Origin of the sequence: Pseudomonas sp. GM74, from assembly GCF_000282455.1 — a bacterium.
Taxonomy (GTDB): Bacteria; Pseudomonadota; Gammaproteobacteria; order Pseudomonadales; family Pseudomonadaceae; genus Aquipseudomonas.
This window is the reverse complement of sequence record NZ_AKJG01000048.1, coordinates 1-57,671: the sequence shown is the minus strand read 5'-3', so window position 1 is coordinate 57,671 and position 57,671 is coordinate 1. Positions and strand designations below refer to the sequence as shown.

44 protein-coding genes (1 of these 44 running past the window's edge) are annotated in these 57,671 nt (G+C 57.0%); 29 read left to right on the top strand and 15 right to left on the bottom strand.

Annotated elements, in window-relative coordinates:
- A protein-coding gene (locus PMI34_RS16660; RefSeq protein ID WP_008049201.1) for a hypothetical protein crosses the window boundary here: on the top strand, positions 1–246 show its 3' portion. It extends 45 nt beyond the left edge of the window; 246 of the gene's 291 nt are visible here — the last part of the coding sequence; its start codon lies off the left edge, out of view; its stop codon occupies positions 244–246.
- Here PMI34_RS16660 and PMI34_RS16665 read toward each other — a convergent pair.
- Positions 243–716 carry a cyclic nucleotide-binding domain-containing protein gene (locus PMI34_RS16665; RefSeq protein WP_032829589.1) on the bottom strand — a complete coding sequence of 158 codons (474 nt, stop codon included), beginning with the start codon at positions 714–716 and terminating at the stop codon, positions 243–245. The two genes, PMI34_RS16660 and PMI34_RS16665, sit on opposite strands and share 4 nt — an antisense overlap.
- 251 nt (positions 717–967) lie before the next feature.
- The gene (locus PMI34_RS16670) at positions 968–3,022 is read right to left on the bottom strand and encodes a S9 family peptidase (RefSeq protein ID WP_008049187.1); all 2,055 of its coding nucleotides are present in this window, start codon (positions 3,020–3,022) and stop codon (positions 968–970) included.
- 215 nt (positions 3,023–3,237) lie between these two features.
- On the opposite strand from PMI34_RS16670, the gene PMI34_RS16675 reads away from it, so the two are divergent.
- The 3 genes from PMI34_RS16675 to PMI34_RS16685 are packed head-to-tail and all read left to right on the top strand — an operon-like array spanning position 3,238 to position 5,100.
- On the top strand, positions 3,238–3,735 hold the full coding sequence (locus PMI34_RS16675; protein WP_008049186.1) for a hypothetical protein: 498 nt from the start codon (positions 3,238–3,240) through the stop codon (positions 3,733–3,735).
- A 32-nt stretch (positions 3,736–3,767) separates the two neighbouring features.
- Positions 3,768–4,544, top strand: a complete 777-nt coding sequence (locus PMI34_RS16680) for a class II glutamine amidotransferase (protein WP_008049185.1) — start codon at positions 3,768–3,770, stop codon at positions 4,542–4,544.
- A 13-nt stretch (positions 4,545–4,557) separates the two neighbouring features.
- Positions 4,558–5,100: a DUF2937 family protein gene (locus PMI34_RS16685; RefSeq protein WP_008049184.1), complete on the top strand. Its 543-nt coding sequence runs from the start codon at positions 4,558–4,560 to the stop codon at positions 5,098–5,100.
- A 44-nt stretch (positions 5,101–5,144) separates the two neighbouring features.
- Here PMI34_RS16685 and PMI34_RS16690 read toward each other — a convergent pair whose 3' ends face one another.
- The 4 genes from PMI34_RS16690 to PMI34_RS16705 all read right to left on the bottom strand — a co-directional run bounded on the left by PMI34_RS16690 (position 5,145) and on the right by PMI34_RS16705 (position 11,437).
- Entirely contained in the window at positions 5,145–7,256 is a 2,112-nt protein-coding gene (locus PMI34_RS16690; protein ID WP_008049183.1) for a TonB-dependent receptor, read from the bottom strand.
- Between the two features lie 15 nt (positions 7,257–7,271).
- Complete coding sequence (locus PMI34_RS16695; protein WP_008049182.1) at positions 7,272–8,483, bottom strand: MFS transporter; 1,212 nt, start codon at positions 8,481–8,483, stop codon at positions 7,272–7,274.
- Positions 8,473–10,395, bottom strand: coding sequence for an IucA/IucC family protein (locus PMI34_RS16700; RefSeq protein ID WP_008049181.1), 1,923 nt, complete (start codon positions 10,393–10,395; stop codon positions 8,473–8,475). Before PMI34_RS16700 ends, PMI34_RS16695 begins: the two co-directional genes overlap by 11 nt.
- Positions 10,396–10,507: 112 nt before the next feature.
- Positions 10,508–11,437, bottom strand: a complete 930-nt coding sequence (locus PMI34_RS16705; RefSeq protein WP_007993803.1) for a LysR family transcriptional regulator — start codon at positions 11,435–11,437, stop codon at positions 10,508–10,510.
- A gap of 146 nt (positions 11,438–11,583) precedes the next feature.
- On the opposite strand from PMI34_RS16705, the gene PMI34_RS16710 reads away from it, so the two are divergent.
- The 4 genes from PMI34_RS16710 to PMI34_RS16725 all read left to right on the top strand — a co-directional run bounded on the left by PMI34_RS16710 (position 11,584) and on the right by PMI34_RS16725 (position 15,320).
- Complete coding sequence (locus PMI34_RS16710) at positions 11,584–12,870, top strand: MFS transporter (protein ID WP_008049180.1); 1,287 nt, start codon at positions 11,584–11,586, stop codon at positions 12,868–12,870.
- Positions 12,871–12,943: 73 nt separating this feature from the next.
- Positions 12,944–13,696 (top strand): 5-oxoprolinase subunit PxpA, encoded by a 753-nt coding sequence (locus tag PMI34_RS16715; RefSeq protein ID WP_008049179.1) that lies wholly within the window; start codon positions 12,944–12,946, stop codon positions 13,694–13,696.
- On the top strand, positions 13,693–14,397 hold the full coding sequence (locus tag PMI34_RS16720; RefSeq protein WP_008049178.1) for a 5-oxoprolinase subunit B family protein: 705 nt from the start codon (positions 13,693–13,695) through the stop codon (positions 14,395–14,397). The genes PMI34_RS16715 and PMI34_RS16720 overlap by 4 nt, the downstream gene beginning before the upstream one ends.
- Positions 14,394–15,320 carry a biotin-dependent carboxyltransferase family protein gene (locus PMI34_RS16725; protein ID WP_008049177.1) on the top strand — a complete coding sequence of 309 codons (927 nt, stop codon included), beginning with the start codon at positions 14,394–14,396 and terminating at the stop codon, positions 15,318–15,320. Before PMI34_RS16720 ends, PMI34_RS16725 begins: the two co-directional genes overlap by 4 nt.
- 117 nt (positions 15,321–15,437) lie before the next feature.
- Here PMI34_RS16725 and PMI34_RS16730 read toward each other — a convergent pair whose 3' ends face one another.
- The 3 genes from PMI34_RS16730 to PMI34_RS16740 form a co-directional block, all read right to left on the bottom strand.
- Positions 15,438–16,616: a vWA domain-containing protein gene (locus PMI34_RS16730; RefSeq protein ID WP_008049176.1), complete on the bottom strand. Its 1,179-nt coding sequence runs from the start codon at positions 16,614–16,616 to the stop codon at positions 15,438–15,440.
- Between the two features lie 12 nt (positions 16,617–16,628).
- Complete coding sequence (locus PMI34_RS16735) at positions 16,629–17,474, bottom strand: AAA family ATPase (RefSeq protein ID WP_007911294.1); 846 nt, start codon at positions 17,472–17,474, stop codon at positions 16,629–16,631.
- A 147-nt stretch (positions 17,475–17,621) separates the two neighbouring features.
- Entirely contained in the window at positions 17,622–18,698 is a 1,077-nt protein-coding gene (locus tag PMI34_RS16740; protein WP_008049175.1) for a DUF748 domain-containing protein, read from the bottom strand.
- A 130-nt stretch (positions 18,699–18,828) separates the two neighbouring features.
- Between PMI34_RS16740 and cysK the strand changes: the two genes are divergently transcribed.
- The 16 genes from cysK to PMI34_RS16810 all read left to right on the top strand — a co-directional run bounded on the left by cysK (position 18,829) and on the right by PMI34_RS16810 (position 40,326).
- On the top strand, positions 18,829–19,803 hold the full coding sequence (gene cysK / locus PMI34_RS16745; protein ID WP_008049174.1) for a cysteine synthase A: 975 nt from the start codon (positions 18,829–18,831) through the stop codon (positions 19,801–19,803).
- A 263-nt stretch (positions 19,804–20,066) separates the two neighbouring features.
- On the top strand, positions 20,067–21,005 hold the full coding sequence (locus PMI34_RS16750; protein ID WP_008049172.1) for an aspartyl/asparaginyl beta-hydroxylase domain-containing protein: 939 nt from the start codon (positions 20,067–20,069) through the stop codon (positions 21,003–21,005).
- 485 nt (positions 21,006–21,490) lie between these two features.
- Positions 21,491–22,474 (top strand): glycosyltransferase family 2 protein, encoded by a 984-nt coding sequence (locus PMI34_RS16755; RefSeq protein WP_008049171.1) that lies wholly within the window; start codon positions 21,491–21,493, stop codon positions 22,472–22,474.
- A gap of 4 nt (positions 22,475–22,478) precedes the next feature.
- Entirely contained in the window at positions 22,479–23,549 is a 1,071-nt protein-coding gene (gene rfbB / locus PMI34_RS16760) for a dTDP-glucose 4,6-dehydratase (RefSeq protein WP_008049170.1), read from the top strand.
- Positions 23,546–24,442 carry a dTDP-4-dehydrorhamnose reductase gene (gene rfbD / locus PMI34_RS16765; protein WP_008049167.1) on the top strand — a complete coding sequence of 299 codons (897 nt, stop codon included), beginning with the start codon at positions 23,546–23,548 and terminating at the stop codon, positions 24,440–24,442. Before rfbB ends, rfbD begins: the two co-directional genes overlap by 4 nt.
- A gap of 2 nt (positions 24,443–24,444) precedes the next feature.
- Positions 24,445–25,329, top strand: coding sequence for a glucose-1-phosphate thymidylyltransferase RfbA (gene rfbA / locus PMI34_RS16770; protein ID WP_008049166.1), 885 nt, complete (start codon positions 24,445–24,447; stop codon positions 25,327–25,329).
- A complete protein-coding gene (gene rfbC / locus PMI34_RS16775; RefSeq protein ID WP_008049165.1) occupies positions 25,329–25,874 on the top strand; it encodes a dTDP-4-dehydrorhamnose 3,5-epimerase in 546 nt (181 codons plus the stop codon). The genes rfbA and rfbC overlap by 1 nt, the downstream gene beginning before the upstream one ends.
- Positions 25,874–26,695 carry an ABC transporter permease gene (locus PMI34_RS16780; protein ID WP_008049161.1) on the top strand — a complete coding sequence of 274 codons (822 nt, stop codon included), beginning with the start codon at positions 25,874–25,876 and terminating at the stop codon, positions 26,693–26,695. The genes rfbC and PMI34_RS16780 overlap by 1 nt, the downstream gene beginning before the upstream one ends.
- Before the next feature lie 52 nt (positions 26,696–26,747).
- On the top strand, positions 26,748–28,076 hold the full coding sequence (locus tag PMI34_RS16785) for an ABC transporter ATP-binding protein (RefSeq protein WP_032829586.1): 1,329 nt from the start codon (positions 26,748–26,750) through the stop codon (positions 28,074–28,076).
- Complete coding sequence (locus tag PMI34_RS27695; RefSeq protein ID WP_008049158.1) at positions 28,069–32,265, top strand: glycosyltransferase; 4,197 nt, start codon at positions 28,069–28,071, stop codon at positions 32,263–32,265. The genes PMI34_RS16785 and PMI34_RS27695 overlap by 8 nt, the downstream gene beginning before the upstream one ends.
- Positions 32,266–32,427: 162 nt before the next feature.
- Positions 32,428–34,692 carry an acyltransferase family protein gene (locus tag PMI34_RS27690; RefSeq protein WP_008049156.1) on the top strand — a complete coding sequence of 755 codons (2,265 nt, stop codon included), beginning with the start codon at positions 32,428–32,430 and terminating at the stop codon, positions 34,690–34,692.
- A 75-nt stretch (positions 34,693–34,767) separates the two neighbouring features.
- Positions 34,768–35,685, top strand: a complete 918-nt coding sequence (locus PMI34_RS16790) for a GDP-mannose 4,6-dehydratase (RefSeq protein WP_008049153.1) — start codon at positions 34,768–34,770, stop codon at positions 35,683–35,685.
- Complete coding sequence (gene gmd, locus PMI34_RS16795) at positions 35,678–36,649, top strand: GDP-mannose 4,6-dehydratase (protein ID WP_008049152.1); 972 nt, start codon at positions 35,678–35,680, stop codon at positions 36,647–36,649. The genes PMI34_RS16790 and gmd overlap by 8 nt, the downstream gene beginning before the upstream one ends.
- A gap of 5 nt (positions 36,650–36,654) precedes the next feature.
- Positions 36,655–38,094, top strand: coding sequence for a mannose-1-phosphate guanylyltransferase/mannose-6-phosphate isomerase (locus tag PMI34_RS16800; RefSeq protein WP_008049151.1), 1,440 nt, complete (start codon positions 36,655–36,657; stop codon positions 38,092–38,094).
- Positions 38,095–38,259: 165 nt separating this feature from the next.
- Positions 38,260–38,664, top strand: a complete 405-nt coding sequence (locus PMI34_RS16805) for a hypothetical protein (RefSeq protein WP_008049150.1) — start codon at positions 38,260–38,262, stop codon at positions 38,662–38,664.
- A gap of 327 nt (positions 38,665–38,991) precedes the next feature.
- Entirely contained in the window at positions 38,992–40,326 is a 1,335-nt protein-coding gene (locus PMI34_RS16810) for a sulfotransferase family protein (protein WP_008049149.1), read from the top strand.
- Between the two features lie 190 nt (positions 40,327–40,516).
- Here PMI34_RS16810 and cysN read toward each other — a convergent pair whose 3' ends face one another.
- Both cysN and cysD read right to left on the bottom strand, forming a co-directional pair.
- Positions 40,517–42,412 carry a sulfate adenylyltransferase subunit CysN gene (cysN, locus tag PMI34_RS16815; RefSeq protein ID WP_008049148.1) on the bottom strand — a complete coding sequence of 632 codons (1,896 nt, stop codon included), beginning with the start codon at positions 42,410–42,412 and terminating at the stop codon, positions 40,517–40,519.
- Entirely contained in the window at positions 42,412–43,353 is a 942-nt protein-coding gene (gene cysD, locus PMI34_RS16820; protein WP_202949454.1) for a sulfate adenylyltransferase subunit CysD, read from the bottom strand. The genes cysN and cysD overlap by 1 nt, the downstream gene beginning before the upstream one ends.
- 1,021 nt (positions 43,354–44,374) lie before the next feature.
- On the opposite strand from cysD, the gene PMI34_RS16825 reads away from it, so the two are divergent.
- Positions 44,375–45,238, top strand: a complete 864-nt coding sequence (locus PMI34_RS16825) for a DMT family transporter (protein ID WP_008049143.1) — start codon at positions 44,375–44,377, stop codon at positions 45,236–45,238.
- A gap of 160 nt (positions 45,239–45,398) precedes the next feature.
- On the opposite strand, the gene PMI34_RS16830 is transcribed toward PMI34_RS16825, so the two are convergent.
- Positions 45,399–46,307 (bottom strand): DMT family transporter, encoded by a 909-nt coding sequence (locus PMI34_RS16830; RefSeq protein WP_008049142.1) that lies wholly within the window; start codon positions 46,305–46,307, stop codon positions 45,399–45,401.
- A gap of 159 nt (positions 46,308–46,466) precedes the next feature.
- On the opposite strand from PMI34_RS16830, the gene aceK reads away from it, so the two are divergent.
- The 3 genes from aceK (at position 46,467) to PMI34_RS16845 (ending at position 53,765) form a co-directional block, all read left to right on the top strand.
- Entirely contained in the window at positions 46,467–48,185 is a 1,719-nt protein-coding gene (aceK, locus tag PMI34_RS16835) for a bifunctional isocitrate dehydrogenase kinase/phosphatase (RefSeq protein ID WP_008049140.1), read from the top strand.
- Positions 48,186–48,386: 201 nt separating this feature from the next.
- Positions 48,387–52,298, top strand: a complete 3,912-nt coding sequence (gene hrpA / locus PMI34_RS16840) for an ATP-dependent RNA helicase HrpA (RefSeq protein WP_008049139.1) — start codon at positions 48,387–48,389, stop codon at positions 52,296–52,298.
- A 345-nt stretch (positions 52,299–52,643) separates the two neighbouring features.
- Positions 52,644–53,765 carry a beta-ketoacyl-ACP synthase III gene (locus tag PMI34_RS16845; RefSeq protein WP_008049138.1) on the top strand — a complete coding sequence of 374 codons (1,122 nt, stop codon included), beginning with the start codon at positions 52,644–52,646 and terminating at the stop codon, positions 53,763–53,765.
- 251 nt (positions 53,766–54,016) lie between these two features.
- Here the strand turns inward: PMI34_RS16845 and PMI34_RS16850 are convergent, their stop codons facing one another.
- The gene (locus PMI34_RS16850; RefSeq protein WP_008049137.1) at positions 54,017–55,348 is read right to left on the bottom strand and encodes a putative porin; all 1,332 of its coding nucleotides are present in this window, start codon (positions 55,346–55,348) and stop codon (positions 54,017–54,019) included.
- Between the two features lie 280 nt (positions 55,349–55,628).
- Here PMI34_RS16850 and PMI34_RS16855 point away from each other — a divergent pair, with 280 nt between their 5' ends.
- The gene (locus tag PMI34_RS16855) at positions 55,629–56,753 is read left to right on the top strand and encodes a GNAT family N-acetyltransferase (protein WP_008049136.1); all 1,125 of its coding nucleotides are present in this window, start codon (positions 55,629–55,631) and stop codon (positions 56,751–56,753) included.
- Positions 56,754–56,764: 11 nt separating this feature from the next.
- Here PMI34_RS16855 and aqpZ read toward each other — a convergent pair whose 3' ends face one another.
- On the bottom strand, positions 56,765–57,463 hold the full coding sequence (aqpZ, locus tag PMI34_RS16860; protein ID WP_008049135.1) for an aquaporin Z: 699 nt from the start codon (positions 57,461–57,463) through the stop codon (positions 56,765–56,767).
- A gap of 20 nt (positions 57,464–57,483) precedes the next feature.
- Positions 57,484–57,671 (bottom strand): hypothetical protein (locus tag PMI34_RS29275; protein WP_032829577.1); only part of this gene is annotated, 188 nt, incomplete at its 5' end.

Sequence of the window (57,671 nt, the reverse complement as noted above, 5' to 3'; positions counted from 1 at the left end):
ATAACTGCAGTGCAGGCTCAACAGCTGCAATCGATTCCCGTCAGCCCCGCGCCGATGCCCGGTTCGCCCGGCACCGCGACGCCCACGCCCTACCCGCAGATCAGCCCGGCACCTTTGCCTAAAGTCGGCCCCGGCAGTAGCGGTCCGCCGTTGGTGCCGATCGAAATGCCGAGCCCGCCAACCAAGGACCAGCCCGTGCCGGGGATCGAGCCCAATCCGCCGAAAGTCAAGTCGCCGGGCGGCTAGACCTGCTGGGAAAGCAGTTGGCCGTCGGCCATGCGCAGGCGTTTGGAAAGGGACACGGCGAGGGCGCGGATGATCTTGGCGGCGATTTTCGGTGCGTCGTTGAGCATCTTTTCCAGCGAGTCCTTGCCCAGGTTGAGCAACTGGCAGTTGCTCGCGGCCACGCAACTGGCCGAGCGCCGTTCACCATCAAGCACGGCCATTTCGCCGAACGAGCGGCCGCTGCGCAGCGTGGCGATGGTCACTCGGTGCCCGTCAGCGTTGGTTTTCTGCACCGCCACCTGACCGGTGTGGATGATGCACATGAAACTGCCCGCATCGCCCTCGTGGAAGATCTCCTCGCCCTGGGCAATGGTGCTGATACTGAAGTAGCCCGAAGCCGCGGCGAAGTCCACCGGCAGCAGTTGATTGAACAGGCCGCAATCCATCAGCCAGTCGCGAATTTCGTTGTTCAGAAAGGTTGGTTCAGACATGTCGTCACGGTCTTTTTTGTTGTGTCTGTTACGGGTTCGGGCGTCCACCATTTCTTGTAGCAGCTGGCGAAGCCGGCGTCCGGCTGCGTAGCAGACGTAAAAACATGCACCGCGGTATTGCGGTTAATCCGCGTCGTCCGGATAAACGACTGCTGCGCAGCCGGACGCAGGCTTCGCCAGCTGCTACAAGGGGAGTGTGAAGACAGGACCCGGTGTGCTGGTCTTAAGACCAGCACATCGGCCCAGGTTCCTCAGGCAATACCCAGAACCTTGAACAAAAATGCATATTCGAGTGCTACGTCACGCAATCCCTGATATCGACCGCTCATCCCGCCATGCCCGGCACCCAGTTCAGTCTTGAGCAGCAGGGGATTGCTGTCGGTCTTGGTCGCACGCAATTTCGCTACCCATTTGGCCGCTTCCCAGTACTGCACGCGGCTGTCGTTGTAGCCGGCGATCACCAGAGTCGCCGGATAGGCTTGCGCGGTGACGTTTTCGTACGGGGCGTAGGCCTTGATCCGATCATGGACGTCCGGTTCTTCAGGGTTACCCCACTCGTCGTATTCCGTCACGGTCAATGGCAGGTCAGGGTCGAGCATGGTGTTGAGCACGTCGACGAACGGCACTTCGGCGATGGCGGCGCCAAACAGCTGCGGCCGTTGATTGAGCACCGCGCCGATCAGCAAGCCCCCGGCGCTGCCGCCACTGATCGCCAATTGCGGTGCAGTGGTGAAGCCTTGGGCGATCAGGTGCTCGGCGCAGGCTATAAAGTCGCTGAAGGTGTTGTGCTTGTGCTCCTGCTTGCCGGCGCGATACCAGGCTTCCCCCAGTTCGCCGCCGCCACGCACGTGGGCAATGGCAAACGCCATGCCGCGATCCAGCAGGCTCAGGCGCGCATGGGAAAACCACGGGTCGAGGCTTTCGCCGTAGGCACCATAGCCGTAGAGGTACAGCGGCACGGGTTTGCCCAGGTCTGCGCGTTTGATCACCAGGCTGATGGGCACTTGCGTGCCGTCCGGCGCGGTGGCCCACAGGCGTTGGCTGACATAGGCGTCGGCATCGAAGGGGCCGAGCACCGGGGTTTGCTTGAGGACTTTCTGCTCACCGGTCGCCAGTTCAAGTTGGCGGATTTGCGCCGGACGATTCAAGGCTTCGTAGCGCAGGCGAATCCGGTCGCTTTCGAACTCCAGGCTGTTTTGCACGTGCAGGCTGTAGGCCGCATCCGGCAGTTGCACGCGATAAGGCGCCAGGCCTTGTGGGTGAACTTCAATGACCGGCAAGCCGCCAACCCGCAGGCTCAGGGTCATGGCCCCGGTGTTCAGGCTGATGCCGTCGATCATCACCGTATCACTGTGGGGGATCAGGTTCTGCCAGTCGGCTTCGGTGGGAGCGGCGCCGTTATCGACGGCGGTGTACAAGGCGAAATTGATACCGTCACGGTTGCTGCGAATGAACCAGGTCCTTTGACCGTCGAGTACGCCGTGGTCGACGTCGTACTCATGATCCTCGACCCGTGGCGCGATGCAGGTAAAGGCTTGCTGCGGCTGGTTGGCGTCGAGGACCCAGACTTCGCTGGTGGTCTTGCTGCCCACGGACAGCAGCAATTGCTGCTCGGAGCTTGAACGGTAGCAATGCATGAAGAAGCGCCCGTCTGGCTCATGGAACACTTCTTCGGCCGCCGTGCCGTCCAGGCGATAGCGATACAGCTTGTGCGGGCGATGGGTGTCATCCAGTTCGCCAAAGAACAGCGTCAGGCTGTCGTTGGCCCAGGTCATGCTGCCGTCGCAGTCCTGGAATTCCAGTTCGCTGACACGGCCGTCGGACAATTCCTTCACGAACAGCGTGTAAATCTCATCGCCACTGGAGTCGATGCTGTAGGCCAGACGCTGATGGTCCGGGCTGATGCTGAACGCACCCAGGGAAAAGAAGCCGCCGCCCGCCAGTTCGTTCGGGTCCAACAGCAGCAGTTCGCGGCTTTCGTCGAGGGTCAGGCTGTCATCGGCCGGACGCGGGCAGCGGTAGTGCCGGGCGTACTCATCGCCCGCCGTGGTGCGGGTGTAATACAGATAGGGGCCCCACGGCGAGGGCAGGGACAGATCGGTCTCGAGAATCCGCCCCTTGATTTCCTCGAACAGGGTTTCACGCAGCTCGGCCTGGTCGGCGGTTTGCGCTTGCTGATAGCTGTTTTCAGCCTTCAGGTAGTCAAGCACTGCCTTGGTGTCGCGCTCTTGCAGCCAGGCATACGGGTCGGAGCCATCAGCCATGTGGGCAATCGGAGCGTCTTGAATGTTGGTGGATAGGGGCATGAAGGGCTCTCGAACAGTGTGCGAAATAGGGGCCTGGCAACCTGTGGGAGCGGGCTTGCTCGCGAAGGCGTTGGGTCAGTCAATATCATTGTTGAATGATAAGCCGCATTCGCGAGCAAGCCCGCTCCCACATGGATAGCGCTCAACAGTCAGGCATTGATGCAGCCTGATGGGCGAAAAGCCGTTATCATAAGCGCCTCTTTGCCTGCCTTGCCATGGACACCATGACCGAGAACGACTATCTGATCGCTTGGGGCCTCTACGCCTTCGCCGCTTTGGGCTGCCTGTTGGTGTGGATGCGCTTGACCCGCTGGATGTGGCGTTGGCTACGTGAGCCACTGCGGCTGGCGATGGCGGTGCTGTTGTTCAGCCCGACCATCATCGACCCGGTCAAGGATAAAGTCGCACCGGCCGTCGCCATTACCGCGCTCGACCTGCTGTTCAAGGTCGGCAACAACGCCTGGCGGGCGATTTCCGATCTGTTCATGTACGGCATGATCGCGTTCGGCCTCTATCTGGTGCTGGTGGCGATCCGTTTCCCCATCGAGCGTGCCTCCAACGCCCGCAAGGAACGTGAGGCCGTCGCCAAAGCCTCCGTCCGTGCCGACGAGCCCGAGGACGATCAACCGTTCGGTGGTGCCGGCGATGATCGTTACGGTCGTCCGCCCGTACCGAGCAGCCCTCAGCGGATGCGAGTCGAACCCCGTCTGTAACCTTGCCCCTGCGATTGAGCGAGAGTCCGAGCATGTGTGAGTTATTGGGCATGAGCGCCAATGTCCCGACCGATATCGTGTTCAGCTTCACCGGGCTGATGCAGCGCGGTGGACGCACCGGCCCGCACCGCGATGGCTGGGGTATTGCCTTCTACGAAGGCCGTGGGCTGCGGCTGTTCCAGGATCCGGCGGCAAGCAGCGAGTCGGAAGTCGCGAACCTGGTGCAGCGCTATCCGATCAAGAGCGAAGTGGTGATCGGGCACATCCGCCAGGCCAACGTTGGCAAGGTCTGCCTGTCCAACACGCATCCGTTCGTCCGTGAACTGTGGGGGCGCAACTGGTGTTTCGCCCACAACGGCCAGTTGGCGGATTTTCAGCCAGCGGCCAGTTTCTATCGCCCCGTGGGTGATACCGACAGCGAAGCGGCGTTCTGCGATTTGCTCAACCGTGTGCGTGCGGCGTTCCCCGAACCGGTCGAGATCGAAGCGTTGCTGCCGGATCTGGTGGCCGCTTGTGCCGAGTACCGCAGCAAAGGTGTATTCAACTGCCTGCTCAGCGATGGCGACTGGCTGTTCTGCTATTGCTCGACCAAACTGGCGCAAATCACCCGTCGCGCACCGTTTGGCCCGGCGCGCTTGAAAGATGTCGACGTGATCGTCGACTTTCAGGCCGAAACCACACCCAACGATGTGGTCACCGTCATCGCCACCGAACCCCTGACCGAAAACGAAACCTGGACCCGCTACGAACCGGGTCAATGGAGCCTGTGGCGACGCGGCGAATGCGTCAGTCAGGGCAAGACCGAATAAGGATCTGCTTTCCATGTTGCTCAGTTATCTACGGCTGGTGTTGTTTGCGGCGGGCCTGTTGATCGGTGTCCAGGTGCCGGGCTTCATCAACGATTACGCCAAGCGTGTCGAAGCCCATCTGATCGAGGCGCAAGCCGGGTTGAGCGGCTTTCAGAACACCGCCAATCAGTTCTTCAAGGGTGACATGCAGGCCCTGGTGGCCCATTACAGCGCCAGCGAGGACCCGATCTTCCGTAGCGACGCCGACAGCCTGAGCAACCTGTTGACCCGTCAACTGGCGCTGGACAAGCAGTTCCAGGCGATGCAGGGGCCGTGGTACATCCGCTTCCTGCAAGTGGTGCTGGCTGCCGATCCTGACATTCGCAAGGAAACCTGGAATGGCTACAGCTACCAGATCCTGTTGACGCCCGAAGCGATGATCTGGGGCATGAGTGGCGCAATGCTGCTGTCGTTTGGCCTTGAGTGCCTGTATCGCTTGATCGACTGGGTGGTGCTGGGCGGTAAACGCCTGCGCCAGAGCCGGCCGATCGAAGAGCGGGATTTACGCGGTTTGTAACACCGTCGAACGTCAGGGAGCCGGCAAGCCGGCTCCCTGCCTGGTTACCAATCAATCGAATAGGTCATGCTCAAGGTACGGCCTTCGGCATTGGGGTATGGCGCTCTGGCATTGGCCTGGGCGAACAGGTTGACGTACGTGCGGTTGGTCAGGTTGTACACCCCGCCTTCCAGGCGACCGACCGGCAGGTACACGGAGCCGAGCAGGTCCACCAGCGTATAGCCTTCGATGTCGCGTCCGTTGTTGTCCTTGGCGGCAGCGTCGTAGCTGGACAGGTGCATGCCTTGCAGGCGCAAGTTGTAGTCGTCTTCGGTGTAGCCGACGAACAGCGTGGTTTTGGCCGGTGAAATACGTGTTGCCGGCAGATCGATCCATTTCCCGTTCTGCTGGGTCTCGCCTTTGGCCCAGGCATAGGTGCCACCCACCGACCAGTGATCGGTCGCGCGGTAGGTCAGGCTGTTTTCGATGCCGCGAACCCGTTCCTTCTGGTTGATCAGACGCAAGACACGGTCATTGGCATCGTAGAACTGGGTCACGTCCGAGGTGTTTTCATAGACGGTGACGTCGGCCTGCCACTGGTCCCAGTCACCGCGCCAGCCCAGCTCGTAGCTGTCGACCTTGATGGCCTGGGCGTTGAGGCTCTGGATGTCGAAGGTGCTGTTCACGTCACGCAGGAAGCGCTGAATGTCCGGCAGCGAAAACCCCTGGCTGAAATTGGCGAAGACGTCCTGGTTTTCACTCAGGTGATAGACCGCGCCCAGGTTATAGAGCGTGGCGTCGTATTTGAGGGTGTCACCGGGCAGGATGGCGCGTACGCCGGTCTGGACGATTTGACCGTAAGCGATGCTGTCGGAGACCTCGCTTTCGATCCATTCGCGGCGCACACCGCCACGCAAGGTCCAGTCACCGATGTCCCAGGACATCTGTCCGAACAGCGCCTTGGTGGTGGTTTCGATATCCGGGCCCATCTCGTAAGTGGTGCCAGTCTTGGTGTAGGTCAGCCCTTTGAGGGTGTATTGGTCTCCGCGCTGGCGGGAGCGTTCGTGATCATAGTCGGCGCCCCAGACCAGGTTGCCTGTGGCGCTGCCGATGGCCGGCAACGGCGTGTCGACGGCTGCACGCAGGCCGTAAACATCCTGCACGCTGTTGTTGTCGGCGATCCCGGCCTTGCCCCGCGACAGGTCCGGGAAGAACAGCGCGTCGGCCCGGCGCCAGTAGCTTTCCAGTTGCAGGCCCTGGCCGTAGAAGTCGTTGTCGGTGTAGTTGAGGTTGGCTGCCTGGTTATGGGTGTAGGGCTGGTCGTCGAGTTTCAGTCCTTTGACCGCCACGGCCTCTTGCAGGTTTTTCGGGTTTTTTGTGTAGCCAGTGTCCTGCTGGTCCTTGTAGTCCTGCAACGACAGGCTGAGTTTCTTATCGGCATCCAGTTCGTAACCGAAACGACCTTGCAGGTCATAGGTTTCGGTGTCCATGTTGCTGCCCTGGGATGTGTCCTGAGGGATGCGATTGCCGTTGCCGTCGTACTGATCGTTGCGCTGGGTCAGGTCGGCGGATACGTACCAGTCCAGGGCATCCTTGCGCCCGGTCGCACTCTGAAAGGCCTCGTAGGCGAAACCTTTGCTGTTGAGGTTGTTGCCGGTGGTCAGGCCCAGTTTGCTGCTGTAGGCAAGGTCCTGACCCTGGTTGCGCTTGGTGATGATGTTGATGATGCCGCCCGAAGCACCGGCACCATAAATGCTGCTGGCGCCGGAAACCACCTCGATACGTTCGATACTGGCCGGTGCGATGCTGTTGAGCTGGCGGAAGTTGTCACGGGTGGCGTTCTGCGACACGCCGTCGATCAACACCAGCATGTTGCGCCCGCGCAGGGTCTGGCCGAAGTTGCTCATCCCGCCGCTGGACGGCGCCAGGCCGGGAACCAGTTGCCCCAGAATGTCGGAGACCCGACGCCCGGCGCCACTCTGTTGGCGGATCTGTTGTTCGTCGATCACCTGGACCGAGCCTGGAATCGAGGCAATGGTCGCTTCGCTACGCGTCGCGGAAACGACAGTGGCCTGCATGTTCAATGTGCCGGGTTGCTGTTCGGTGTCCTCGGCCCAGGTCTGGGCGCTGACGGAGCCGAGCAGCGGAATCAGCAATGAAAGTTTGGTTCGGGTCATGAGAGGGTCTTTTTTTTAGTCGTGATAAGTGTGGGTAGATAAAACTGCGGGGGCAGGTGTGGAGGTGAATGAGCGCACCCAGCGGATCCCGATGGCGGCCAGTGCGTAGGTCAACGCCACCAGCCAGAAACTGTGGGCCAGCCCGACCAGCCCCATGCCGATCCCGCCGAGGACGGCACCGAGCAGGGCGCCAGCCTTGGCCGCGCTGTTGCCCAGGCCGAGGGCAAAACCCTGTTGGCTTGAAGACACGGTGTTGGCGATCAGTGCATAGGCGACGGGGAGCAGTGCGCCTTGCCAGATGCCCCAGACCAGCCGGCTGACGAGAAAACCCAGCCATTCGTTGGCCAGTGCCGTGGCCGCTAGCGTCAGGGCGCAGAGCCAGGCAACGCCTTCGATGACGCGCAAGGTGTAAGCCGGCTGCCAGCGGTCGAACAGACGCCCCCACAGCGGTGCGCAAATGGCCAGGGTCGCGGCGCTCGCCGCGTAAGTAGCGCCGATCAGCCAGCCGGGCGCGTGCAGAATGTCGGCGACGTACAGCGCGTAGAAGGGTTGCGGCATCATCTTCGCGGCTTGAATCAACACGATCACCAACAGGATTCCACCGAGCCAGCCTTTAGGCAGGGCCACCGGCGCAACCGGTTTCTTCGTCGAGGCTCGCGCCTTGTCGGCCGGCAGGAAAAAGCTCCCCAGTGCACACAGCAGGCAAACCGCCGTCGCGCCATAACAGAGCAGGGCAAACCCCGATATGTCCATCAGCCAGCCGCCCAGTACCGGGCCGATCAACGAGCCGACGGCGGTCGCCGATTGCAGACGGGCCAGGGTGTGACCGCGCCGGGAGCTGTCGCAGCAGGCCAGGGCATAGGCTTGCGCGGCGGCGAGAAACCCGGCCAATGCGCCTTGCATCACGCGAATGCCCACCAGCAGCCACGGGTCGAGGGTAATGGCCGCCAGCCCTTGGCACAGCGCAAGTGCCAGCAACGCCCGAACGATCATCGGCTTGTGTCCGGTGCGATCACCCAACCGCCCCCATGCGGGCGTCAGTAGCATGGCCGCCAGCATCGGGCCGGCATAGACCAGCGCCGACAGCAGCGAGGTGTAGCCGGCGCCCTCTGGCCCAAGCAGATGCTGGATCTGCAAGGGCCAGAACGGACCGCTCATTTCCATTGCACCCATGGAGACAAACTGGATGACGATCAGCAGTCGCAACGCACGACCATCAGCGAGCATCGGCGTTGGTTCGCAGCGGGTTGCTCAAGCGTCCGACGATGTCGGCGTGGCTGTCGTGCAAGCGCATGCGCATGAACGATTTAGCCGGCCAATCCTGTTCCAGCAGCGCCTGACGCTCGCTTTCCCAGCGCGCCGGTTCGACGTGCTCGCGCACGCTTTCGAAGCACTGCTCAACGTGCGTAGCCAAGCGCTGCCAAAGGATATTTTCCGGCACATTCCAGTGGCGGGCGCAGAGCAACGTCAACTCCCCGAGGTGGCACATGAACGTGGTGTGCAGGAGCTTGTCGCGGACAAATCCGGCGTCGTCGTACAGGGTCATTTTCGGATCGTGCAGCTGGATATCCAGACCCTTGGCGTGCAGGGTCTTGCGATCAATGCGAATGTCGCCGAAGTCACGCAGTAACAGCCGATTCAACTGCCCGTCCGCGCCCATTACCATGAAGCTGTTTTGCTGGTGCGCTTCGAACGCCACGCCATACATCAGGTAGATGCCCAGCAGGCTCGGGACGGCAATCGACAGGTAATCATCGAAGAACGCCAGCATGGCCTCGCTGTCGTCACGGCCCTGAGCCAGTTGCACCCAGTCACGCAGCAACGGTTGTTCGAATTCGTTGACGGCGAACAGGCTGCCGACCGGCACGGCCAGTTCGCCTTCCTGCAGCAGGGTCAGCGGGTTGTCGCGGTACAGCACAGCGGCATGCCGGGACCGTTCGTCATTGGCCGGTTGTGGTGCGTAGTGGACGCCGATGCGCTCCGGCACGATGTTCAGCAGGCGCTGAATCTGCGGTTCATGATCGAGAATCTGCAGTATCAGTTGGCTGATGCGCGGTCCCATCCGGGCCGAGCGCGGCGACACGGTGCGCTGCACACTGGTCAGTCGCAGGGCCACCGGCAGTTTGACCATCGGCGCAACGCGGCTGGCCTCTGGTACGACCGTGCGGAAGGACATGGTCGGGTGGCCAGTGAAGGCAACGATGTCGGTGATGATCAGCAGGTTGTCGGCGATCTCGCCGGCGAACGAATTGGGCAGTTCTTCATTGGCTTGCCATGGGTGCGACGGCAGCGGGAGGTAGTCTGCTGCCTCCAGGCCCAGTTGCTGCAAATGGCGCTGCAATTGTTCGGCGGCTTGCGGGAAGTGGCCTTGCCACCAGTCCCAGTAATCGGCGGTGCCGGCCAGTGACTCGACGTGTGTGTACTGACGGTGCAGGGCGCACAGCACAATCGGAAAACTCGCTTCGAATTCCGGCGAGAAAGCGATGACCTGTGCGGCGCTCAAGCCCAGTTTGGTCTTGTAGTTCGGATGCCAGGGATGGCCGAGCGTGCCCCACTGTTCGAGCAGTGACGTCGGGTTCTGGTGGTCGGGGCTGGCTTTGAGCCAGGCGAGCAGATTGTTGTCGTGCCGGGTGTCGATCTGCTCTCGCAGGCGCTCGGTCCATCCATGGTGGAACGCCAGGCACAGGGTGTCGTTGCTGTAGCTATCGTCCAGCTCGCAGGCCAGACGTTCCAGTACCTGCGGGGAGGCGGGCGGGTTGAGCTGAGTGCCGAGGTGAGCGAGCAGTTCACTGGGCAACTGGATTTTGTGGGGCAGGCTGTCGGGGGTGTGCAGGACGATGCTGCCGCGCACGTCCCAGCTGTTCATTCTTCCGCCCGACAGGTGATCGAAGCAAAGGTGCGCACCGTCGCCAAGCGGCAGCCAGCAACGGCTGTCGTTGTCGTATTCGCAGGCGTCGGGGTTGATCAGACCTTCGCGAAACAGCGCCTGGATCAGGCGTTGGAAGCAGCGCTGGGCGGCGGGCTCCAGGGCATTGCTCAAATGGTCGAGGGTGATGCGGTGGGACTGAAAGGCCTGAGTGCCGAGGGCTTCGCTCCAGTGCGAGAGCAATTGCTGCTGTTTTTGCGTGTAAGCGCGCATCAAGTCCGACTCCTTCAGGACAGTGGTTTAGCTGAATGCGCGCAGAGAATACATTTTTCAAATTATAATGCAAATGATAGTAATTCCTACTTGTGGTGTGGAGAAATCCTCCTCAGAGTCTGGCCTGGGGTTTGCTCAAGACCATGTAGTGCTCGCCCACCTTCTGCGCATAGTGCTCCACCACGTTCTGACACAAGGTCACGATCTCTTCGACCCACTCTGCGCCGACCCGCCATGACACCACTACTTGCAGGTTGGGCGGGCGTTGGTCGATTGCCAGCAAGGTCAATTCGCCGCGGGCCAGTTCTTCGCTGACCAGCACTGGCGGTAACGCACCAATACCGAAGCCGTCACGCAGCAATCGGGTGATCGCCGACACCGAGTTCACGCAGTTGAGCCGTGGCGCGAGCACGCCATTGGCCTGCATCAGGCTGAGCACGTCCTGATGAGGATGGGAGTTTTTCGAGTAGGTAATGATTCGCTCACGCGCCAGTTCGGCGACGTTCGTGTAATTGCGGTTGTAGATCGAGTTGCTGGCGACGATCCAGCCAATCGGGTGGCTGGCCAGTTCCAGGCTGCGCACGCTTTCCTGGCGCAGCAGGTCGGTTTGCAGGATTACATCGAGAAAGCCTTTTTGCAGCTGATCGCAGAGGTTGAGCGAGGTATCGGCCACCAGCTCGATTTCCACCAGCGGGTAGTGATCGGTCATCTGCGCCACCAGCGGGCTGAGCCAGGTGTGGATCACCGTGTCCATCACGCCGATGCGCACCCGTCCTGCCTTGCTCGAACGGGTCTCGATCGACTGCTTGAGTGCCTGCATGGTGTCCATCATCTGCTCGGCGTAATCGAGCACCTTGAGGCCTTCGGGCGTCAGGCTCACGCCGCGCGAATCCCGCAAAAACAGCTTTACCCCAAGCTCGCCTTCAAGCACTGCGATACGGCTGGAAATCGAGGCCTGGGTGGTGAAGAGCTTGTCTGCGGTCAGGCGAAAACTCTTGAGTCGGGCGACCCAGACAAAGGTCTCGAGAAACTTCAGGTTCATGGGATAAAGATTTCTTATGCCTAAGGCGGGGTTTTATTAGTTGGACTCAGCAGGGGTGCGGGTCCAAGAATCGACGCATCCGGTTCCCACGATAGGCGTCGTCGGGGCTCAGAACAATACCAATAAAATCAGCGCGGAGATTTGCCATGAGTGCGCCCGACACCACCGCTATTCCGAAAGCATCGGCCCGCCCGGGACCTTTCGACTGGTATCGCAACATCAATCAGCAGGAACGCCGCACCTTCTGGAGCTGCAAGATCGGTTATGGCCTGGACGGCATGGACACCCAGATGCTCAGCTTCGTGGTGCCGACCCTGATTGCCATGTGGGGCATCACCACCGGCCAGGCCGGGCTGATTCATACCAGCACGCTGATCGCTTCGGCCATCGGCGGCTGGGTGGCGGGGATTCTCTCCGACCGCATTGGTCGTGTGCGCACCTTGCAACTGACCGTGCTGTGGTTTGCCTTCTTCACCTTCCTCTGCGGCTTTGCCCAGAGCTACGAGCAACTGCTGATCGCCCGCACGTTGATGGGCTTCGGTTTCGGCGGCGAGTGGACGGCCGGTGCGGTGCTGATTGGCGAGGTGATTCGTGCCCAGGACCGTGGCAAGGCGGTTGGCATGGTGCAATCCGGTTGGGCGCTGGGGTGGGGCCTGACGGCGATTCTATATGCGCTATTGTTCTCGGTGTTGCCACCGGAAGACGCTTGGCGCGCACTGTTTATCCTCGGCATCGTGCCGGCGATCTTCGTGATTTTTGTCCGCCGCCTGGTCAAGGACCCGGAAATCTACCGTGAGGCCAAAGCCAAGGAGGCGCCGAGCAATCCTTCGAAGTTCTACGAGATCTTCGCCCCCGGCATGCTCTTCACCACGATTCGCGCTTCGTTGCTGACCACCGGTGCGCTGGGCGGCTATTACGCGATCACGTCCTGGCTGCCGACGTTCCTGAAAAACGAGCGTGGTTTGAGCGTACTCGGCACTGGCGGTTATCTGGCAATGGTGATCATCGGTTCCTACGTCGGTTACGTCATCAGCGCCTATTTGACTGACATCCTCGGACGTAAAAAGAACTTCATCCTGTTTGCCGTCGGCTCCTTCACCATCGTCTTGCTGTACACCCAACTACCGGTCAGCAACGGCGTGATGCTGTGGCTGGGCTTTCCGCTGGGCTTCTTCGCCTCGGGGATCTTCAGTGGCATGGGCGCATTCCTGACCGAGTTGTTCCCCACACGCATTCGCGGTTCGGGCCAGGGTTTTTGCTACAACATCGGCCGGGCGCTGGCGGCGTTGTTCCCGTTGCTGATCGGCCTGCTCAGCCAGACCGTGCCGCTGAGCGTGGGCATCGGTGCCTTTGCGGCGGTTTCCTACGGTGTGGTGATCCTTGCGGCCCTGAGCCTGCCGGAAACCCGTGGCAAGCAACTCGACGCCCGGTAACTGATAATCTGCGGGGCTGTCATACAGATATGTCCCGCAGCTGAAAAGAATAAAGCCTACAGGAGTGTTCAGTGTGAGCCGCCTGCTATTGAACTGCGACATCGGCGAGAGTTTCGGCAGCTGGACCATGGGTCTGGACGCGGAAATCATGCCCTTCATCGATTGCGCCAACATCGCCTGCGGTTTTCACGCCGGCGACCCGAGCATCATGCGCAAGACCGTCAGCCTGGCCCTCAGCCACGGTGTACAAGTTGGCGCGCATCCGGCCTATCAGGACCTGGTGGGGTTCGGCCGCCGCTCCATGGCCTATGCCCCCCAGGAACTTCAAGACATCCTGCATTACCAGATCGGCGCCCTCGACGGCATCTGCCGGGCCCAGGGCGGGCGGGTCAGCTACGTCAAACCCCATGGCGCGATGTACAACGACATGATGGCCAACCCGGCACAACTGCGCGCCGTTTTGCAAGCGGTGGCGTCCTACGACCGCACTCTGCCATTGATGCTGATGGCGACCCGCGACAACAGCGCCGCGCAGCAGTTGGGCGATGAATATGGCGTGCCCCTGTGGTTCGAAGCCTTCGCCGATCGTGCTTACGACAGCGCCGGCAGGCTGGTGTCGCGACAACTGCCGGGAGCGGTGCATCACGACCCGGAAACAATCATCGAGCAGGCGCTGACCATTGCCCGTGGCGATCCGCTCACCGCCAGCGATGGCAGCGCCCTGCATTTGCAGGCCAACACCCTCTGCGTGCACGGCGACAACGCCAGTTCGGTCGCTGCCGTGCAACACATCCGCGAAGCCTTGAACCGGCAGAGCGCGTCATGAAGCTGCGGGTAGAAGTGGTGGCGCTGGATTGCCTGATGGTGCGCCTGTTCGATGAAATTGCCGAAACCAACATGCCGTGGATGCTCGCTGCCAGTGAAAGTCTGCGGATGGCATTTGCCGGGCACCTGATTGATCTGGTGCCGTCCTACACCACACTGATGGTGCATTACGACCTGACGGCATTGAACCCGAGCCAGGCACGGGAACTGATCGCCCAGGCACTGATCGATCTGTCGCCCAATGCGCGTACCCGCGGTACCTGTCATGTGTTGCCGGTGTGGTACGACTTGAGTGTCGGACCGGAACTGACGTTGTTGTCGCAGCGCAGCGGATTGGCGGTGGAGGAGGTGATCCGTCGTCACTGCGAGCGTGAATATCAGGTGTTCGCCCTGGGTTTTGCACCGGGTTTCGCCTTCATGGGGCTGGTGGAAGAAGTGCTCGCTGCGCCGCGTCTGAACACGCCACGCAAGAAAGTCGCCGCCGGCAGTGTCGGCATCGCCGAGCGGCAAACGGCGGCTTACCCGGTGGTGTCACCGGGCGGCTGGAACCTGATCGGCCGCACGCCGACCAGGTTGTTCGACCGCAACCGTGACGGCTACAGCCTGATGCAACCCGGTGACACCGTACGGTTCGAAGCGGTCGGCCATGCCGAGTTCATTAACCTGGGGGGTGACGATACGCCTCTGGAGGCCCAGGCATGAGCCGTCTGATGATTGAAGCGAGTACGCCGCTGTGCCTGTTGCAGGATGCCGGTCGATTCGGCGTGCGGCATCTGGGCGTGACCCAGGGCGGAGCCGCCGATTGGCGTTCGATGTCCTGGGCCAACTGGCTATTGGGCAACGGACTGGATGCACCGGTGATCGAAATCACCCTCGGCGGATTCACCGTCGTTGCTGAGGAAGACTGCGTGCTGGCCTTGGCCGGAGCGGATCTAGGCGCGCAGGTGGACGGCGAAGCGCTGGCGCCATGGCGCAGTTTCAGGCTGCCAAAAGGTCAGCGTTTGCTATTCACTCAGCCGTTGCTCGGGGCCCGGGCCTATCTGGCGGCGCCGGGTGGGTTTGATGCACCGAAAGTGCTGGGCAGTAGCGCAACGGTGGTCCGGGAGGAACTCGGCGGGCTGGACGGCATGGGCCGAGCGCTGGGTAAAGGGGCGAGCTTGAGCTATTCGGGCAACCCGGTGATGTTGCTGCGGGAGTTGCGCGCAGACCAACGGCCGGACCTGAACCTTGATGCGCCGTTGGACCTGGTCCTCGGTGCACAGATCGGCGAGTTCAGCGGGCAGAGCCTGTTCGACGCGTTCAACAGCGCATGGCACCTCGACAGCCGTGCCGACCGAATGGGTATTCGCCTGCTGGGTACGGCGCTGCAGTACCAGGGCAAACCGATGATTTCCGAAGGCATTCCGCTGGGGGCCGTCCAGGTGCCGCCGGACGGGCAGCCGATTGTGCTGCTCAATGATCGGCAGACCATTGGTGGTTATCCGCGTTTGGGGGCGTTGACGCCGTTGTCGCTGGCGCGGCTGGCGCAGTGCCTGCCGGGTGCATCGGTGAGGTTACGGCCGGTGGTGCAGGATGTCGCTCATCGTGAGCATGTCGAGTATTTGCAACGTTTCAGCAACCGCTAAAAGCTTCGTCGGATCGCCGCCCGGAGCAAGCCCGCTCCCACATTGGTTTTGTGCAAGACACAGATCAAATGTGGGAGCGGGCTTGCTCGCGAAGAGGCCTTCACAGCCGACGAACTTCTACTTGGACAAAAACCGCATCCCTTCCTCCAACCCCCGCAAGGTCAGCGGATACATCTGGTCCTCAATCAAATCCCGCACGATGTTGGTCGACGAGGTATAGCCCCAGGTGTCCTTCGGATACGGGTTGATCCAGATGAGCTTCTTGTACTTCTCCTTGAACCGCTGCATCCACACGTAACCGGCTTCTTCGTTCCAGTGCTCGACGCTGCCGCCCGCCTGGGTGATTTCGTAGGGCGCCATGGCGGCGTCGCCGATGAAGATCACTTTATAGTCGGCACCATACTTGTGCAGCAGGTCCATGGTCGAAGTACGCTCGGAAGTGCGGCGCATATTGTTCTTCCACACCGATTCATAAATGAAGTTGTGGAAGTAGAAGTACTCCAGGTGCTTGAACTCGGTCTTGCAGGCCGAGAACAATTCCTCGCAAATCTTCACATGGGCGTCCATCGAGCCGCCGATGTCGAACAACAGCAACAGCTTGACGGTGTTGCGCCGCTCCGGCCGCATCTGGATGTTCAGTAGCCCGGCATCCTTGGCGGTATGGTCGATGGTGCCATCGATGTCCAGCTCTTCCGCCGCGCCCTGACGGGCGAACTTGCGCAGGCGGCGCAGGGCGACCTTGATGTTGCGCGTGCCCAGCTCCACCGAATCGTCGAGGTTCTTGTATTCGCGCTGGTCCCAGACCTTGGCCGCCTTGCCCTGGCGCTTGCCAGCGTCACCGACCCGGATGCCTTCCGGGTTGAAACCGCCGGAACCGAACGGGCTGGTGCCGCCGGTACCGATCCATTTATTACCGCCGGCGTGACGTTCCTTCTGTTCCTCGAGGCGTTTCTTGAACTCTTCGATCAGCTTGTCCAGGCCGCCGAGGGACTGGATCGCGGCCCGCTCTTCGTCAGTCAGCGAGCGTTCGAATTCCTTGCGCAGCCAGTCTTCGGGGATCAGTGCCTGAAGATGGTCGTCGAGCTTTTCCAGGCCATTGAAGTAGGCACCGAACGCCCGGTCGAACTTGTCGAAATGCTTTTCATCCTTCACCAGGATCGCCCGGGACAGATAATAGAACTCGTCCATGTCGGCGAAGGTCACGCGCTGTTTCAGCGCATTGATCAGGTCCAGCAGCTCGCGTACCGAAACCGGCACCTTGGCTGCGCGCATTTCATTGAACAGGTTGAGCAGCATGGCATCAGCCTCTTAGCGGGTGCCGCGACGGCTCATGAACGCCAGGCGCTCAAGCAGTTGCACGTCCTGTTCGTTCTTCACCAAGGCGCCGGCCAGCGGCGGGATGGCCTTGGTCGGATCGCGTTCGCGCAGCACCGCTTCGCCGATGTTGTCGGCCATCAGCAGCTTCAGCCAGTCCACCAACTCGGAGGTCGACGGCTTCTTCTTCAGGCCCGGCACCTTGCGCACGTCGAAGAACACATCCAGCGCTTCGCTGACCAGGTCTTTCTTGATGTCCGGGTAGTGCACGTCAACGATCTTTTGCAGGGTGGTGCGGTCGGGGAAGGCGATGTAGTGGAAGAAGCAGCGGCGCAGGAAGGCGTCCGGCAGCTCTTTCTCGTTGTTGGAGGTAATGATGATGATCGGACGTTTTTTGGCCTTGATGGTCTCGTCGATCTCGTAAACGTAGAACTCCATCTTGTCGAGTTCTTGCAGCAGGTCGTTGGGGAACTCGATGTCGGCCTTGTCGATTTCGTCGATCAGCAGGATGACCCGCTCTTCGGATTCGAAGGCCTCCCAGAGCTTGCCCTTTTTCAGGTAGTTACGAACGTCGTGGACTTTTTCGTTGCCCAGTTGCGAGTCGCGCAGACGGCTGACCGCGTCGTACTCGTACAGGCCCTGGTGAGCCTTGGTGGTGGACTTGATGTGCCAGGTGATCAGCTTGGCGCCAAAGGATTCGGCCAGTTGCTCGGCGAGCATGGTCTTGCCGGTGCCCGGTTCGCCCTTGACCAGCAACGGCCGCTCCAGGGTGATGGCGGCGTTGACCGCCAGCTTCAGGTCATCGGTGGCGACGTAGGCCTGGGTGCCTTCGAACTTCATCTGCTAATCCTCGAACGGTAACGCCGACCTGAACGAGGCAGGGCGGGGGGGGCAATAAAAGGGTCAGCCCCGACTATAACGCGCTGCCCGGTCGACTGTGAACGCAGACGGCTTATTCAGTCTCTGAATGGGGCGTCACTTGGTGACTCAGCCTGCCTCCGGCTTGGGTCGCTCATAATGCGCATTGAACGCCTGGACGAATCCATTGCGTAAAATCTGCAAAAAAGCCTGGAATGCGCTGACATCTTTCTGATGCACGTTGCCCTTGAGTTCGACCCGTGTCGCAAACTGGTTTTTGCCCTGGTTTTTCAACACGGTCTCGGTACCACCGACGAGGGCTTCCCAAATCGAGCGGAACAGTCCTTTGTCCTTGTTTTCCACATCCTGCTGCCAGTTGAACACGTCGACATCGCGTAGCAGCGGCTTGATGTAGCCGGTCAGTCGCCCCTTGCTGGCCGAGGCTTCGATCACCACGTCGCCATGGCCGGCATTGAAGTCGAACTTGCCATAGGCCGCGGCGAAGTCGTTCAAGCGCCTTAGCTCGATATCCGTGGTGCGCAGGCGAAACTCGAAGTCTTCGAAGTCGCTCAAGGGGTCGAAAGTGGCTGTGGTTTCCAGTGGCGCGTGCCCCAGCAGCAGGGCTTTGCCTTCGAAGCGCGCATCACGCTTGCCTTTGGTGTCGACCACGTTGGTCAGGTTATAGATGTAGGCATCCACTTTTGTGGCATTCATGTTTACGGGCGGTTTGGAGTTGAAGTTGCGAAAACTGATCTTGCCGTCGCTGATCCGCACTTCGTTCAGGGTAATTGGCAGCAACTTGCCTAATTGAGCACGCCAGTCGGTGCCTTCGCCGGTCTGGGAATTTTGCTTGTTGGCCCCGCCGTCGACGAAGTTGACCTCAGGATTGATGAACTGCACCTCGGCCACCACCGCATGGTCGTACCACAGCGAACGCCAACTGACCGATAGGTCGACCAGCGGCGCGTTGACGAAAGGTACTGGTACCTTGCCATCGATCTTGACGACTTTCAGTCCGTTGATTTTGTAGGCGCCGCGCCAAAGGGCCAGGTCCACGTCGGTGATCTGGCCGCGGTAGTCACCCATGTTCGCCAGCCGCTCATTGAGGTAGTCGCGCACCAGATAGGGCGAGGCGATATGGAGCGCTATCAGCAACATAACGAGGCCGATGAGGGTCCCCAGGGGCCAACTGTATCGACGTTTCATGGCGGCAAATCTCTGGCGATCTAAAGCCATTGACTGCACTGATAAGCGGACGTTCGACCTGACTGGACGCCTGCGGGCAAGAGGGCTTACCTTGATGCCCTATTTCAATGCTGTCGTTAAGGACCCAGCCATGAGCCGCATTTTCGTTGACAACGCCCACTCCATCGGCAACACGCCGCTGGTGCAGATCAATCGCATTGCGCCGCGTGGTGTGACCATCCTGGCCAAGATCGAAGGGCGCAATCCGGGTTACTCGGTCAAGTGCCGGATCGGCGCGAACATGATCTGGGATGCCGAGAGCAGCGGCAAACTCAAACCGGGCATGACCATCGTCGAACCCACCTCCGGCAATACCGGCATCGGCCTGGCCTTCGTGGCCGCCGCCCGTGGCTACAAACTGATGCTGACCATGCCGGCGTCCATGAGTATCGAGCGCCGCAAGGTGCTCAAGGCTCTGGGCGCCGAACTGGTGTTGACCGAGCCGGCCAAAGGCATGAAGGGCGCGATCGAGAGGGCCGCTGAAATCGTTGCCGGCGACCCGTCGAAGTACTTCATGCCGGCGCAATTCGACAACCCGGCCAACCCGGCCATCCACGAAAAAACCACCGGCCCGGAAATCTGGAACGATACCGACGGCGCGGTCGACGTGCTGGTGGCAGGCGTCGGAACCGGTGGAACCATCACCGGGGTTTCACGGTATATCAAGAATACCCAGGGCAAACCGATACTCTCGGTGGCGGTGGAGCCAGCGGTGTCGCCGGTGATCACCCAGGCCCTGGCCGGTGAAGAAATCAAGCCAAGCCCGCACAAGATCCAGGGCATCGGTGCCGGTTTCGTGCCGAAGAACCTCGACTTGTCGATCGTTGATCGGGTGGAACTGGTCAGTGACGAAGAGTCCAAGGCCATGGCCTTGCGCTTGATGCGGGAGGAGGGAATCTTGTGCGGGATTTCCTGCGGCGCCGCCATGGCAGTGGCCGTTCGGCTGGCCGAGACCCCGGAAATGCAAGGCAAGACCATCGTCGTGATCCTGCCGGATTCCGGTGAGCGTTACCTGTCGAGCATGCTGTTCAGTGACCTGTTTACCGAACAGGAGAATCAGCAGTAAGCGCTGAACATTGGCGGGTCGTGGCTGGCGGAGATGGCTGAGGTGTTGTCGCTGGTTGCGATCCATTGATCGGGTCCGGCTGATTATGGATTTGCATCAGCCAGGGTTCAGGCACCTTATGTTAATGAGTGCTTTGTTGCACTTTCATTAACATTGAATGTTGAAAAGTGCAGGTTTTCACCGGGCGGTAGTCTTTATCATGCAGGTAGCCGCGTCGGGCAATAGGCGTGGTGCAGTGTCGTATATCTTCAAAGGAGTTGTTGATGACCTTATCGGTTGCCGCGAAGGCCTCGCTGTTGTTGCTGTTTTTCGGTAGCACCCTCTATGTGCATTTGCGCGGCAAGGCGCGCCTGCCGGTTTTGCGCCAGTTCGTTAACCATTCTGCACTTTTCGCCCCCTATAACGCCTTGATGTACCTGTTTTCCGGTGTGCCTTCGAAACCGTATCTGGATCGCAGCAAGTTCCCGGAGCTGGATGTACTCAAGGACAACTGGGAGGTGATTCGCGACGAAGCGATGCATTTGTTCGACGAGGGGTATATCCGCGCGGCGGCAAAGAACAACGACGCCGGTTTTGGTTCGTTTTTCAAGAAGGGCTGGAAGCGTTTCTATCTCAAGTGGTATGACAAACCGCTGCCCTCTGCCGAAGCCTTGTGTCCGAAAACCGTGGAACTGGTCAACAGCATTCCCTGCGTCAAAGGCGCCATGTTCGCGCTGCTACCGGGCGGCAGCCACCTCAACCCGCATCGTGATCCGTTTGGCGGTTCCCTGCGTTATCACTTGGGTCTCTCCACCCCCAATTCCGATGATTGCCGCATCTTTGTCGACGGCCAGGTTTACGCCTGGCGCGATGGTGAAGACGTTATGTTCGACGAGACCTACGTGCACTGGGTCAAGAATGAAACGCAAAAGACCCGCGTCATCCTGTTCTGCGATATCGAACGTCCGCTGAGCAATCGCTTCATGACCCGCATCAATCGCAGTATCAGCGCCTGGCTGGGCCGCGCCACCGCCCCTCAGAACCTGGACGACGAGCGTGTGGGCGGGATCAACCAGGTCTACGCCTGGAGCAAGAACTCCAGCGATAAATTCAGTGGCGTGGTCAAGCATTGGAAACGTCGTAACCCCAAGGCGTATCGCGTTTTGCGGCCGGTTCTGGCCATAGCGGTACTTGGTTTGCTTGTCTATTGGCTGTTTGTCTGAGCTGTCCCGCTGGCTAGGAAAAAAGACCGCCGAACGGCGATCTTTCTTTCGGTAATGTGGGAACTTTGTTACAGCTTTGTAGTACGATTCGTCCCCGTTAATGCCCTGAGACCACAGTGGTGACCCTGTGTCGGATTTATGTCGTCTCAGGCTTCAGTGCCCTTGTTGGCCTGCATTTTGCTTTAAAATTTGAGTTCTTTTTACATGGAGTTTGCATGCGGGATGTTCGAAACCTCACCTAAATCAGGCTGAAAGCCAAGAAGGTCGTGCTCAAGAACGCAGTCCAGGCCCAGTGGAGATACCGCTGATGGCCGGGTGGCAGCGTTGCTTGGGATGTTGTGTGGGAGTTCGGATGTGCGGTAGTGACTCCTCTTGCACTGCCTGAATAATCAAGCTCTGAAAACGATTCGAATCCTTATCGTGTTGATTTTAATAAAGAAGTACTAATTGACATTACACCTGTCATGTACACGGAAGGAGATTTTGTGGGCATCTTGGGATCCAGCTTTCTTCATTCTTGCGCCGGTACCACGTTGAGTGATTGCCGAACTGAAAAAGTCGCAATATTGATGTGTTCCTACAATGGAGAATCGTTTTTAGCCGAGCAGCTTGAGTCATTTCAGCAGCAGTCTCATTGTGACTGGACTGTCTATGTCTCGGACGATGGCTCCCAGGACCGGACGCTGGACATCCTTCAAGCCACAACGGCTCAGTGGGGGACGGGGCGTCTCCAGGTTATCGAGGGGCCTGGCCGAGGCTTCGTCGCAAACTTCCTTTCGCTCACTTGTCGGACAGACATTCACGCAGACTTCTATGCGTGGGCTGATCAGGACGATATCTGGAAGCAAGAAAAACTCGAGAAGGCAATAGCCTGGTTGAAGTCAGCCCCGGAAGGTGTGCCGGCCCTTTACTGTGGGCGTACCGAACTGATTTGTGAGTCGGGTTTTTCTTTTGGCTACTCTCCAAAATTTGCTCTTGCGCCGCATTTTTCCAATGCGCTCGTGCAAAATATCGGGGGGGGCAACACAATGGTATTTAACCAGGCCGCACGCGCGTTGCTGCAAGAAGCAGGCGACAATCTGAATGTGCCTTCGCATGACTGGTGGGCGTATCAGTTGATTTCCGGTGCGGGTGGCGCAGTGCACTACGACCCTGTACCAACGGTGCTATACCGTCAGCACAATGAAAACGTGGTAGGGACCAACTCCAGTTGGTTGGCACGCCTCAAGCGCTTGCGCATGGCGTTCAGGGGGCTTTTTTACGAATGGAATACTCAAAATATTCATGCTTTGGAATCTATGCGTCATCGATTGAGCCAAGAGCATCGGGTGAAGCTTGATCAATTCAAGGCGGCGCGTAGCAAACCACTTTTACCAAGGATTCTGGGTTTCAAGCGTGCCGGTCTGTACCGGCAGACGGTCGCTGGAAACCTGGGGCTGATCCTCGCAACTTTACTGAAAAAGATCTAAATCAATGACTATCTTAGTAACTGGCGGTGCAGGTTTCATCGGTGCGAACTTCGTATTGGACTGGCTGGCTCAGTCTGATGAGACTGTGGTCAATCTGGACAAGCTGACCTATGCAGGCAACCTGGATAACCTCAGCAGCCTGGCCGGTAACGAGCGGCACGTATTTGTGCGTGGTGATATTGGTGACAGCGCCCTGGTGACTCGCCTGCTGGAAGAGCATCAACCTCGCGCGATCCTGAACTTCGCCGCCGAGTCGCACGTTGATCGCTCCATTCATGGTCCGGAAGACTTCATTGAGACCAACATCGTTGGTACGTTCCGCTTGCTGGAAGCCGTGCGCGCTTACTGGAAGGGCCTGGCATCCGATGCGCAGCAGTCGTTTCGCTTCCTGCATGTGTCTACCGACGAAGTCTATGGCTCGCTGGCCAAGGATGAAGCCGCGTTCAGCGAGAGCCACCAGTACGAGCCGAACAGTCCTTACTCGGCCAGCAAGGCCGCCAGTGACCATCTGGTACGTGCCTACCATCACACCTATGGTCTGCCGGTACTGACGACCAACTGCTCGAACAACTACGGGCCGTACCACTTCCCGGAAAAACTCATTCCGCTGATGATCGTCAACGCACTGGCTGGCAAGACATTGCCTGTCTACGGTGATGGCCAGCAGATTCGTGACTGGCTGTATGTCAAAGACCACTGCAGCGCCATTCGTCGCGTGCTGGAAGCCGGCATCGTGGGTGAGGTCTATAACGTGGGCGGCTGGAACGAAAAGCCTAACCTGGACATCGTGCACACGGTCTGCGCCTTGCTCGACGAAATGCGTCCGCGCGCCGACGGCCAGCCTTACAACGCACAAATCACCTACGTGACCGATCGCCCCGGGCATGACCGCCGTTATGCCATCGACGCTCGCAAGCTTGAGCGCGAACTGGGCTGGAAACCGGCAGAAACCTTCGAAACCGGTATCCGTAAAACCGTCCAGTGGTACCTGGATAATCAGGATTGGGTCAGCAATATCCAGTCGGGTGCTTATCTTCAGTGGGTGGAGAAAAACTACGCCGGACGTACTGCATGAAAATTCTATTGCTCGGTAAAAACGGCCAGGTCGGGTGGGAGTTGCAACGCAGTCTTGCCCCGCTGGGTGAGTTGCTCGCACTGGACTCCCGCAGCCCGGATTACTGTGGCGATCTGAATGACCTGGGGGGGCTCGCCGCCACCGTACAGCGCTTTGCGCCCGACGTTATTGTCAATGCCGCGGCGTATACCGCTGTCGACAAGGCTGAAAGCGAATCGCAGCAGGCGCATCGGGTGAATGCCGAAGCGCCGGCAGTACTGGCCCGGGAAGCGTTGGCTCTGAATGCCTTGTTGGTGCATTACTCCACGGACTATGTATTCGCCGGCGACGGTGAAACCCCTTGGCAGGAAAGTGATCCGGTCGCACCGTTGAGTGTCTATGGCTCCAGCAAACTCGCGGGCGAGCAGGCGATTCAGGCCAGTGGCTGCACGCACCTGATTTTCCGTACCAGTTGGGTGTATGCCGCGCGAGGCAACAACTTCGCCAGGACCATGCTGCGCCTGGCCCGTGAGCGCGAGAGCTTGAACGTCATCGACGATCAGTTCGGTGCACCGACCGGGGCAGAGCTGTTGGCCGACGTCACTGCCCATGCTGTGCGCAGCACCGTCGCAAGCCCTGAACTGAGCGGGCTCTACCATCTTGCGGCCTGCGGTGAAACCACCTGGTGTCGCTATGCGCGCTTTGTGCTCGAACGAGCCGAGCTGGCAGGCGTGGACTTGAAGGTCTCCCCGACGCAGGTCGGAGCGATTGGTACTGAAGCATACCCAACGCCAGCAAAACGCCCGTACAACTCCCGCCTCAATACTCATAAACTGCGAAACGCCTTCGCGCTGAGCCTGCCTGATTGGCGAGTCGGTGTGGCACGGATGCTTACAGAAATTCTAGAGAAGTGAATATGTTCAATCGTAAAGGAATCATCCTGGCCGGCGGCTCGGGAACTCGACTGCACCCTGCAACATTGGCGATCTCCAAGCAGTTGCTGCCGGTATACGACAAACCGATGATCTACTACCCGCTGAGCACCCTGATGCTGGCCGGTATCCGCGATATCCTGATCATTTCCACACCGCAAGACACCCCGCGATTCGAGCAACTGCTAGGGGATGGCGCTCGTTGGGGCTTGAACATTTCCTATGCGGTGCAGGCGTCGCCGGATGGCCTGGCGCAGGCATTCATCATCGGTGAGGACTTCATCGGTAACGATCCGTCCGCCTTGGTGCTGGGCGACAACATCTATCACGGCCACCATTTCAACGAACTGTTGCAGAGCGCCATGGAACGGGTCGACGGGGCCAGTGTTTTTGCCTACCACGTCAACGACCCGGAACGTTACGGGGTGGTGGAGTTCGATGCTCAGGGCAAGGCGATCAGCCTGGAAGAGAAGCCGCTCAAGCCAAAATCGAACTACGCCGTGACCGGTCTGTACTTCTACGACAAGCAAGTTGTCGAGATTGCCAAAAGCATCAAGCCGTCGCCCCGTGGCGAACTGGAAATTACTGACCTTAACCGCATTTATCTGGAGCAAGGCAACCTGTCCGTGGAAATCATGGGCCGCGGTTACGCCTGGCTGGACACGGGCACCCACGACTCACTCCTGGAAGCCAGTCACTTCATTGCCACACTTGAGCATCGCCAGGGTCTCAAAGTCGCATGCCCGGAGGAGATTGCCTTCCGCCAGAAGTGGATCGATGCCGAACAGCTCGAAAATCTCGCTGCTCCGCTTTCGAAAAACGGCTATGGCCAATATCTCAAGCGTCTCCTGCAGGAGACGATTTACTGATGAAAGCCACCCCGTTAGCCATCTCCGATGTTGTGCTGTTCGAACCTAAAGTGTTTGGTGACCCGCGCGGGTTCTTCTTTGAAAGTTTCAATCAGCGCGCTTTTGAAGAGGTAGTGGGGCGTTCCGTTCATTTCGTACAGGACAATCACTCTCGCTCAACCAGGGGTGTATTGCGCGGCCTGCACTATCAGGTACAACAGCCCCAGGGGAAACTCGTACGCGTCGTCCAGGGCGAAGTGTTTGATGTGGCCGTTGACATTCGTCGTGACTCCGCGACATTCGGGCAGTGGGTCGGCGCCTATTTGTCCGCGCAAAACAAGCATCAGCTATGGGTGCCCGAAGGTTTCGCCCATGGATTTGTCGTGCTCTCGGACACCGCGGAATTCCTTTACAAGACCACGGACTTCTACGCGCCATCCCATGAGCGGTGCATACGTTGGGATGACCCGGCACTGGGGATCGATTGGCCGATCAATGAGCCCCCGGCACTGTCTGCAAAAGATGCACAGGGTGCTTTGTTGGCGCAAGCTGAGGTGTTTGGTTAATGCAACATTTTTCGACTTCCCCTATAGAAATGGTTGCCAGTTTCTGGCGAAACCGCGCACTGATTGCCGCGCTTACCAAGCGAGAAATATTGGGTCGTTATCGGGGCTCCAGTCTTGGTTTGTTTTGGTCGTTGTTTAACCCGATATTAATGCTTGGGGTTTATACCTTTGTATTCAGCGTTGTCTTCAATGCAAGATGGGGAGGACACGAGGACGGATCTAAAACGGAATATGCCCTGGTGTTGTTTGCCGGTCTGATTGTTTTTAACGTGTTCTCGGAGTGCGTCGGGCGTGCACCAAGCTTGATACTGTCGAATGTGAACTATGTGAAAAAAGTTGTTTTCCCATTAGAGGTTCTTCCTTGGGTGTCGATGGGCGCTGCGCTGTTTCACAGTTTAATTAGTATTGTCGTGTGGCTGGTGTTTTATTCCGTGTTCTTCGGCGTGCCTCATTCAACTGCGTTGTTTATGCCTTTTGTCATGTTGCCTTTATTGATGTTTTCGATGGGGGTCTCTTGGGCTCTGGCTTCGCTGGGAGTGTATTTGCGTGATATTACGCAAGTCATCGGTGTCGTGATTACAATGCTGATGTTTCTCTCGGGAATATTTTATTCCGTTTCGTCATTGCCTGCCGAATACCAACAAATCATGCAGATGAATCCACTTGTGCCAATTATTGAGCAAGCACGGGCTGTGTTGATTTGGGGGCAAGGGCCGAATTACCTGGTATTGCTGAGCTATTCTGCTGGTGCATTGATCTTTTCATGGCTTGGCTTTGCCTGGTTCCAGAAAACGCGAAAGGGATTTGCCGATGTCCTCTGAAGAGAAAATGCAGGCCGGCATCAGTCCTGATGAAACAGCGCTGATTCCCGCTTTGAGCAGTCAGGTAGCCATTCGGGTAAGTAACCTGAGCAAGTGCTTTCAAATTTATGAAAAGCCGAGCGACAGACTGTTGCAGATGTTGGCTCGAGGCTTCAAGAAATATTATCGTGAATTCTGGGCGTTGAAGGATGTTTCGTTCGAGGTCAGAAAGGGCGAGACCGTGGGTATCGTCGGCCGTAATGGCAGTGGTAAATCAACGCTGTTACAAATGATTTGCGGTACATTGAATCCCAGCGGTGGGGATATCAAGGTCAACGGTCGGATCGCAGCGCTTCTGGAGCTTGGTTCAGGTTTTAATCCTGAGTTCACCGGGCGTGAAAATGTTTATATGAACGCCGCTGTACTCGGCCTCACAAAAAAAGAGATTGATGCCCGTTACGCAGAAATCGAAGCGTTTGCCGATATAGGCCAGTTTATCGACCAGCCCGTAAAAACATACTCCAGTGGTATGTCCGTTCGGTTGGCATTTGCCGTGGCTATCAACTCGGATCCTGAAGTGCTTGTCGTTGATGAAGCACTGTCGGTAGGCGATGAATTGTTTCAGCGTAAATGCTATTCGCGGATTGAAAGTATCAAGGCGAAAGGCACGACCATTTTGTTTGTGTCGCACTCTGGCAATATTGTCGTGGAGCTTTGCGATAGGGCAATTCTGATGGACGCTGGAGAGTTGCTATTGGTGGGCGAGCCAAAAGAGATTATCGGTAAATATCAGCAGTTGCTCTATGCGTCACAGGAAAATCGGGCCGATATTCGCTCCAGTATCGCGTTGGCAGCAACTGTTCCTGTATTGAGTGTCGATACGCCTGTGCCGGTACCAGTGAAAGAACCTGAAGACTATTTCGATGCTGGATTGAAGTCCGATTGCATGATTGAAACGGACTCTCAAGGTGCCCTCATTCAGAATCCAGGGATAAAGACGCTGGACGGTCGTCCGGTCAATACGCTGGTGCGTGGTCGAAAATACAAATATGGCTATCAGGTACATTTTTCCAAATCAGCGACGTTGGTCAGGTTTGGTACGGTAATAAAGACAAAGTCAGGTTTCCGACTAGGTGGTGTTTTGTCGGTGCCGTCGCAAGATCTAACTATTCCCTATGTCCGCGCCGGCACAGTAATTGACGTGGAATTTGAGTTTGATTGTATCTTGAGTTCGGGAGTGTACTTCTTTAATGCCGGAACATTTGGTGCGCAGGGGCAGGATGAAACGGTATTGCATCGGTTGATCGATGCGGTGGCATTTCGCGTGCTGCCGATCAAGCAGGACATAGTGACGGAAATCATTGACTTTGGCTTTTCTCCTAGGATTTTGATAAATGAGTAACTTTTTCTCGGGGCTTCTGGTTTCCAGTCCTAATGAAGGCGGTTTGTTTTTAGTCAATGAAAATAAAGTTCATAAGCTGGATGGTACTAGTGCAACGGGCTTGGGGCGTGCCTCCAATCACTTTGTAAGAGGGCTGCAACCTGCCACGTTGTTGATTCACGGCGAGCAGACACGTGAGGTAACCGAGTCGACTGTAAAGTTTCATGATATTCACGACGCGCTTATCGTCGACAATCATATTTATATCGTTGCCACGACAGGGAACGAAATTGTCAAGTTGAACCTTGATGGTGAAGAAGAGCAGCGCTGGGTCTTTCCAGGTGAGAATGATTCGCTGCATATAAACTGTCTCGCTGTATGGGATGGTGCTGTTGTATTTTCTGCGTTCGGAAAATTCGCCGAACATCGAGGCTACAAAGGCCATACCCGGAACTCGGGCTATGTACAAGATTTGAATACCGGGAAGCATTTGATCGCTGGGCTTTCACAACCCCACAGTCTCACTGCGTTTGGTGAGAACCTTCTGATCGCTAACTCTGAAGAGCAAGGGCTTTGTGAATACTCTCCGGCAGGTGAATTGCTCCGCTCCAGGGCGCTGGGAGGATATGCGCGAGGTATCTGCATAAGCGAAAAGTACATTTATGTCGGTCTAAGCAAGTCGCGAAATATCAGTACGAACGGTGTCGAAACGGCAACGCTCCTGTGCCTGGATGTTCACTCGTGGGAGGAGTTGGATCGTATACAGGTTCCTAGCGCCGAGATTTACTCAATTGAACTGATCTCTGATCAGGCCGAGCTATTGAACCTCGTTGCAAAAATTTCGAGTAGTACTGCATCAAGGTACTCAGCCACGATTACTCAGCAGGCAGACCAGATTGGTGACCTCAGCCAGATCCTCGGTGAAAAGGAACGGAATGTCGAGGGGCTGGGTAGAATAGTCGCTGAACGTGAAAAACATATTGAAATACTGAAAGAATCGGTACTGGCTTCTGAAAATCAAATACACCACCTTAGCCAATCCATTGGCGAGCGCGACCAGAGGTTGTCGGAATCGAAGCAGCTCTTGAGTGAGCGAGAGGCGCAGATTCAGACGATCGAGGCTTTAGTGCTGGAGCGCGATGCGAAAGTTATTCATCTGAATCAGATCGTCGAAAGCCGGGAAGCCGAACTGTCGGATCAGAGCGCGATGTTGAAGCAGCGCGATAGCACTATTGCCGAGATCAATGACACGCTACTCAAGCGTGATCTGCATATTGCCAGCCTTGATCAAAGTCTTATCGCTTGGGATAAAAATCTGTTCGACCTGAGCGCAACCAGAGGCGTAGAGCAGGAGCGACTAAGGGTTCTTGAGCGTCTGTTGCTCGAGAAGGAAAACCAGGTTGCGAGTCTTGATCAGAATCTGGTCGAACGTGATATCAGGCTGACGGAACTCAATCAAGCATTGAGCAATGCCCAGGAAAAACTGGCGGAACTCGATGAGTTACTGCTCCAGCAAGATCAGCAAATTGCTAGCCTGGATGCCGAAAGAGACAAGAATCTGTCTGCGTCGAGTGAAGCTCTGATTGAGGAGCAATTGAAGCTCAAAGCGCTCGAAAAATTATTGCTTGAACATGAGGCACATACTGCAAGCCTCATTCAAGCGTTGGCTGAACAAGCTGAGCATCTTTCAGCGTCTAATGAGGCTCGCTCTGTGCGTGATGCCCAAGTTACCAACCTGAATAACCAGATTTCCGCGAGTGCTGAAAAAATTGCGCGCCTCGAACAGAGTGTAGTCGATTGCGGTAAGAGGTTGCTCGATCTGGATATGAAGCTGGTCGACCACGAAGCTCAAAAGGAAGAGGTCGTTCGTCGCGGACAGTGGGCACTGAGGTTGACCGAAGAGCTAAAAGAAGCTCGGGAGCGAATTGCAGAGCTGGAAGGTAGCAGTTCTTGGCGTTTGACTTTGCCACTTCGCGAAATTAGCCGTTGGGTGTTTTCGCCGATCAAACAGATCAAGCGTTACATCAAGTTTTTGCTCAGGAACGTTAAGCGGGTATATCAGAAATTACCGTTTAGCCCGAAAACCAGGGCGTCACATAGAAATTTATTGATTAATAAATTTCCGTCCGTGATTGCGGCGGCAGATGTTCAGGTTGAATACAAGCAGCTCTCGATCGAGCCTTCGACATTGAATGAAGATTTCGCCGAATGCGCAGAAGGTTCGTTCGGCGAAATAAGCATCGAGACCTCGTTGCAGCCGCTCGTCTCTATCATTGTACCTATCTACGGTAAGTGTGATTACACGCTGCGCTGCCTGGCTTCTGTAGCGGAAAACACCACTGGAATTCCTTTTGAAGTCATCGTTGTCGACGATTGCTCGCCGGATAACTCCGTTGAGCTGCTTAAGGCAGTGAACGGAATCCGCCTGGTTTGCAACGAAGTTAATCAGGGCTTTATTCGCTCTTGCAATAATGGTGCACTTGCAGCGAAAGGAAAGTATTTGTGTTTCCTGAACAACGATACAAAAGTGTTGCCTCGCTGGCTCGATGAGCTGCTCAGGACTTTCCAGGAGTTCCCTGGCACCGGACTGGCAGGTTCGAAGCTTATTTACCCAGATGGTACTCTGCAAGAAGCCGGTGGGATAATCTGGCAAGATGGCAGTGCGTGGAATTTTGGTAGAAACCAGAATCCGGACTTGCCTGTCTATAACTATGCGCGTGAAGTTGATTACTGCTCAGGTGCTTCGATTCTAGTCCCGAAAGATCTATTCGAAGAGTTGGGCGGTTTTGATGAGCATTATTTGCCAGCCTATTGTGAAGATGCCGATCTGGCTCTGAAGATCAGGGATCGGGGCTATCGCGTTATCTATCAACCGCTTTCAGTCGTAGTGCATTATGAGGGTGTGACTTCGGGGCGAGATGAAACCCAGGGAGCCAAGTCTTATCAGGTTGTGAACATGCAAAAAATGTTCGCTCGCTGGAAGGCTCGCTTGCAGACCTATCAAAAGAACGGGCAAAACCTTGATCTTGCAAAGGATCGTATGGCCACTCGACGGGTTTTGATTCTGGATCACTGCACTCCAACGCCCAATGAGGATGCTGGCTCGGTATTGGCTTTTAATACGTTCCTGTTGCTGCGAGAAATGGGTTTCCAGGTAACGTTTATTCCGGAAGATAACTTCCTGTATATGCCGGGCTACACTGAGGCCCTGCAACGAGTAGGCATCGAAGTGCTTTACAGGCCTTATGTTAAGACTGTTGAAGAGCATTTGCTGGAAGCCAAGGATCGTTATGATCTTGTTTACCTGTTGCGCCCTAAAGTAGTTGAACGAAATCTGGACCTGGTTCGCAAGCACTGCCCCCGTGCCAAGGTCTTGTATCATACGGTAGACCTGCATTTCCTGAGAATGGAGCGCGAGGCCACGTTGCTTGATGATCCGGCAAAGGCCAGTGCAGCGAAAGACATGAAGGAAGTGGAGTTCTCGGCGATCAAGGGAGCGGATGCTGCAATTGTGGTCAGCACAAATGAACTTGAATTATTGCGCCCTCAACTGCCGAATGAAAAAATCCATTTGTTCCCTTTGATCATGGACGTCACAGGTACTGAAGTAGGCTACAAGGCTAGACGCGACATCCTGTTTGTTGGCGGTTATCAGCACACTCCGAACGTCGATGCCGTTCAGTATTTTGTAGCCGAGGTCATGCCGTTTTTGCGAGAGCGATTGCCAGGTGTGCGCTTCTACGCGGTTGGCAGTAAGCCGCCGGCAGAAATTTTGGCGCTCGAAAGTGAAGACGTAATCATCACCGGTTTTGTTGAAGATTTGCCACCACTGCTGGACAAGATGCGGGTGTCCGTCGCACCTCTGCGCTACGGTGCCGGCATCAAGGGCAAAATCGGTACATCGATGGCTCACGGGTTGCCAGTTGTAGCTACATCATTGGCGGCTGAGGGAATGTTGCTGACGGCCGATAAAAATATTCTTGTGGCCGACGATGCTCAAGCTTTCGCCGAAGCAATTGTACGGGTTTATGAAAATGAATCGCTTTGGGATGAATTGAGTGAGTCGGGGCAACGCTTCGCACTGCAGGAATGGGGAGTAGAAGCCGCGTGGGTATCACTAAGCAATATTCTTAATGATATCGGATTTAGCACAACCCGCTCCCAGCTGCCACTGAGTTCGTACTCGTTCGCCGAGAAAAACTTGGCATAAAGTAGATCTTTTTACGCCGCTTGGTCGATGTTTGAGTTGTTGGGACTGAACAGCTCAAACATTGAAGCCAGTGGCGAGCTCTGTAGAGGCAGCCTGTAGTGAAGTGCAGGTTTATTGGAAGGACGAGCTGTTGTTTGGCTTATTGGCAGTGGGTAGGGATTGATGCGTAGTTTGAATTCTATAAGTGATGCCTATCGACCAGATATTGATGGTTTGCGAGCGGTCGCTGTCTTGTCCGTAGTGCTCTATCATGCGGGGCTTAATGCTTTCAGTGGCGGCTTTGTAGGCGTCGATATATTTTTTGTCATTAGTGGTTTTTTGATCACTCGACTTCTTTTGAACGAAATTGAAGAAAATGGCAAGCTGGATTTCGGACGGTTTTATCTGCGTCGTGCCAGGCGGTTATTGCCGGCCTTCTTTTTTACCCTGACCTGTTCCGGTTTTTTCGCAATTCTTGTGTTTTCTCCTCAACTGTTGGAAAGCTTTGGTGGTTCGCTGGTCAACGCTGTTTTTTCGATTTCCAATATCTATTTTTTTTCCAATAGTGGTTACTTTGATACGGACTCTGCACTGAAGCCGTTGCTGCATACATGGTCGCTAGGGGTTGAAGAGCAGTTTTACGTGCTCTGGCCAATATTTCTTTGCCTGTTGGCTCCGCGAAAATGGCTAGCACCTGTTGCGGTAGTCGCGGTGGGCTTGGTCAGCCTTTATTTCGCACAATCGATGTTGGCGAAGCAGCCTGACGCTGTGTTTTTTTTGATGCCTTTTAGAGTGTTTGAGTTTTCAATTGGGGCTATAACGGTCTGGTTGTTGCGGGTTCAGATAAAGAACAAGATTGCTTTGGAGTTTTTGTTCTGTGGTGGGATTGCTTTATTAATATATTCGATTTTTTTCTATAGTGAGAAAACACAGTTTCCTGGTGTTAATGCATTGCTTCCGTGTGTTGGCGCGGCACTGTGTATTTATGCAGGTAATGTGAGTGTTGCGGGCAAATTGCTGAGTAATAGATTGTTCGTGGCAATTGGTTTGATCAGCTATTCGTTGTACTTGGCCCATTGGCCAGTCATTGTATTTTATAAATATTGTTTCGGTGGCTCTGCAGTGTCTGTATTGGAAGCCTGTGTGCTTACAGTCGCTTCATTTGCCATAGCGATATTTATGTATTATTGCATCGAAAAGCCATTCAGACGAGGCGGTGCAACCAATTCGAGCTTTTTAACAGGCGGTGCGTTCGTTGCGCTTTCGATCAGTTTTTTGGCAGTTTCAATGTGGGCGCAAGAAGGCTGGGGATGGCGTGACTGGGCTACTTCGGGCAGCATTTCCAGTGAGATTGTCAAAAACGGTAAACAAGAGCGATTTAAAATCAGGCAGGAAATTTGCGTTCGTAAAGGCTGGGCTGAATGCGATAACCTGATTCCGGGGCGAGTCAATGCGCTGATCCTGGGTGATAGCCATGCAATTGATGCATTGAATGCTTTTGAAAGGATATATCCGGATCACAGTTTCGTGATGTCGGAGTTGGGTGGGTGTCCGCCTTATCGCGATATAGAAAAAATTACGCAGCCTAATTATCCTAGTCGTGAAAGTTGTAAGAAGCTGAATGCCAGCAGGTTTGATGTCGAATATTTGAAAAAGTTTGATTATATTGTAATCAATCTTCTTTTTACTTGGTATACACCTGAGTATTTGCGTGAGTATCTTGATTTTCTCAAAGAGAATGAAATCAAGAAGGTTGTCGTCATTGGTGACTACCTGGTTATGAAAAAAGATATGTACGAACTACTCAATGACTATGGTTTCAATTCCAAGGCGCTGTCGGAGTGGGTCGACAAAGATAATAACGTCGAAACGGTATTGAAGTCGGAAGTGAGTGGGGGCGGTTATTTTTACTTGAGTAAGCGGGCAGCACTTTGCAAGGGTGATGTTTGCGAAATATTTGATAGTAATAAGGTTCCATATACTTACGATAAAGATCACTTGTCCTATGAGTTTGCTGCACGACTTGCTATCGGCGAAAAAGACTCTCTAGATCAATATTTGGGGTTTAACGGAAATCGCGAGGCCGGAACGTTAAATGTTGCTGCTAAAACAGTTGCGACTGTGGTGAGGTCCGACTTGCGGAGCGTGCATCCGGCAAAAGCCTCGATGATATCGTTAATCCCGGCATCTATAAGCTCATGTCCGGGCGCTGCAACGGTCAAGGTGCGGTGGGATGTCCATGGTCAAAGTGGTGTCAGCCAAACGGCTGAGGTCTGGGTAAGGGATGTCAATGGCAAGGAAAAGTTATTTTTTTCCGGGCATAATGCGGGAGAGAGGAATACGGGGGCTTGGGCTCGCCCTGGCATCTTGTTTACGCTAAAAGATGCAAGTAATGGGGCTGTCTTGGATAGTGTCGAGTTAGAGGGGCAAACCTGTGTCAGGTCTTGAATATGCCCAGAACTTTTGCGTGTGCATTGTGCCGCGTTCAAAGCGCATGAGGTCACTAAATGTGAAAACTCCAACATGAAAAAACTTCTTGTTACAGGTTTGACCGGCTTTGTCGGCGGGCATCTTCAAGCGCTGTTAGCGACAACTGAAGTTGGATCGTGGCAGGTACTTGCACCTAAGCCTTATAATCTGCTGGATAGTGCTTCTCTGGATGCCTGGCTGCAGGAGGAGTGTCCCGATGCTGTTGTTCACCTGGCCGGACAGACCTTCGTTCCTGAGGCATTTCGTGATCCGCAGCGGACACTGCAGATTAATTTGCTGGGTACGTTGAACTTGCTGCAAGCGCTCAAGCGCCGCGGCTTTTGCGGCACGTTTCTATATGTGAGTTCGGGTGACGTTTATGGTCAGGTCGAGGAAAAGGATCTGCCGATCAGTGAGTGCCTGGCACCACGCCCGCGTAATCCCTATGCAGTGAGCAAGGTGGCTGCCGAACTGCTTTGCCAGCAGTGGAGTTATAGCGAACCTTGGCGAATTGTTATTGCCCGTCCGTTTAACCATATCGGTCCGGGGCAGAGTGAATCTTTCGTTATACCAAGTATGGCGCGCCAACTGATTCGTGTGCGCCAAGGCTTGCAGCCGGCCCAATTGGAGGTCGGTGATGTTGATGTAACCCGTGACTTTCTCGATGTTCGTGATGTGCTACAGGCCTATCTGGGGTTGTTGGAACATGGACGTAACGGTGAAATTTACAACGTCTGCTCGGGAGTGGAGTGGCGAGTACGCGATCTGATCATGCAAATGGCTGGTTTGACCGGAGTTGAGGTTGAACTGGTACAGGATGCAAGTCGATTGCGTTTGTCTGAACAGCGCAGAGTCGTTGGCTGTTCAAACAAATTACAAAAAGAAACTGGGTGGAAGCCTGGAGTGTCAATCACGAAAACTCTTCAGAGTGTGCTCTCTGAATGGGAAGCAAGAGAACTTAAAAATGTCTAAATCTGCATTGATTACTGGTGTTACCGGACAGGACGGCGCTTACCTGGCCAAGATGTTGCTCGAAAAGGGTTACGAGGTTCACGGTCTCGTGGCAAGACGTAGTAGCGATACGCGCTGGCGGTTGCGTGAGCTGGGCGTTGAGGATCAGATTCGTTATCACGAAGGCGATCTGGCCGACGCCTGTTCGATTCAGCGTGCCGTAATCAAATCCAAGCCAGACGAAATCTATAACCTTGGCGCTCAGAGCTTTGTCGGTAGCTCTTGGGACCAACCGGTAACAACGGCTGTTGTAGATGGTCTGGGCGTTACGCATTTGCTTGAGGCCATTCGCCAGTTTTCACCGCAGACGCGTTTTTACCAGGCATCGACCAGCGAGATGTTTGGTTTGATTCAGGCCGAACGCCAGGACGAGAATACTCCGTTCTATCCGCGTAGCCCCTATGGCGTGGCCAAGCTTTATGGCCACTGGATTACCGTTAACTATCGTGAAAGCTTTGGCCTGCACGCGTCCAGCGGGATCCTGTTCAACCATGAGTCGCCACTGCGCGGCATTGAATTTGTCACCCGAAAGGTTACTGATGCTGTCGCGCGGATCTCGCTGGGCAAGCAGAAAGAACTGCGACTGGGCAATATCGACGCTAAGCGTGACTGGGGCTTTGCCGGTGATTACGTCGAAGCCATGTGGTTGATGTTGCAACAAGAACAAGCCGACGATTACGTGGTAGCCACCGGTGTAACCACCACAGTACGTGATATGTGCAAACTGGCCTTCGAGCATGTTGGTTTGAACTATCAGGATTATGTTGTCATTGATCCGCAATTTTTCCGCCCTGCCGAGGTTGAAGTGTTGTTGGGCAATCCAGGCAAGGCCGAGCAGAAACTTGGCTGGGCACCAAAGACCAGTTTGAACACTTTGATCCAGATGATGGTTGAAGCTGACCTGCGCCGCGTTGGTAGGGAGTAAGTCCCATGATTATCCCCGTCATTCTTTCCGGTGGCGCCGGCACCCGTTTGTGGCCCGTGTCGCGCGAGGATCATCCGAAACCCTTTATGCGTTTACCGGGTGGCCAGACGCTGCTCGAGAAAACCTACCTGCGCGCCGCCAGTTTGATTGCCGAGGGTGGTGAAATTGTTACGGTGACCAACCGTGAACACTACTTCGAGAGCCGTGATCATTTCACCAGTACCAAGCTTGGCCATCACCAGGCGCGTTTTCTGCTGGAGCCTCAAGGCCGCAATACCGCATCGGCACTTGCCGTGGCTGCTTTGGTACTGGCCGAAGAGCAGGGTGACGATGCGGTAATGGTGGTAATGGCTGCCGATCACCTGATTCATGATTTACCCGGGTTCAAGGCTGCTACCGAGCAAGCCGTAGCATTGGCTCGACAAGGCTATCTGGTCACCTACGGAATTCGCCCTACCGCGCCAGAAACCGGCTTTGGTTACATCGAGGCTGGAGAGGGACTGGATGAAAGTGGTGGTTGTCGAGTACTGCGTTTCGTCGAGAAGCCTGATCAGGTCACTGCGCAAGAGTATCTTGATAGTGGCTGTTTTCTCTGGAACTCGGGGATGTTCTGCTTCACCACCGGGGGACTGATCAGCCAATTGCAAGAGCATGCGCCTGAGCTGCTCGAGCTGGCCCGTGCTTGTGTCGCGCAAAGCCCGCGTTCGACGGGAGCCAATTCGCAAATGCACGAGTTGCACGCGCAAAGTTTTGCGGCCATGCCTGATATTTCCATCGACTATGCGTTGATGGAACGTTCAGCCAAGGTAGCGGTGGTTCCAGGGATATTCGACTGGAACGACATTGGCTCATGGACCGCACTTCGCGATCTGGTGGAGTCTGACGCAGAGCAAAACCGTGCTCAATGCGATGCAATCTTTATCGATAGTCGCAACACTTTTGTACAGAGCCAAGGGCGCCTGGTTGCAACTGTCGGTGTAGACAATCTGATCGTGGTGGAGACTGCTGACGCCGTGCTCGTTGCACATGCCGATCGGGCGCAAGAGGTAAGACAGGTTGCCAAGCGTCTGAAGTTGCAGAACCATCAGGCTTATCGCCTGCATCGTACAGTGTCTCGTCCCTGGGGCACTTATACCGTGCTCGAGGAGGGTCCGCGCTTCAAGATCAAGCGCATCGTGGTTAAACCCGGCGCAGCACTGTCACTGCAAATGCATCACCACCGCAGTGAGCACTGGATCGTAGTGCAGGGTATGGCCAAGGTAGTCAATGGCGGCGAAACTCGATTGATCAATACCAATGAGTCGACATTTATTCCTGCGGGGCACCAACATCGCCTGGAAAATCCTGGCGTTATTGATCTGATGATGATCGAAGTGCAAAGCGGTGAGTATCTGGGTGAAGACGATATTGTGCGTTTCGAAGACCAATACGGGCGGGTTCAGTAATGGTGGATGGATTCTTGACTGCTCCTGTGGCAACGAATCCGTCAACGCCAACCCGGATGATTTTTCGGCTTTCGTGGGAAGTGCAAAGCCGGCTAAGCAATTCTGGAAGTGCTCGCAATAGTAAGTTTTTATTGAAGTTATTATTATTAATTAAAGAGGTGATTTGTGCGCGTAAAAATTCTAGTACTCTCAGTCCTGACATTGGCTTTGGTTGCATGCGGTGGGGATAATGTCCCGAAAAAGACAGAGGTCGCCAGGGCCGAAATAAAAGAGGGCCAGAATTTTGGTGTCATCAAAGTGACTCGTGACTCTTCTGTCGAGCTGAGCTGTTCCGGCTCTGTTGTCAATGTCGCGTGGGATGCCAATAAGCCAGGTGTCGAGCAAAAAAACGCAGAAATACAAATTTGGATTGAGCCAAATGTCGGCGAGCCGATACTCTTCGTAGAAGGTGGGTTGGCAGGTGAAGCCAAAACCGGCAATTGGGTGAATCCTGGGGTTAAGTTCGTTGCTAAATTGAAGAAAGATAATTCAATTGTGGATGAGTTTATTGTCGCAGGTAAGAAGTGCTAATTTTTGCGGTTTGAGCACTTAGCATGTTTCATGTTTTGGGTTTGGGGGCTGCGCCTTTGTAAGAGTAATCGGCGCAGCTGCCGGGCTTTATGTTTTGCATGAGATGTTTTTTGTGAGTAGCGCAAAAAACAGATAAGAAAAATGCAGTTTTGGCTGTTGCGATGCCACGAAGAGGTCGCCATGGAAATGCCATAAGATGCTGTAAGGCGCATTGGGTTTTCACTGGTTTAGTGACTTCGAGATGTTGACGGATTTTACATGGTGATGTCGCGATTGCTGTTTGTAAGTTTAAAATTTTCCCTGTTTTCAGGGGCTCGGGAGTAGTAAATGAGTGTTCAACCAATATTTGTTATCGGTAGTTATCGCTCCGCAACAAGTCTGATGGGATGGGTGTTAGGGCAGCATACTAATATCTTTCCTTTGGAAGAGACTCATTATATTTATAAAATGAGTACTGATGCGGCAGCACAGTATGATCTCGGGACAAAAGGCCTGACTCGTTCGTTTCTTTTGTCGGCTAACATCTCGCGCAGGTCTTATTGTATTGCGGCCGGGGTTTCCTGCAATGATTTGATCCTCAAGTCTCGTAGCAATATTGTTGAAAATGCTGCACAGCCGCAACATGCAGCGGACGCTTCCGAGTTTGTCAAGTTTTCCACCAGCCCCGACAAGAAGCGCTGGTTGGATGCGACACCAGAAAATGCGCATTTTGTGTACTCGTTGTTGCGTATGTTTCCCAATGCAAAATTCATCCATGTATTGCGCAATCCTAAGCTGGTGGCAAGCTCTCTGATGAACTTCAGTGGTGTAGGCGCCAATGACTATGAAGAGGAAAACGCCTACAATACCTGGACGCGTCTGGTGACTGCATGCCAACTTGCAGAGAAAGCTTTCGGCGCCGACGTCGTAAAGCGAATTTATTATGATGATATTGTTGCGAATCCGGAACAGGTCGTCAGGGAGTGTCTCGAATTTGTTGGTGAAGACTATCAGGCCGATTGCCTGGGCCCATTTTCGGTCAAGGTGAACTCGTCCAGACATAAGCAGCCAATGGATATTTCCATCGAAGGAAATATTAACGATTCCAAGCCTTATGTTAGAAAGGCTTTTTCACTCTATCAGCAGTTACTGCAAGATAAAGATATAGCGCCCAATGGGGATCTGGGAGCGCTGCGTCTGTGCAAGTCTCAAGACGCTGAGTATATTTTTTCACGGAGTCAGCAGGGTATCGAAGTTTGCACGGGTAATGTAGCCCGCCTATATGCCGAAAACCAGCGGCTGAAAGCTGAGAGTGCACAACTTAAATCTGATTTGATGCGGGCGAGCCTGGAGGTTATTGATTGGGGGCCAAAAGAGATTTATGCAGGGCAACCTTTCAATACTCAAGAGAATGGAGCTTCAGCTCTTTGGCTTAAGGTTCGTGGCATTTTAGATGATGTCCTGGTCGAGCTAGGTGGAAATGTATTGCCTGCGGTATTGTCCAAGGACTTCAGTGTAATCACTCTCGAAGTGCTCCCCAGCTTGACCTGTACGCCTTGTAGTATGCCGTTGGTATTGAAAAGTAAAGCAAGTGGCGACATTATCGGCGGTATTGAGTTATCAGTTTTGCCGGTTGCCGAAGATGAGGATCGTGCGTTCGAAAACCTGGAAGTGGCGACGTGACAAGAGGGGGTTTCATGGGATTCCTCCCATAGAAATTACTGCGCGCTTTTCGTCGACAGTTGCGTCAAGTTTCCAAAGGAGTTTTTAAACCAGATGGAGTAGGTGCCATGGAAGGATACTACTGATCGAGTCAGGGGAGCTGCCTGCCGTCCCTGACTCGATTATCACTATTGAACAATGGGCTGCACGTTCATTTTTTTATGGTTTCTACGACTTTTGCAATCGTTTCTCTAACCGTCATTCCGTCTGAGCCCACTTCAATCTCTGCCGCAAGCGGCGCCTCGTACGGACTCCCCACCCCCGACAAGTTCGGCAGCTGTCCGGCCCGGGCCTTCTTGTACAACCCCTTCACATCCCGCTGTTCGCAGACCTCCAACGGTGTGCTGACGTAGACTTCGACAAAGTTCTCCTCCCCGATCAGTTCCCGTGCCATCTGCCGCTCTCTCCTGAACGGCGAAATGAATGCGGTCATGACCACCAGCCCGGCATCCATCATCAGCTTGGCCACTTCGGCGATTCGGCGGATGTTTTCGACGCGGTCCGCGTCGGTAAATCCCAGATCCTTGTTGAGACCCTGGCGGACGTTGTCGCCGTCAAGCAGGTAGGTGCGATAACCATTGGCGTGCAGTTCGACTTCGAGGGCATTGGCCAGTGTCGATTTGCCCGAACCGGACAGGCCGGTGAACCAGATGACCTTGCCCTTGTGGCCGTTGAGTTTCTCGCGGTTTTCGCGGCTGATCGAGAGGGCCTGTTTATGCACGTTCTGCGCGCGTCGCAGGCTGTGGGTGATCATGCCGGCGGCAACCGTGACGTTGCTGATGCGATCGACCAGGATGAAGCTGCCAAGGGTCTTCGAGTGTTGATAGCTGTCGTAGACCATTGGTTTGCTGATGGCGAGCGTACACACGCTGATATCGTTCAGCAGTAGTTGGGTGCTGGCGTCGTGGGCCAGGGTGTTGATATCCACCCGGTATTTGATGGTGGTGATGGAGGCGCTGGCCCATTGCGAGGCAAGCTTGATGTCGTAGTTGCGGCCGTGCAGCCCGGCTTCTTCGTCCATCCACACCAGCGTTGCTTCAAACTGGTCGGTGGTTTCCAGCGGGTTCTTGCTCAGTGAAATGATGTCGCCGCGAGATGCATCGATTTCCCGGTCGAGCTTCAAGGTGACGGCGTCGCCACGCTCGGCCTGTTGCATCGAGCCGTCCATGCTGAGAATTTCTGCCACCGTTGCGGTTTGACCGGAGAGGGTCACGCGGATCTCGTCGCCGACCTTGACCTTGCCTTCGCCAACATAGCCGCTGAACCCGCGGAACGAGGCGTTCGGTCGATTCACCCACTGCACGGGAAACACCAGGCGTTCGGCTTCTGGTGCATTGATTTGCGCGGTTTCCAGGTAACCCATCAGCGTTGGGCCGCTGTACCACGGCGTGTGTGCCGAGCGCTGGGTGATGTTGTCGCCCTTGAGCGCACTGACAGGAATGGCCGTGACCTTCTCAAAGCCCAGTGTCTGGGTGAATGCCTGGAAGGTCTCGACGATACGGTGGAAGGTGTCCTGATCAAAGTTGACCAGATCCATCTTGTTCACGGCCAGCGCCACGTGACGGATACCCATCAGTGATGTCAGGTAGGCGTGACGCCGGGTCTGGGTCAGTACGCCTTGCCGCGCATCCACCAGGATGATTGCCACGTCGGCAGTGGACGCACCGGTCACCATGTTGCGCGTGTATTGCTCGTGGCCCGGCGTATCGGCGACGATGAATTTGCGTTTGGCAGTCGCGAAATACCGGTAGGCCACATCGATCGTGATGCCCTGTTCACGTTCCGCCGACAAGCCGTCGACCAGCAACGCAAAGTCGATGTCAGCACCTTGGGTGCCATATTTTTTCGATTCGTTCTTCAGGGTTGCCAGTTGATCGTCGGTCAATTGCCGGGAGTCCCACAGCAGGCGGCCGATCAGGGTGCTTTTGCCGTCGTCGACGTTGCCGCAGGTGATAAAACGCAGCAGGTCCTGGCCTTGTTGCTGTTCGAGGTAAGCCTCAATGGTCGAGGGTGATTGCGGGGCGATTGCCAGGGCTTTAGGGGCCATCAGAAGTATCCTTCTTTCTTTTTCTTTTCCATGCTGGCGGAGCTGTCACTGTCGATGGCTCGGCCTTGCCGTTCGGAGTGACTGGAGTCCAGCAGTTCAAGCAGAATGTCGGCCACGGTGGTGGCATTCGAATCCATTGCGCCGGTCAGCGGGTAGCAACCCAGGGTGCGGAAGCGTATGTTCCTGGCTTCGATTTTCTCGCCGGGCAACAGGGGCATGCGGGCGTCATCGACCATGAGGGTCATGCCGTTGCGCACCACGACAGGACGTTCCTTGGCGAAGTACAGGGGGACCAGCGGAATGTTTTCCTGGTAGATGTATTGCCAGATATCGAGTTCGGTCCAGTTGGATAACGGGAACACGCGAATGCTCTCGCCCGGTTTTTTACGTGTGTTGTAGAGGTTCCACAATTCGGGGCGCTGCTGTTTCGGGTCCCATTGGTGGCTCTGGGTGCGGAACGAAAAGATGCGTTCCTTGGCCCGGGATTTTTCTTCATCACGGCGTGCGCCGCCGAACACCACGTCGAACTTGTATTTGTCCAGCGCCTGCTTGAGGCCTTCGGTCTTGGTGATGTCGGTGTGCAGTGCCGAACCATGATCAAAGGGGTTGATATCCTTGCTGATGGCTTCCGGATTGATGTGCACCAGCAGGTCCATACCGCTTTCCTGCGCCATCAGGTCGCGGAAGAGGTACATCTCCTGAAATTTCCAGCGCGTATCGACGTGCAGCAAAGGCAGTGGCGGTGCAGAAGGGTAAAAGGCCTTGCGCGCCAGATGCAGCATCACCGCGCTGTCCTTGCCCATCGAGTACAGCATCGCGGGGTTTTCCGCTTCGGCCACCGCTTCGCGGATGATTTGCAGGCTTTCGGCTTCAAGATGCCTGAGGTGGGGCGTGCGCACTTTCAGTGCATCGACCGGGCCGATTTGGCTGCTGGTGTCCAGTGTGGCCGGGTAACCCAACAGTCCAAACTCAACCTGTTCTGGCGCAGTGGCCTGCCTGCAAGCGTTGACCAGGCGACCACTGGGGAAGATGACGATGCTCTTGGCGATGTGGGCCTGCAGGCGACTCAGTGCAGCGCCAAGGGATTGAGCGTCAAGCGGTTCGATCCCGAGCGGCAACCAGTAGCGCGCCCCTCGGGCGTCGTTGGCGTGCAAGACGTCCGTGCCGTCTGCAGTGCGATGCAGTTGGGCATATAGCACCAGCTTGCGTTTGATCCGGGCCTTTTCAATCTCCCAGTCCAGAACCGAGGGTGTCGGACTGCGTCCGGATTCGTCGCTCAGGTTTTGCGCATTGAGCGTATCGGGCAGAAGTGCAAGCTCATGCAAGCGTCGTTCGGCGGTGCGCTTGGTGTCAGCTTGTTTGAGTTGATTGAGATGGACGAAGGCCTGCTGCGTATCCCATACAACCGGGGCATCGAGGCCAAGAAGATCGGGGTTTGCCACTGGATATCTTCCTTGTCGCAAAATGTCGATTTTGCTTTTTTGGATTCTGGTTATTATGTTTTATCGAGTGTTTTCGATTTATTTCGCAATTAAAGCACAAATTGCGACACTGATTCATTGAAAGTTTGCGTACCTGCACTCCAAGTCGTGTCACGCCGTAATCCATTGCCATTCTTGTGCAGCGCTGGTTCGCTGGTTATAGTCAGCCCTCGGCAGGTTCATGACCTGCTTTTCCACTCCTGAAAAAGATCAGCCCAATGCCTGCATCCCTCATCAACGCGGTAGTCGATTCAGCGGTCAACGCTGGCGTCGTGCCGTGCGGGAATCAGCAGCCCGGGCAGGTCAGTCATTACCCCCCTCCTGTCAGTCGCACGCCAGTGTGCGCGGTGGTCTCACCGCCAGGCGTTGGCATTTCGGGCTGATCGGCTGCTTTCTGCCGTTCCCCCCGCCAACCTGAAAAAAAACGACTGAATTTCAGCTTCGGCTGAGTTGGCTTTTTGCCTGACTACAGGTGGTATTCATGTTTGTCCTTTCGAAAAAGTCCGCGCTCGCGGTGGCGTCCACGAGCCTGTTCGTTCTGCTGTGGAGCAGCGGGGCGATTTTCTCCAAATGGGGGCTGGCCCACGCGTCGCCTTTCGCCTTTTTGATGTTTCGGTTCGTCATCGCCCTTTGCGGCCTGATGTTGCTGGTGCCGTTGCTCAAGCTGAAGTTGCCCAAGGGCGGCAAACCGATGCTGTATGCGATGGCCACCGGCATGGTGTTGTTGGGGGCATATCAGATTTTCTATCTGCTGGCCCTGGACCTTAAAGTCACGCCCGGAGTGATGGCGACCATCATGGGCGTGCAGCCGATCCTCACCGTGGTGCTGATGGAGCGCCAGCGTTCCTGGAGCCGGATGTTCGGTCTGGCCATGGGGCTGACCGGATTGGTCATGGTGGTCTATCAGGGTATCGGGCTGGCCGGGATGTCGCTGGCCGGGATGCTTTTCGGCCTGCTGGCACTGGCGAGCATGACCTTCGGTTCGATCATGCAGAAACGCATCACCGACAATCCCCTTGGCACATTGCCGGTGCAGTATCTGGCCGGACTGCTGTTGTGCGGGATTTTCGTACCCTTCCAGCCGTTTCACTTCGAGCACAACAACGGTTTCATCTTGCCGGTGCTGTGGATGGGGCTGGTGGTGTCGGTGCTGGCGACGCTGTTGCTGTACCGCTTGATCGCCCGGGGCAATCTGGTGAACGTCACGAGCCTGTTTTACCTGGTGCCGGCGGTAACGGCGGTGATGGACTATCTGATCTTCGGCAATCGCCTGGCGATGTTGAGCCTGTTCGGCATGCTGTTGATCATCGTCGGTCTGGTATTTGTCTTCCGTAAGGCCGCGTAATTGCGAGGAAACCCGAGAAGGCCCGGAGCAATGCTCCGGGCCTTTGTGATTTTTGGCACCTGATCAGCCGCCTTCGCGGGCAAGCCCGCTCCCACAGGGTTTGCGCGGTCCTTGTGGGAGCGGGCTTGCCCGCGAAGGCGTCATCCGCAACGCAACAACTCTACCGCTCAGCCACCAAGCCCGGCTTCACCGCAGCAGGCTTCAACACCAGCCACAACGCCACTGCAATCAACACCCCGCCATAGATATGCGCCATCGACAGCGGCTCATCGAGAAACACTGCCCCCCACAGCACGCCGAACAGCGGGATCAAAAAGGTCGTAGTCATCGATTTCACCGGACCAATCGAGCTCAGGAGCCGGAAGTAAATAATGTACGCAAACGCCGTGCAGCCCAGCCCCAAGCCCAGCAACGACAGCCACACGCTCCAGCCGCCCCAGGTCGCGGGTGGTTGGCTGATCACGCTGTAGCCGAACAGCGGCAGCAGAAGCAACGTCGCGCCGAGCATGCTGCCCAGCGCCGACAGGCGACTGTCGAGCCCACCGGCCTGATCGAGCCAGCGGCGGGCCAGAAACCCCGCAAATCCGTAGCAAGTGGTCGCGAGCAGGCAGGCGACGGCACCCATCAGCAGTTGCATGTCGAACGCCACCGGGCCGGCACGGGTCAACACGCCCACGCCGAACAGGCCCAGGAAGACGCCGCCGACTTTGGCGCCCGTGAGTCTTTCATGGAAAAACAGGCCGCCGATCAGCACGCCCATCAAGGGTGTCGTGGCATTGAATATCGACGAGTAGCCAGCCGGCAGCACCTGCGCGGCCACCGAATAGAGCGTCGCCGGAATCCCGGAGTTGATCACTCCGAGCAGCATCACGGTCTTGAGTTTGCCTTTGAAGTCCCAACTGATGCGCATCAAACCGAGAATCACCAGCAGTCCGGCAGCGGCTATCGATACACGGAAAAAAGCGGTAGGAATGCTGCCAATCGCCGGGGCGATGATGCGCATGAACAGAAAACTGGCCCCCCAAATGGCCGCCAGGGAGAGTAAACGGAATATATCGACGGGGTTCACGGTGCGGTCCTTCCTTGGGGGAGGGGCGAAAGTGTTGCTGAGTGTGTGATCGATGGCAACCGAAAACCGGGCATTTAATTCACCCGGAAAATTACGCTTCTCCTGCACCCGGTTCACTGGCTAAGCTCAAGCATCCCGAATTCCCTTAGAGGTCTCTCCATGCCGCAGCAGTGGCCAGCCGCCGACATCGCCCGCTTGATCCTCGATGGCTTTGACGATTACCGCGAGCATTTTCGCCAGATCACCGACGGCGCTCGCGCCCGCTTCGAACAGGCCCGGTGGCAAGAGACGCAGTCGGCCTCGGCGGCGCGGATCAATCTGTACGAAGAGAAGGTCGGTGAAACGGTGGAACGACTGCGCACCGCGTTTGATGCCGATACCCTGGACGTCAGCTGCTGGCCGCTGGTCAAGAGCGCCTATATCAGCCTGATCGACCTGCGCTTCGACGATGAACTGTCCGAGACCTGGTACAACTCGATCTTCTGCGGGCTGTTCAGCCATGACCTGATCAGCGACGGCTGCATGTTCATCCACACCACCCGGCCGAGCCTGCGCCGTGCCCGGGCCGCGCAAACCCGCACCTACAAGCCGCAAGGCCAATTGTCGGCGATGCTCGCCAGCATCTTCGCCGACTACCGTTTCAGCGAAGATTACGCCGACCTGTCCGGTGACCTGAAGCGCCTCGAAGCGCAACTGCGCGAGAACCTGCCGGATTGGGTGTGCAAGGACCCGGAGCTGAGCGTCGAGCTGTTTTCCTCGGTGTTGTACCGCAATAAGGGCGCGTACCTGGTGGGGCGCATCTACACCGCCGACGAGCAATGGCCGCTGGCAATTCCATTGCTGCACCTCGAAGGTCGCGGCATCCAGATCGATGCGCTGATCACCGACGAGGCGGACGTGTCGATCATATTCTCGTTCACCCGTTCGTATTTCATGGTGGATGTGCCGGTGCCCGCCGAGTTCATCGGTTTCCTGCGGCGTATCCTGCCGGGCAAGCACATCGCCGAGCTGTACACCTCGATCGGCTTCTACAAGCACGGCAAGTCGGAGTTCTACCGGGCGCTGATCAATCACCTGGCCAACACCGACGACCAGTTCATCATGGCCCCCGGCGTGCGCGGCATGGTCATGAGCGTGTTCACCCTGCCGGGTTTCAACACCGTGTTCAAAATCATCAAGGACCGTTTCTCGCCATCGAAAAACGTCGACCGCGCCACGGTGATCGAAAAGTACCGCCTGGTGAAAAGCGTCGACCGCGTCGGGCGCATGGCCGATACGCAGGAATTCGCCGACTTTCGTTTCCCGCTGAGCAAGTTCGACCCGGCGTGCCTGGAGGAATTGCTGGACGTCGCGCCGTCCACGGTGTCGGTGGAAGGCGACACGGTGCTGATCCGTCACTGCTGGACCGAACGGCGCATGACCCCGCTTAACCTGTACCTGGAAAACGCCAACGAAGCGCAGGTGCGCGAAGCCCTGGAAGATTACGGCCTGGCGATCAAGCAACTGGCGGCGGCCAACATCTTTCCTGGCGACATGCTGTTGAAGAACTTCGGGGTGACCCGTCACGGCCGGGTGGTGTTCTACGACTACGACGAGATCTGCTTCCTCACCGAGGCCAACTTCCGTCACATTCCACAGCCGCGCACGCCGGAAGATGAGATGGCGTCCGAACCCTGGTACTCGATCGGGCCGCTGGATGTGTTCCCGGAAGAGTTTCCGCCGTTTCTGTTTGCCGATTCGGGGCAACGCAAGTTGTTCGATCAGTTGCATGGCGAGTTGTATAACGCCGATTACTGGAAGAGCCTGCAGGAGGCGATTCGCGCCGGCAAAGTGATCGACGTGTTCCCCTATCGCCGCAAGGGCCTCGATAACGAATAACCGGCTCCGCACAAGCTTGTAGCAGCTGGCGAAGCCTGCGTTCGAGGACGCAGTCCTCGCAAAACCGGGCATCGCGGTGCGTCAGGAACAGCCGAACGCAGCCTCGCCAAGGCTCGACAGCTGCTACGGGGGATCTCGCTCGTCCTTCAAATCTGCGACAATCCGCACCCTGCGCCACTAGACGACTGAATTGCGTACCCGATGACCGACGAATCGCCCTCCATCGACAAACTGCTGAAAAACCTCGATCACGCCATGCTCGCCGACCGCCACCGGCTGCGGCGGCAGTTGCTTGAGCTGCGCAAGAAACCCGACGAGGCCAGGCTGGGCCAGTGGGTGACGCGGATGCAGGCGTCCTGTGATCAGGTGCTGGCCCGCCGCGCCAGCCTGCCGGTGATTCGTTACGACGACAGTTTGCCAATCGCCGCCAAGCGCGACGAAATCAAGAAGGCGCTGGAAAAACATCAGGTGCTGATCATCGCCGGTGAGACCGGCTCGGGTAAAACCACCCAGTTGCCGAAGATCTGCCTGGAAATCGGTCGCGGCCAGCATGGCCTGATCGGCCACACCCAGCCACGCCGGATCGCTGCGCGCAGCGTCGCCAGCCGGGTGGCCGAAGAACTCTGCACGCCGCTGGGCGCGCTGGTCGGCTATCAGGTGCGCTTCGAGGATCAAAGCGATTCCAGCACCCTGATCAAACTGATGACCGACGGCATCCTGCTGGCGGAAACCCAGAACGACCGCTATCTGGAACGTTACGACACGATCATCGTCGACGAAGCCCACGAACGCAGCCTCAACATCGACTTCCTGCTCGGCTACCTGAAAACCCTGTTGCCGCGCCGCCCGGATCTGAAGGTCATCATCACTTCGGCAACCATCGATCTGGAGCGTTTTTCCAAGCACTTCGACGATGCGCCGATTGTCGAGGTCTCCGGCCGCACCTACCCGGTGGACACCTGGTATCGCCCGCTGACGCTTGAGCAGGACGAAGAGGGCAACCGCGTCGAGGACGACCTGACGGTGGATCAGGCGATCCTCGCCACCCTCGACGAAATCGCAGCGTATGAGCGCAGTGAACGCCGCAGTCCCGGTGACGTGCTGGTGTTCCTGCCCGGCGAGCGCGAGATTCGCGACGCCGCCGACATGCTGCGCAAGGCTCAGCTCAAGCACACCGAAATCCTGCCGTTGTACGCGCGGCTGTCGCCAGCCGAGCAACAGCGGATTTTCCAGTCGCACCCAGGGCGTCGCGTGGTGCTGGCGACCAACGTCGCGGAAACCTCGCTGACCGTGCCGGGCATTCGCTATGTGATCGACAGCGGTACGGCGCGCATCAGCCGCTACAGTTACCGGGCCAAGGTTCAGCGCCTGCCGATTGAAGCTGTTTCCCAGGCCAGCGCCAACCAGCGTAAGGGCCGGTGCGGACGGGTCGAACCGGGCATTTGTGTGCGCCTGTACAGCGAAGAGGACTTCCTCGGTCGCCCGGAATTTACCGATCCGGAGATCCTGCGCACCAACCTCGCGGCGGTCATCTTGCAGATGCTGCATCTGCGCCTCGGCGAGGTCACCGCGTTCCCGTTCATCGAGCCGCCGGATGGCAAGGCCATCAGCGATGGTTATAACCTGCTGCAGGAACTCTCGGCAGTGGACCGTAATAGCCAGCTGACACCGCTCGGTCGGCAACTGGCGCGGTTGCCGGTGGACCCGCGCATGGGCCGCATGCTGCTCGAAGCGGCGAAGCTCGGCAGCTTGCAGGAAGTGCTGATCGTCGCCAGCGCCATGTCGATCCAGGACCCGCGCGAGCGTCCGCCGGAGCGTCAGCAAGCGGCGGATCAGGCCCACGGCCAGTGGAAAGACGCCGACTCGGATTTCGCCGGGCTGGTCAATCTGTGGCGTGGTTTCGAGGAGCAGCGCCAGGCGCTGACTGCCAGTCCGTTGCGTAACTGGTGCCGCAAGAATTTCCTCAATTATCTGCGCCTGCGCGAGTGGCGCGATTCCCATCGCCAATTGAGCCTGATCTGCCGCGACATGCAGTTGAGCCTCAATAAAGAACCGGCGGACTATCCGAAACTGCACAAAGCGGTGCTGGTGGGGTTGCTCAGCCAGATCGGGCAGAAAACCGAAGACGGCGATTACCTTGGCGCCCGTCAGCGGCGGTTCTGGATTCACCCATCGTCGGGCATCGGCAAGAAGCGCCCGCAGTGGCTGATGACAGCCGAACTGGTGGAAACCACCAAGCTTTATGCGCGAATGGTCGCCAAGATCGACGCCGACTGGATCGAGCCGCTGGCCGGGCACCTGATCAAGAAAAACCATTTCGAACCCCACTGGGAGAAGAAGCGCGGCCAGGTCGTGGCCTTCGAACAGATCACCCTGTTCGGGTTGATCGTGGTCGGGCGCCGGCCGGTGCATTACGGCCCGGTCGACCCGGTGGTGTCCCGCGAGTTGTTCATCCGCGAAGCGCTGGTGCGCGGTGAAATCCAGTCCAGGGCCAAGTGCCTGACAGCCAACAAGCAACTGCTGGAACAACTCGACGAACTGGAAGCCAAGGCCCGTCGTCGCGACATCCTCGCCGACGAAGAAACCCTGTATGCCTTCTACGACGCGCGGCTGCCGGCGGAGATCCACCAGACCGCGACCTTCGACAGTTGGTACCGGATCAACAGCCAGAAAGATCCGCAGCTGCTGATCATGCGCGAAGAAGACGTGCTGGCCCGCGAAGCCAGTGAAGTCACCGCCCAGCATTACCCGGATACGCTGCACATCGGCGATCTGGAATTGGCCCTGAGCTACCACTTCGAACCGAATCACCCGCGGGACGGGGTGACCCTGCGCGTGCCGGCGCCGCTGTTGCCGATGCTGCCACCGGAACGCCTGGAATGGCTGGTGCCGGGCGTCATCGAAGCCAAGTGCATTGCCCTTGTACGCAACCTGCCGAAGGCCTTGCGCAAGAATTTCGTACCGGTGCCGGACTTCGTCAAGGCGGCCTTGCAGCGCATGACCTTTGCCGAGGGCTCGCTGCCCCAGGCCTTGGGTCGCGAGCTGCTGCGCATGACCGGTGCTCGGGTCAGCGATGAAGCCTGGGCTGAAGCGGCGCAGCAAGTCGAAAGTCATCTGCGGATGAATCTGGAAATCGTCGACGCCCAAGGCAAGTTCCTCGGTGAAGGTCGCGATCTCGCCGAGCTCACCGCGCGTTTCGCCGAAGCCAGCCAGGCTGCGTTGGCCGTGCCGCAAACCGCGAAGAGCCAGCAGCCGGTGGAGCCGAAAGTGTTCGCCGCCGTGGCCGAGAAAACCCAGCAGAAGATCGCCGGACTGTCGATGACGGTCTACCCGGCGCTGGTGGAAGAGGGCGGCACAGTCAAGGAGGGGCGTTTCTCGACCCCGGCCGAGGCCGAGTTCCAGCATCGCCGTGCCCTGCAACGCCTGCTGATGCAGCAACTGGCCGAACCTGCCAAGTTCCTGCGTGGCAAGTTGCCGGGCCTGACCGAACTAGGCCTGCTGTATCGCGACATGGGACGCGTCGATGCGCTGGTGGAAGACATTCTGCTGGCCAGCCTCGACAGCTGTATTCTAGACGGCGAAGACCCGTTGCCCCGTGACGGCGCCGGTCTGGCGTCCCTGGCTGAGCGCAAGCGTGGTGCCTGGACCGAGCACGCCGAGCGTGTGGCGAAGCTGACCCTGGAAATCCTCAAGCTATGGCACGGCCTGCAAAAACGCTTCAAGGGCAAGATCGACCTGGCGCAAGCCGTGGCCCTGAACGACATCAAGCAGCAACTCAGCCAGCTGGTGTATCCGGGGTTTGTCCGGGAAACGCCGATGCAATGGCTCAAGGAGTTGCCGCGTTACCTCAAGGCGATTGAACAGCGCTTTGAAAAAATCGGTGCCCAGGTGCAGCGCGACCGGGTCTGGAGCGGCGAATTGAGCGGGCTGTGGACGCAATACCAGACCCGCGCCAACAAACACGCCCAGGAAGGCAAGCGCGATCCGCAACTGGAGTTGTATCGCTGGTGGCTGGAGGAATACCGGGTTTCGCTGTTTGCGCAACAGTTGGGAACCAGGGTGCCTATCTCCGACAAGCGCCTGAACAAGCAGTGGAGCCAGGTCGAACCGTAGACCCGAGGCCGGTGCAATACCCTGTGGGAGCGGGCTTGCTCGCGAAGGGGCCGTCAGTTTCAACATCAGCGTTGACTGACCCATCGCATTCGCGGGCAAGCCCGCTCCCACAGGTTGCTATGGTGCCTGTAGCAAATGGTTCATCCAGCAAAAAGGCGCCAAAACCCAAGGTTTATGGCAAACTTCGCGACCATAAATGCCGGTTTCGCGACCTAGAGCCTTCGGCCAGGTCGCGTCACGGAATAAAGCGATGCCAGGTTTGCGTCCCCCGGATGGGAATAGACCCTTTGTGTGTTGGTACGACGGTGCCAATGCTTTCTGCCTGAACAGATTAGAGACACGACCATGCATAACGTCGTCATCAGCGGCACCGGCCTGTACACCCCGGCCAACAGCATTTCCAACGAAGAGCTGGTGCAGTCTTTCAATACTTATGTGGCGCAATTCAACGCCGATAACGCCGACGCCATTGCGCGCGGTGAAGTCGAAGCGTTGACCGAATCCAGCGCCGCATTCATCGAAAAAGCTTCCGGCATCAAGAGCCGCTTTGTCATGGACAAGGAAGGCATCCTCGACCCGCAACGCATGGCTCCACGCCTGCCGGAGCGTTCCAACGACGAGTGGTCGGTACTTTGCCAGATGGCCATCGGCGCCGCCGAACAAGCCTTGCAGCGCGCCGGCAAGACCGCAGCGGACATCGACGGCGTGATCGTCGCCTGTTCCAACCTGCAGCGCGCCTACCCGGCCATTGCCATCGAAGTCCAGGAAGCGCTGGGCATCCAGGGTTTCGGTTTCGACATGAACGTGGCGTGCTCGTCCGCAACCTTCGGCATCCAGACCGCCGCCAACAGCGTGCAACTGGGCCAGGCCCGGGCGATCCTGATGGTCAACCCGGAAGTCTGCACCGGCCACCTGAACTTTCGTGACCGCGACAGCCACTTCATCTTCGGTGATGCTGCCACTGCAGTGATCATCGAACGTGCCGACCTGGCGACGTCCAAGTACCAGTTCGACATCGTCAGCACCAAACTGCTGACCAAGTTCTCCAACAACATCCGCAACAACTTCGGCTTCCTCAACCGCGCGGCGGAAGAGGGCATCGGCGCCAAGGACAAACTGTTCGTGCAGGAAGGCCGCAAGGTGTTCAAGGAAGTCTGCCCGCTGGTTGCCGAGCTGATCGGTGAGCATCTGCAGGAGAACCGGCTCAACGTCAGCGACGTGAAGCGCTTCTGGCTGCACCAGGCCAACCTCAGCATGAACCACCTGATCGTCAAGAAGCTGCTGGGTCGCGACGCCACCGAACAGGAAGCGCCGGTGATTCTCGACACTTACGCCAACACCAGTTCCGCCGGTTCCGTGATTGCGTTCCACAAGAACCAGGACGATCTGGCCGCCGGTTCGCTGGCGGTGCTCAGTTCGTTCGGTGCCGGTTACTCGATTGGTAGCGTGTTGCTGCGCAAGCGCTGATTCTGCGGCTTAAAGAGATCGCAGCCTGCGGCAGCTCCTACGGGACTGGATTTCAACGTGATATCGCGGAGAATCCGGTCAGCGTAGGAGCTGCCGAAGGCTGCGATTTTTTTTTGCGGGAGGTTGGAGGTTATTGCGGGAGAGAAAACAGCCTGGCGTTGATGCATCGGAGGATGATGGGGACCGATATATCAACGCCAGGCTGTAAAAGAGGCCCGGGCTTCCTTGCCCGAGTCGTGTAGCGGGGTGAATCAGAACTTGGCTTCGGCATCCAGTTGCAGGGTGTTGATGTCCGAATCGGTTTTCTTGATGTTGGCGTTGGTCTGGTCCGAGGTCGCCATGTAGTAGGTCGCGCCCAGGGCAAAGTTCTTGTCCAGGTCGTAGCTCACTTTCAGCTTGCTGCCGCGTGAACCGGTGAAGCCGTTGGCGAAGTCGGAGTCGGTGAAGGCACCCACCACAGCGTTACGCTGCACGTCGCGGTAGTTGTAGTCCACGTTGAAGCCGTAGAGCTTGGACTTCACACCGGCCAGCCAGCCAGTGTCCTGGTCGTTGCTGGCATCGGTGTTGTTGACGTACTGACCGTAGATCGACAGCGGAACCGGCAGATTGCTGAAGTCCAGCTGACCAAAACCTTCGTACAGGTTGAACTGCTCACCCGGGCTGTTGCCGTTGACGGCCAGTGCGCATGGCGCAGTAACGGTACCCGAGGTCGGGCAGGCGCTGCTGTCATCGTTGTCGTAGGCGTAGAGACTGCCGCCCAGGGTCATTTTCATGCTGTCGGTGATGGCGAAGCGCGCACCCAACTGGCCGGCGTACAGACGCAGGTCGTGTTTGAATTGCACGCCTTCGCCGTCGACGTTGTCCTTGAGGGTGTAGTGACCGGCACTACCGAACAGTTCGGTGCTGCCGCTCAACGGGTACTTGTAGGTGACGGCCAGACCTTCGGGGTTGATGTCGCTATCCCAGATGATGTCGCCCATGCTCACCCATTGTTGCGGCATCTTGCCGCCAACCAGGTGCAGGTTCTTGATCGCATCCGGGTGGTAGTCGATGTAACCCTGGTCCAGCCAGATCTGCTTCTTGTCGAAGTAGTTGTTCAGGTCCTGGTTGGTCGAGCGAGCGTCGTCGTTGCTGCCGGTGGCGATGCGGATACCGGTGTCGACTTGCGGGTTGATTTCGCTGTAGGCACCCAGGCGGGCACGAATGCGCTGACGATCCTGGTCCTTGTTGTTTGGCACGCCATCGTTGTGGACGTTTTCCTGACGGAAGCGCACGTCGCCCTTGAACTGAGTCTTTGCCGCCCATGCAAGCTTCTGGTCGAAGGCGCTCAGTGTGTCGGTTTTCTTCGCGGTGGCCGCGATTTGCTCGTTGGTCTCTTGCTGAGCCTGACGGGCAATCTGCTGTTCTTTCTGATCCCTGGCCAGCTCGGCTTGCAGTTCGCTGTACTGCGCGTTGGTGATCGAGCCGTTAGCCTTGAGCATGTCGAGCAGTTTGGCGTCGACTGCGGCACTGGCCGGAACGCTCATGGCCAGCAACAGGCCACCGCACAAGGCCGCCGCAGTTTTCGTGGAAGCAAGACGCATATCAATCTCCGAAGATGAGAGGGGATGACAGAGCCATCCGGGACACAACCGACCGTTAGGGGCGGAAAACAGTGACCGGGTATAACCCGGCGCTCTAAAAACAGGCGCCAGTATCGCGATGGTTTATTACAGAGCAGTGGCAATGTGATGTCATGTCGATGACGATACAAAGTCGCCGTGAACTATTGAGTTAGAGCACTGTCGTCGTTTTGCCCGTGTGCATTGCAGAGCGATAGGCGATACTCGCGGGGCTTTCACGCCATGAAGAGTGAGGATGGTGATGCCGTTGCAACGCCTGCAAAAACTGTCAGAAATCGCCCCGCAAACGTGGGATGCACTGGTGCCCGAGACTCAGCCTTTTCTGCGTCATGCCTTTTTGAGCGCACTGGAAGACAGCGGCAGCGTCGGACCCCATACCGGCTGGCAGCCCGAGCATTTATTGCACGTAGAAGGGGATCGACTGATCGCCGCGCTGCCCGGTTATCGCAAGTGGCATTCCTACGGCGAGTACGTGTTCGATCACGCCTGGGCCGATGCCTGTGAGCGTGCCGGCATCGACTACTACCCCAAGCTGTTGAGCGCGGTGCCGTTCAGTCCCGTCAGCGGGCCGCGACTGCTGGCGGCCACGGTCGAAGACGGCTTCGAGTTATTGAAAAGCCTGCCGGGCTACCTTGAGCTTGAAGGGCTCTCCAGCGCCCACATCAATTTCACCGATGCGTTCACCGACGCGGCATTGAGCGAGCAGCCCGGCTGGTTGCAGCGCGTTGGCTGTCAATACCACTGGCAGAATCGCGGCTACCGGGATTTCCAGGACTTCCTCGACGTGCTCAGTTCGCGCAAGCGCAAACAGATGCGCAAAGAGCGCGAGCAGGTGGCTGGGCAGGGCTTTGAGTTCGAATGGCTGGAGGGGCGGGAGCTGGCTCAGGCGCAATGGGATTTTGTCTATGCCTGCTACGCCAATACCTATGCGGTGCGCCGGCAAGCACCGTACCTGACGCGGGAGTTTTTCAGCCTGTTGGCCGAACGCATGCCTGAGTCGATTCGCGTGGTGCTGGCCAAACAAGGTTCACGGCCAGTGGCGATGGCGTTCAGTCTGGTGGGGGGTGACAGCTTTTATGGCCGTTACTGGGGATGCCTGGCGGAGTTCGATCGCCTGCATTTCGAGACCTGTTTCTATCAGGGCATGGACTATGCCATCGCCAACGGTTTCCAGCGTTTCGATGCCGGGGCCCAGGGCGAGCACAAACTGATTCGTGGATTCGAGCCAGTCATTACCCATTCCTGGCACTACTTGCGCCATCCCGGATTGAAAGCGGCGGTGAAAGACTTCCTGGAGCAGGAGCGGTTGGGGGTGCTGGCGTATGCAGAGGAGGCGAAGTCAGCCTTGCCTTATCGACAAGGCTGATCTCCAGCGTTTCAGCTTTCTTCCTTGCCCAACCAGCGATACAGCACGCCGCCAACCACTGCACCGAGTAGCGGTGCGACCCAGAACATCCACAGTTGTTGAATCGCCCAGCCGCCGACGATCAGCGCCGGGCCGGTGCTGCGCGCCGGGTTGACCGAGGTGTTGGTGACGGGGATCGAGATCAGGTGGATGAGGGTCAGCCCCAGGCCGATGGCAATCGGCGCCAGTCCTGCTGGTGCTCGTTTATCGGTGGCGCCGAGGATGATCAGGATGAACATCGCAGTCATCACCAGTTCACAGACAAACCCTGCTGCCATCGAATAGCCGCCAGGCGAGTGTTCGCCGTAGCCGTTGGACGCCAGGCCACCCGCCAGTTCGAAACCGGGTTTACCGCTGGCAATGAAGTACAGCAGGGCGGCTGCAATCACGCCGCCAATGACCTGGGCAATGATGTAGGCCGGCAATTCCTTGGCCGGAAACCGCCCACCCACCACCAGGCCGAGGGATACCGCGGGATTGAGATGGCAGCCGGAAATATGGCCGATGGCGAAAGCCATGGTCAGCACGGTCAGGCCAAACGCGAAAGACACCCCGAGCAGACCGATCCCCACCTCCGGAAAAGCCGCGGCCAACACCGCACTGCCGCAACCACCCAACACCAGCCAGAACGTACCTGCCAACTCAGTCGCCGAACGTTTTAACAGAGACATAAGAGAGTGCCCTTTCGAGATTATGCTGCCTTGAGCATCCAGCCGATGGACTGCAGAACCATCTCCAGAACGTTGGAGTGAGTACAGCAGGGTTTTTTCAGAATTCCAGCAGGCATAAAAAACCGCCAGGCCCCGTTGTTGAAGGGGTCTGGCGGTTTTTTCGATCTTACGGTATGGCGCTTATCCCTAATGAAATGGCTACCCCCTT

What these genes read in the sequence shown, in the direction of transcription:
- PMI34_RS16710 (WP_008049180.1), top strand. Translation starts at nt 11,584, where the DNA reads ATGAGTGCGCCCGACACCACCGCTATTCCGAAAGCATCGGCCCGCCCG.
- PMI34_RS16800 (WP_008049151.1), top strand. Translation starts at nt 36,655, where the DNA reads ATGATTATCCCCGTCATTCTTTCCGGTGGCGCCGGCACCCGTTTGTGG.
- PMI34_RS16780 (WP_008049161.1), top strand. Translation starts at nt 25,874, where the DNA reads ATGCAACATTTTTCGACTTCCCCTATAGAAATGGTTGCCAGTTTCTGG.
- aceK (WP_008049140.1), top strand. Translation starts at nt 46,467, where the DNA reads ATGCCGCAGCAGTGGCCAGCCGCCGACATCGCCCGCTTGATCCTCGAT.
- PMI34_RS27695 (WP_008049158.1), top strand. Translation starts at nt 28,069, where the DNA reads ATGAGTAACTTTTTCTCGGGGCTTCTGGTTTCCAGTCCTAATGAAGGC.
- PMI34_RS16740 (WP_008049175.1), bottom strand. Translation starts at nt 18,698, where the DNA reads ATGAAACGTCGATACAGTTGGCCCCTGGGGACCCTCATCGGCCTCGTT.
- PMI34_RS16700 (WP_008049181.1), bottom strand. Translation starts at nt 10,395, where the DNA reads ATGCGCGCTTACACGCAAAAACAGCAGCAATTGCTCTCGCACTGGAGC.
- PMI34_RS16720 (WP_008049178.1), top strand. Translation starts at nt 13,693, where the DNA reads ATGAAGCTGCGGGTAGAAGTGGTGGCGCTGGATTGCCTGATGGTGCGC.
- PMI34_RS16695 (WP_008049182.1), bottom strand. Translation starts at nt 8,483, where the DNA reads ATGCTCGCTGATGGTCGTGCGTTGCGACTGCTGATCGTCATCCAGTTT.
- PMI34_RS16705 (WP_007993803.1), bottom strand. Translation starts at nt 11,437, where the DNA reads ATGAACCTGAAGTTTCTCGAGACCTTTGTCTGGGTCGCCCGACTCAAG.
- rfbD (WP_008049167.1), top strand. Translation starts at nt 23,546, where the DNA reads ATGAAAATTCTATTGCTCGGTAAAAACGGCCAGGTCGGGTGGGAGTTG.
- rfbC (WP_008049165.1), top strand. Translation starts at nt 25,329, where the DNA reads ATGAAAGCCACCCCGTTAGCCATCTCCGATGTTGTGCTGTTCGAACCT.
- PMI34_RS16685 (WP_008049184.1), top strand. Translation starts at nt 4,558, where the DNA reads ATGTTGCTCAGTTATCTACGGCTGGTGTTGTTTGCGGCGGGCCTGTTG.
- rfbB (WP_008049170.1), top strand. Translation starts at nt 22,479, where the DNA reads ATGACTATCTTAGTAACTGGCGGTGCAGGTTTCATCGGTGCGAACTTC.
- PMI34_RS16825 (WP_008049143.1), top strand. Translation starts at nt 44,375, where the DNA reads ATGTTTGTCCTTTCGAAAAAGTCCGCGCTCGCGGTGGCGTCCACGAGC.
- PMI34_RS16725 (WP_008049177.1), top strand. Translation starts at nt 14,394, where the DNA reads ATGAGCCGTCTGATGATTGAAGCGAGTACGCCGCTGTGCCTGTTGCAG.
- PMI34_RS16665 (WP_032829589.1), bottom strand. Translation starts at nt 716, where the DNA reads ATGTCTGAACCAACCTTTCTGAACAACGAAATTCGCGACTGGCTGATG.
- PMI34_RS16810 (WP_008049149.1), top strand. Translation starts at nt 38,992, where the DNA reads ATGAGTGTTCAACCAATATTTGTTATCGGTAGTTATCGCTCCGCAACA.
- PMI34_RS16675 (WP_008049186.1), top strand. Translation starts at nt 3,238, where the DNA reads ATGGACACCATGACCGAGAACGACTATCTGATCGCTTGGGGCCTCTAC.
- PMI34_RS16730 (WP_008049176.1), bottom strand. Translation starts at nt 16,616, where the DNA reads ATGCTGCTCAACCTGTTCAATGAAATGCGCGCAGCCAAGGTGCCGGTT.
- cysK (WP_008049174.1), top strand. Translation starts at nt 18,829, where the DNA reads ATGAGCCGCATTTTCGTTGACAACGCCCACTCCATCGGCAACACGCCG.
- PMI34_RS16790 (WP_008049153.1), top strand. Translation starts at nt 34,768, where the DNA reads ATGAAAAAACTTCTTGTTACAGGTTTGACCGGCTTTGTCGGCGGGCAT.
- PMI34_RS16850 (WP_008049137.1), bottom strand. Translation starts at nt 55,348, where the DNA reads ATGCGTCTTGCTTCCACGAAAACTGCGGCGGCCTTGTGCGGTGGCCTG.
- PMI34_RS16750 (WP_008049172.1), top strand. Translation starts at nt 20,067, where the DNA reads ATGACCTTATCGGTTGCCGCGAAGGCCTCGCTGTTGTTGCTGTTTTTC.
- rfbA (WP_008049166.1), top strand. Translation starts at nt 24,445, where the DNA reads ATGTTCAATCGTAAAGGAATCATCCTGGCCGGCGGCTCGGGAACTCGA.
- PMI34_RS16855 (WP_008049136.1), top strand. Translation starts at nt 55,629, where the DNA reads ATGCCGTTGCAACGCCTGCAAAAACTGTCAGAAATCGCCCCGCAAACG.
- PMI34_RS16690 (WP_008049183.1), bottom strand. Translation starts at nt 7,256, where the DNA reads ATGACCCGAACCAAACTTTCATTGCTGATTCCGCTGCTCGGCTCCGTC.
- hrpA (WP_008049139.1), top strand. Translation starts at nt 48,387, where the DNA reads ATGACCGACGAATCGCCCTCCATCGACAAACTGCTGAAAAACCTCGAT.
- PMI34_RS16670 (WP_008049187.1), bottom strand. Translation starts at nt 3,022, where the DNA reads ATGCCCCTATCCACCAACATTCAAGACGCTCCGATTGCCCACATGGCT.
- PMI34_RS27690 (WP_008049156.1), top strand. Translation starts at nt 32,428, where the DNA reads ATGCGTAGTTTGAATTCTATAAGTGATGCCTATCGACCAGATATTGAT.
- PMI34_RS16680 (WP_008049185.1), top strand. Translation starts at nt 3,768, where the DNA reads ATGTGTGAGTTATTGGGCATGAGCGCCAATGTCCCGACCGATATCGTG.
- gmd (WP_008049152.1), top strand. Translation starts at nt 35,678, where the DNA reads ATGTCTAAATCTGCATTGATTACTGGTGTTACCGGACAGGACGGCGCT.
- PMI34_RS16735 (WP_007911294.1), bottom strand. Translation starts at nt 17,474, where the DNA reads ATGAAGTTCGAAGGCACCCAGGCCTACGTCGCCACCGATGACCTGAAG.
- PMI34_RS16845 (WP_008049138.1), top strand. Translation starts at nt 52,644, where the DNA reads ATGCATAACGTCGTCATCAGCGGCACCGGCCTGTACACCCCGGCCAAC.
- cysN (WP_008049148.1), bottom strand. Translation starts at nt 42,412, where the DNA reads ATGGCCCCTAAAGCCCTGGCAATCGCCCCGCAATCACCCTCGACCATT.
- aqpZ (WP_008049135.1), bottom strand. Translation starts at nt 57,463, where the DNA reads ATGTCTCTGTTAAAACGTTCGGCGACTGAGTTGGCAGGTACGTTCTGG.